This is a genomic window from Cylindrospermopsis sp. CR12, assembly GCF_001432185.1.
Lineage (GTDB): Bacteria > Cyanobacteriota > Cyanobacteriia > Cyanobacteriales > Nostocaceae > Raphidiopsis > Raphidiopsis raciborskii.
The window spans coordinates 57,672-114,119 of sequence record NZ_LMVE01000011.1; the positions used below are offsets into that span (position 1 = coordinate 57,672).

At 39.0% G+C, this 56,448-nt stretch carries 63 protein-coding genes, 2 tRNA genes and 1 pseudogene (2 of these 66 running past the window's edge); 38 read left to right on the forward strand and 28 right to left on the reverse strand.

Annotated elements, in window-relative coordinates; translation table 11 throughout:
- Both ASL19_RS01200 and ASL19_RS01205 read left to right on the forward strand, forming a co-directional pair.
- A protein-coding gene (locus tag ASL19_RS01200) for a PilN domain-containing protein (RefSeq protein ID WP_057176959.1) crosses the window boundary here: on the forward strand, positions 1–646 show its 3' portion. 125 nt of this gene lie to the left of the window's left edge; the window shows 646 of its 771 coding nt (coding positions 126–771); its start codon lies off the left edge, out of view; its stop codon occupies positions 644–646.
- Complete coding sequence (locus tag ASL19_RS01205; RefSeq protein ID WP_057176960.1) at positions 643–1,380, forward strand: hypothetical protein; 738 nt, start codon at positions 643–645, stop codon at positions 1,378–1,380. The genes ASL19_RS01200 and ASL19_RS01205 overlap by 4 nt, the downstream gene beginning before the upstream one ends.
- Before the next feature lie 30 nt (positions 1,381–1,410).
- Here ASL19_RS01205 and ASL19_RS01210 read toward each other — a convergent pair whose 3' ends face one another.
- A complete protein-coding gene (locus tag ASL19_RS01210) occupies positions 1,411–2,124 on the reverse strand; it encodes a rubrerythrin family protein (RefSeq protein ID WP_057176961.1) in 714 nt (237 codons plus the stop codon).
- A gap of 472 nt (positions 2,125–2,596) precedes the next feature.
- Here ASL19_RS01210 and ASL19_RS01215 point away from each other — a divergent pair, with 472 nt between their 5' ends.
- The gene (locus tag ASL19_RS01215; RefSeq protein WP_006276109.1) at positions 2,597–3,058 is read left to right on the forward strand and encodes a GNAT family N-acetyltransferase; all 462 of its coding nucleotides are present in this window, start codon (positions 2,597–2,599) and stop codon (positions 3,056–3,058) included.
- On the opposite strand, the gene ASL19_RS01220 is transcribed toward ASL19_RS01215, so the two are convergent.
- From ASL19_RS01220 to ASL19_RS01235, 4 genes are read right to left on the reverse strand one after another with little or no spacing between them, the layout of a single operon-like run.
- Positions 3,018–3,986 (reverse strand): sensor histidine kinase KdpD, encoded by a 969-nt coding sequence (locus tag ASL19_RS01220; protein WP_057176962.1) that lies wholly within the window; start codon positions 3,984–3,986, stop codon positions 3,018–3,020. The genes ASL19_RS01215 and ASL19_RS01220 overlap by 41 nt on opposite strands.
- Positions 3,987–4,021: 35 nt before the next feature.
- The gene (locus tag ASL19_RS01225) at positions 4,022–4,594 is read right to left on the reverse strand and encodes an L-threonylcarbamoyladenylate synthase (protein WP_057176963.1); all 573 of its coding nucleotides are present in this window, start codon (positions 4,592–4,594) and stop codon (positions 4,022–4,024) included.
- Between the two features lie 26 nt (positions 4,595–4,620).
- Positions 4,621–5,460, reverse strand: a complete 840-nt coding sequence (gene mazG, locus ASL19_RS01230) for a nucleoside triphosphate pyrophosphohydrolase (RefSeq protein WP_057176999.1) — start codon at positions 5,458–5,460, stop codon at positions 4,621–4,623.
- 8 nt (positions 5,461–5,468) lie between these two features.
- A complete protein-coding gene (locus tag ASL19_RS01235) occupies positions 5,469–6,071 on the reverse strand; it encodes a metal-binding protein (protein ID WP_057176964.1) in 603 nt (200 codons plus the stop codon).
- Between the two features lie 162 nt (positions 6,072–6,233).
- Here ASL19_RS01235 and ASL19_RS01240 point away from each other — a divergent pair.
- Positions 6,234–6,306 (forward strand) — tRNA-Val (locus ASL19_RS01240).
- A gap of 67 nt (positions 6,307–6,373) precedes the next feature.
- Here ASL19_RS01240 and cofG read toward each other — a convergent pair.
- On the reverse strand, positions 6,374–7,309 hold the full coding sequence (gene cofG / locus ASL19_RS01245; protein ID WP_057176965.1) for a 7,8-didemethyl-8-hydroxy-5-deazariboflavin synthase subunit CofG: 936 nt from the start codon (positions 7,307–7,309) through the stop codon (positions 6,374–6,376).
- Between the two features lie 270 nt (positions 7,310–7,579).
- Between cofG and ASL19_RS01250 the strand changes: the two genes are divergently transcribed.
- From ASL19_RS01250 to ASL19_RS01260, 3 genes are read left to right on the forward strand one after another with little or no spacing between them, the layout of a single operon-like run.
- Positions 7,580–7,969, forward strand: coding sequence for a hypothetical protein (locus tag ASL19_RS01250; RefSeq protein ID WP_040008191.1), 390 nt, complete (start codon positions 7,580–7,582; stop codon positions 7,967–7,969).
- A 59-nt stretch (positions 7,970–8,028) separates the two neighbouring features.
- Positions 8,029–8,475 (forward strand): cyanase, encoded by a 447-nt coding sequence (gene cynS, locus ASL19_RS01255; RefSeq protein ID WP_057176966.1) that lies wholly within the window; start codon positions 8,029–8,031, stop codon positions 8,473–8,475.
- A gap of 7 nt (positions 8,476–8,482) precedes the next feature.
- Positions 8,483–9,337 (forward strand): M48 family metallopeptidase, encoded by an 855-nt coding sequence (locus ASL19_RS01260; protein WP_057177000.1) that lies wholly within the window; start codon positions 8,483–8,485, stop codon positions 9,335–9,337.
- A gap of 24 nt (positions 9,338–9,361) precedes the next feature.
- Here the strand turns inward: ASL19_RS01260 and ASL19_RS01265 are convergent, their stop codons facing one another.
- Entirely contained in the window at positions 9,362–10,123 is a 762-nt protein-coding gene (locus tag ASL19_RS01265; RefSeq protein ID WP_057176967.1) for a metallophosphoesterase family protein, read from the reverse strand.
- A gap of 290 nt (positions 10,124–10,413) precedes the next feature.
- Here ASL19_RS01265 and ASL19_RS01270 point away from each other — a divergent pair, with 290 nt between their 5' ends.
- The 8 genes from ASL19_RS01270 to ASL19_RS01305 all read left to right on the forward strand — a co-directional run bounded on the left by ASL19_RS01270 (position 10,414) and on the right by ASL19_RS01305 (position 17,765).
- Complete coding sequence (locus tag ASL19_RS01270; RefSeq protein ID WP_006276099.1) at positions 10,414–10,731, forward strand: hypothetical protein; 318 nt, start codon at positions 10,414–10,416, stop codon at positions 10,729–10,731.
- A 101-nt stretch (positions 10,732–10,832) separates the two neighbouring features.
- Entirely contained in the window at positions 10,833–12,560 is a 1,728-nt protein-coding gene (locus ASL19_RS01275; protein ID WP_057176968.1) for a succinate dehydrogenase/fumarate reductase flavoprotein subunit, read from the forward strand.
- Positions 12,561–12,621: 61 nt separating this feature from the next.
- Positions 12,622–14,115 carry a glycolate oxidase subunit GlcD gene (gene glcD / locus ASL19_RS01280; protein ID WP_057177001.1) on the forward strand — a complete coding sequence of 498 codons (1,494 nt, stop codon included), beginning with the start codon at positions 12,622–12,624 and terminating at the stop codon, positions 14,113–14,115.
- 2 nt (positions 14,116–14,117) lie between these two features.
- A complete protein-coding gene (locus ASL19_RS01285; protein ID WP_006276096.1) occupies positions 14,118–14,309 on the forward strand; it encodes an RNA-binding S4 domain-containing protein in 192 nt (63 codons plus the stop codon).
- A gap of 72 nt (positions 14,310–14,381) precedes the next feature.
- Entirely contained in the window at positions 14,382–14,642 is a 261-nt protein-coding gene (locus tag ASL19_RS01290) for a hypothetical protein (RefSeq protein ID WP_057177002.1), read from the forward strand.
- A gap of 329 nt (positions 14,643–14,971) precedes the next feature.
- Positions 14,972–16,210, forward strand: coding sequence for a glycoside hydrolase family 10 protein (locus ASL19_RS01295; protein WP_057176969.1), 1,239 nt, complete (start codon positions 14,972–14,974; stop codon positions 16,208–16,210).
- A 37-nt stretch (positions 16,211–16,247) separates the two neighbouring features.
- A complete protein-coding gene (locus tag ASL19_RS01300) occupies positions 16,248–16,847 on the forward strand; it encodes a hypothetical protein (protein WP_057176970.1) in 600 nt (199 codons plus the stop codon).
- A 120-nt stretch (positions 16,848–16,967) separates the two neighbouring features.
- On the forward strand, positions 16,968–17,765 hold the full coding sequence (locus ASL19_RS01305) for a DUF2993 domain-containing protein (RefSeq protein WP_057176971.1): 798 nt from the start codon (positions 16,968–16,970) through the stop codon (positions 17,763–17,765).
- 68 nt (positions 17,766–17,833) lie between these two features.
- On the opposite strand, the gene ASL19_RS01310 is transcribed toward ASL19_RS01305, so the two are convergent.
- Positions 17,834–17,907 (reverse strand) — tRNA-Arg (locus ASL19_RS01310).
- 40 nt (positions 17,908–17,947) lie between these two features.
- Between ASL19_RS01310 and moaC the strand changes: the two genes are divergently transcribed.
- Both moaC and ASL19_RS01320 read left to right on the forward strand, forming a co-directional pair.
- Positions 17,948–18,442: a cyclic pyranopterin monophosphate synthase MoaC gene (moaC, locus tag ASL19_RS01315; protein ID WP_057176972.1), complete on the forward strand. Its 495-nt coding sequence runs from the start codon at positions 17,948–17,950 to the stop codon at positions 18,440–18,442.
- 112 nt (positions 18,443–18,554) lie between these two features.
- Positions 18,555–18,881: an STAS domain-containing protein gene (locus tag ASL19_RS01320; protein ID WP_057176973.1), complete on the forward strand. Its 327-nt coding sequence runs from the start codon at positions 18,555–18,557 to the stop codon at positions 18,879–18,881.
- On the opposite strand, the gene ASL19_RS01325 is transcribed toward ASL19_RS01320, so the two are convergent.
- The 3 genes from ASL19_RS01325 to ASL19_RS01335 form a co-directional block, all read right to left on the reverse strand.
- Positions 18,878–20,011 (reverse strand): PP2C family protein-serine/threonine phosphatase, encoded by a 1,134-nt coding sequence (locus ASL19_RS01325; protein WP_006276088.1) that lies wholly within the window; start codon positions 20,009–20,011, stop codon positions 18,878–18,880. The two genes, ASL19_RS01320 and ASL19_RS01325, sit on opposite strands and share 4 nt — an antisense overlap.
- A 216-nt stretch (positions 20,012–20,227) precedes the next feature.
- Positions 20,228–21,013 (reverse strand): DUF1350 family protein, encoded by a 786-nt coding sequence (locus ASL19_RS01330; RefSeq protein ID WP_006276087.1) that lies wholly within the window; start codon positions 21,011–21,013, stop codon positions 20,228–20,230.
- Between the two features lie 164 nt (positions 21,014–21,177).
- Complete coding sequence (locus ASL19_RS01335; RefSeq protein WP_057176974.1) at positions 21,178–21,891, reverse strand: hypothetical protein; 714 nt, start codon at positions 21,889–21,891, stop codon at positions 21,178–21,180.
- Positions 21,892–22,077: 186 nt separating this feature from the next.
- Here ASL19_RS01335 and ASL19_RS01340 point away from each other — a divergent pair, with 186 nt between their 5' ends.
- The 4 genes from ASL19_RS01340 (at position 22,078) to ASL19_RS01355 (ending at position 24,210) form a co-directional block, all read left to right on the forward strand.
- On the forward strand, positions 22,078–22,347 hold the full coding sequence (locus ASL19_RS01340) for a hypothetical protein (protein ID WP_235528894.1): 270 nt from the start codon (positions 22,078–22,080) through the stop codon (positions 22,345–22,347).
- A gap of 97 nt (positions 22,348–22,444) precedes the next feature.
- Positions 22,445–22,804, forward strand: a complete 360-nt coding sequence (locus ASL19_RS01345; protein ID WP_057176976.1) for a YtxH domain-containing protein — start codon at positions 22,445–22,447, stop codon at positions 22,802–22,804.
- A 14-nt stretch (positions 22,805–22,818) separates the two neighbouring features.
- On the forward strand, positions 22,819–23,226 hold the full coding sequence (locus ASL19_RS01350) for a hypothetical protein (protein WP_006276083.1): 408 nt from the start codon (positions 22,819–22,821) through the stop codon (positions 23,224–23,226).
- 174 nt (positions 23,227–23,400) lie between these two features.
- A complete protein-coding gene (locus ASL19_RS01355) occupies positions 23,401–24,210 on the forward strand; it encodes a TPM domain-containing protein (protein ID WP_006276082.1) in 810 nt (269 codons plus the stop codon).
- Between the two features lie 113 nt (positions 24,211–24,323).
- Here ASL19_RS01355 and ASL19_RS01360 read toward each other — a convergent pair whose 3' ends face one another.
- The 3 genes from ASL19_RS01360 to queG form a co-directional block, all read right to left on the reverse strand.
- Positions 24,324–25,676 carry a C1 family peptidase gene (locus ASL19_RS01360; RefSeq protein WP_057176977.1) on the reverse strand — a complete coding sequence of 451 codons (1,353 nt, stop codon included), beginning with the start codon at positions 25,674–25,676 and terminating at the stop codon, positions 24,324–24,326.
- Between the two features lie 126 nt (positions 25,677–25,802).
- A complete protein-coding gene (locus ASL19_RS01365; RefSeq protein WP_057176978.1) occupies positions 25,803–26,459 on the reverse strand; it encodes an HAD-IA family hydrolase in 657 nt (218 codons plus the stop codon).
- Positions 26,434–27,408, reverse strand: a complete 975-nt coding sequence (gene queG, locus ASL19_RS01370; protein WP_057176979.1) for a tRNA epoxyqueuosine(34) reductase QueG — start codon at positions 27,406–27,408, stop codon at positions 26,434–26,436. Before queG ends, ASL19_RS01365 begins: the two co-directional genes overlap by 26 nt.
- Before the next feature lie 111 nt (positions 27,409–27,519).
- Between queG and ASL19_RS01375 the strand changes: the two genes are divergently transcribed.
- On the forward strand, positions 27,520–28,323 hold the full coding sequence (locus tag ASL19_RS01375) for a PD-(D/E)XK nuclease family protein (RefSeq protein ID WP_082604632.1): 804 nt from the start codon (positions 27,520–27,522) through the stop codon (positions 28,321–28,323).
- Here ASL19_RS01375 and ASL19_RS01380 read toward each other — a convergent pair.
- Together ASL19_RS01380 and ASL19_RS01385 are read right to left on the reverse strand one after the other, a co-directional pair.
- Positions 28,320–28,748, reverse strand: a complete 429-nt coding sequence (locus tag ASL19_RS01380) for an anti-sigma regulatory factor (protein WP_006276078.1) — start codon at positions 28,746–28,748, stop codon at positions 28,320–28,322. The two genes, ASL19_RS01375 and ASL19_RS01380, sit on opposite strands and share 4 nt — an antisense overlap.
- A 3-nt stretch (positions 28,749–28,751) precedes the next feature.
- Positions 28,752–30,428 (reverse strand): SpoIIE family protein phosphatase, encoded by a 1,677-nt coding sequence (locus ASL19_RS01385; protein ID WP_057176980.1) that lies wholly within the window; start codon positions 30,426–30,428, stop codon positions 28,752–28,754.
- Positions 30,429–30,522: 94 nt separating this feature from the next.
- On the opposite strand from ASL19_RS01385, the gene ASL19_RS01390 reads away from it, so the two are divergent.
- Positions 30,523–31,266, forward strand: coding sequence for a WecB/TagA/CpsF family glycosyltransferase (locus tag ASL19_RS01390; protein WP_006276076.1), 744 nt, complete (start codon positions 30,523–30,525; stop codon positions 31,264–31,266).
- Between the two features lie 51 nt (positions 31,267–31,317).
- Here ASL19_RS01390 and ASL19_RS01395 read toward each other — a convergent pair whose 3' ends face one another.
- Positions 31,318–31,854, reverse strand: coding sequence for a DUF4330 domain-containing protein (locus ASL19_RS01395; protein WP_006276075.1), 537 nt, complete (start codon positions 31,852–31,854; stop codon positions 31,318–31,320).
- Position 31,855: 1 nt separating this feature from the next.
- Positions 31,856–33,112, reverse strand: a complete 1,257-nt coding sequence (locus tag ASL19_RS01400) for an ankyrin repeat domain-containing protein (protein ID WP_057176981.1) — start codon at positions 33,110–33,112, stop codon at positions 31,856–31,858.
- 149 nt (positions 33,113–33,261) lie between these two features.
- Here ASL19_RS01400 and ASL19_RS01405 point away from each other — a divergent pair, with 149 nt between their 5' ends.
- Positions 33,262–33,732, forward strand: a complete 471-nt coding sequence (locus ASL19_RS01405; protein ID WP_057176982.1) for a DUF4079 domain-containing protein — start codon at positions 33,262–33,264, stop codon at positions 33,730–33,732.
- Positions 33,733–33,795: 63 nt separating this feature from the next.
- Here ASL19_RS01405 and ASL19_RS01410 read toward each other — a convergent pair whose 3' ends face one another.
- Positions 33,796–34,488 (reverse strand): DUF1997 domain-containing protein, encoded by a 693-nt coding sequence (locus tag ASL19_RS01410; protein WP_200959786.1) that lies wholly within the window; start codon positions 34,486–34,488, stop codon positions 33,796–33,798.
- 182 nt (positions 34,489–34,670) lie between these two features.
- Here ASL19_RS01410 and ASL19_RS01415 point away from each other — a divergent pair, with 182 nt between their 5' ends.
- The 4 genes from ASL19_RS01415 (at position 34,671) to fabD (ending at position 38,542) form a co-directional block, all read left to right on the forward strand.
- Positions 34,671–35,297: an SDR family oxidoreductase gene (locus ASL19_RS01415; protein WP_057176983.1), complete on the forward strand. Its 627-nt coding sequence runs from the start codon at positions 34,671–34,673 to the stop codon at positions 35,295–35,297.
- A gap of 64 nt (positions 35,298–35,361) precedes the next feature.
- Entirely contained in the window at positions 35,362–36,387 is a 1,026-nt protein-coding gene (gene plsX / locus ASL19_RS01420; protein WP_006276070.1) for a phosphate acyltransferase PlsX, read from the forward strand.
- A 189-nt stretch (positions 36,388–36,576) separates the two neighbouring features.
- Positions 36,577–37,578, forward strand: a complete 1,002-nt coding sequence (locus ASL19_RS01425) for a beta-ketoacyl-ACP synthase 3 (RefSeq protein WP_057176984.1) — start codon at positions 36,577–36,579, stop codon at positions 37,576–37,578.
- A gap of 40 nt (positions 37,579–37,618) precedes the next feature.
- Positions 37,619–38,542 (forward strand): ACP S-malonyltransferase, encoded by a 924-nt coding sequence (fabD, locus tag ASL19_RS01430; RefSeq protein WP_057177005.1) that lies wholly within the window; start codon positions 37,619–37,621, stop codon positions 38,540–38,542.
- Here fabD and ASL19_RS01435 read toward each other — a convergent pair.
- From ASL19_RS01435 to ASL19_RS01450, 4 genes are all read right to left on the reverse strand, one after another.
- Positions 38,498–40,372 carry a bifunctional serine/threonine-protein kinase/formylglycine-generating enzyme family protein gene (locus ASL19_RS01435; RefSeq protein ID WP_057176985.1) on the reverse strand — a complete coding sequence of 625 codons (1,875 nt, stop codon included), beginning with the start codon at positions 40,370–40,372 and terminating at the stop codon, positions 38,498–38,500. The genes fabD and ASL19_RS01435 overlap by 45 nt on opposite strands.
- A gap of 440 nt (positions 40,373–40,812) precedes the next feature.
- Complete coding sequence (locus ASL19_RS01440) at positions 40,813–41,985, reverse strand: aromatic ring-hydroxylating dioxygenase subunit alpha (protein ID WP_057176986.1); 1,173 nt, start codon at positions 41,983–41,985, stop codon at positions 40,813–40,815.
- A 209-nt stretch (positions 41,986–42,194) separates the two neighbouring features.
- A complete protein-coding gene (locus ASL19_RS01445; RefSeq protein ID WP_057176987.1) occupies positions 42,195–43,001 on the reverse strand; it encodes a pentapeptide repeat-containing protein in 807 nt (268 codons plus the stop codon).
- Positions 43,002–43,017: 16 nt separating this feature from the next.
- On the reverse strand, positions 43,018–43,656 hold the full coding sequence (locus tag ASL19_RS01450; RefSeq protein WP_006276064.1) for a hypothetical protein: 639 nt from the start codon (positions 43,654–43,656) through the stop codon (positions 43,018–43,020).
- Between the two features lie 431 nt (positions 43,657–44,087).
- Between ASL19_RS01450 and clpP the strand changes: the two genes are divergently transcribed.
- The 7 genes from clpP (at position 44,088) to ASL19_RS01480 (ending at position 50,335) form a co-directional block, all read left to right on the forward strand.
- A complete protein-coding gene (gene clpP, locus ASL19_RS01455) occupies positions 44,088–44,693 on the forward strand; it encodes an ATP-dependent Clp endopeptidase proteolytic subunit ClpP (RefSeq protein WP_006276063.1) in 606 nt (201 codons plus the stop codon).
- 406 nt (positions 44,694–45,099) lie between these two features.
- Complete coding sequence (locus ASL19_RS01460) at positions 45,100–47,421, forward strand: ribonuclease R family protein (RefSeq protein WP_057176988.1); 2,322 nt, start codon at positions 45,100–45,102, stop codon at positions 47,419–47,421.
- A 110-nt stretch (positions 47,422–47,531) separates the two neighbouring features.
- Positions 47,532–48,182 (forward strand): flavin prenyltransferase UbiX, encoded by a 651-nt coding sequence (locus ASL19_RS01465; protein WP_057176989.1) that lies wholly within the window; start codon positions 47,532–47,534, stop codon positions 48,180–48,182.
- Positions 48,183–48,311: 129 nt separating this feature from the next.
- A complete protein-coding gene (locus ASL19_RS16435; RefSeq protein WP_072149056.1) occupies positions 48,312–48,467 on the forward strand; it encodes a DUF3285 domain-containing protein in 156 nt (51 codons plus the stop codon).
- Between the two features lie 14 nt (positions 48,468–48,481).
- Positions 48,482–49,006: an rRNA maturation RNase YbeY gene (gene ybeY / locus ASL19_RS01470; RefSeq protein WP_057176990.1), complete on the forward strand. Its 525-nt coding sequence runs from the start codon at positions 48,482–48,484 to the stop codon at positions 49,004–49,006.
- A gap of 216 nt (positions 49,007–49,222) precedes the next feature.
- Positions 49,223–49,693 carry a diacylglycerol kinase family protein gene (locus tag ASL19_RS01475; RefSeq protein WP_057176991.1) on the forward strand — a complete coding sequence of 157 codons (471 nt, stop codon included), beginning with the start codon at positions 49,223–49,225 and terminating at the stop codon, positions 49,691–49,693.
- Between the two features lie 48 nt (positions 49,694–49,741).
- The gene (locus ASL19_RS01480; protein ID WP_057177006.1) at positions 49,742–50,335 is read left to right on the forward strand and encodes an aminodeoxychorismate/anthranilate synthase component II; all 594 of its coding nucleotides are present in this window, start codon (positions 49,742–49,744) and stop codon (positions 50,333–50,335) included.
- Positions 50,336–50,386: 51 nt separating this feature from the next.
- Here ASL19_RS01480 and ASL19_RS01485 read toward each other — a convergent pair whose 3' ends face one another.
- Complete coding sequence (locus ASL19_RS01485) at positions 50,387–51,631, reverse strand: VCBS repeat-containing protein (RefSeq protein WP_006276057.1); 1,245 nt, start codon at positions 51,629–51,631, stop codon at positions 50,387–50,389.
- 298 nt (positions 51,632–51,929) lie between these two features.
- Here ASL19_RS01485 and ASL19_RS18380 point away from each other — a divergent pair.
- Positions 51,930–52,667: pseudogene (locus ASL19_RS18380) on the forward strand (protein kinase); the annotation flags it as partial.
- An 81-nt stretch (positions 52,668–52,748) separates the two neighbouring features.
- Positions 52,749–54,053 (forward strand): YcjF family protein, encoded by a 1,305-nt coding sequence (locus tag ASL19_RS18385; RefSeq protein ID WP_057177007.1) that lies wholly within the window; start codon positions 52,749–52,751, stop codon positions 54,051–54,053.
- A 22-nt stretch (positions 54,054–54,075) separates the two neighbouring features.
- Here the strand turns inward: ASL19_RS18385 and ASL19_RS01495 are convergent, their stop codons facing one another.
- Positions 54,076–54,900 (reverse strand): hypothetical protein, encoded by an 825-nt coding sequence (locus tag ASL19_RS01495; RefSeq protein ID WP_235528895.1) that lies wholly within the window; start codon positions 54,898–54,900, stop codon positions 54,076–54,078.
- Between the two features lie 59 nt (positions 54,901–54,959).
- Positions 54,960–55,289 carry a hypothetical protein gene (locus ASL19_RS01500; RefSeq protein WP_006276054.1) on the reverse strand — a complete coding sequence of 110 codons (330 nt, stop codon included), beginning with the start codon at positions 55,287–55,289 and terminating at the stop codon, positions 54,960–54,962.
- Between the two features lie 26 nt (positions 55,290–55,315).
- On the opposite strand from ASL19_RS01500, the gene aat reads away from it, so the two are divergent.
- Positions 55,316–55,909 carry a leucyl/phenylalanyl-tRNA--protein transferase gene (gene aat, locus ASL19_RS01505; RefSeq protein WP_057176993.1) on the forward strand — a complete coding sequence of 198 codons (594 nt, stop codon included), beginning with the start codon at positions 55,316–55,318 and terminating at the stop codon, positions 55,907–55,909.
- Between the two features lie 21 nt (positions 55,910–55,930).
- Here the strand turns inward: aat and ASL19_RS01510 are convergent, their stop codons facing one another.
- Both ASL19_RS01510 and def read right to left on the reverse strand, forming a co-directional pair.
- Positions 55,931–56,134 (reverse strand): hypothetical protein, encoded by a 204-nt coding sequence (locus tag ASL19_RS01510; RefSeq protein ID WP_006277992.1) that lies wholly within the window; start codon positions 56,132–56,134, stop codon positions 55,931–55,933.
- A 2-nt stretch (positions 56,135–56,136) separates the two neighbouring features.
- Positions 56,137–56,448 carry the 3' portion of a peptide deformylase gene (gene def / locus ASL19_RS01515; RefSeq protein WP_057176994.1) on the reverse strand. The gene runs 261 nt beyond the window's last position, so the window shows 312 of its 573 coding nt (coding positions 262–573); the start codon falls outside the window, past its right edge; the stop codon is at positions 56,137–56,139.

Here is a 56,448-nt window from a genome sequence, read left to right on the forward strand (position 1 = left end):
GGGATTGGGATTGGGTTTATGTTTTCCAGCTTTAGCATGGAGTAGTTTGTGGTGGTTACAAGACCAAAATAGCGGTTTAGAAGGGGAAGTTGCCCAACTAAACAACCACAGTCAAAACCTAGATCAGCAATTAATTCAGATGCAAAAAATCCGGGAACAAACCACTACAATTGAACAACAAACTGAGAACTTAGTCACAGTATTTGAGCAAATGAGATCCTGGTCAGTTATTTTACAGGAACTGGGCAATAGGATTCCTAGCAAAGTTCAAATTGAAAGTCTTGAGCATAAGCAAATTACTACCCTATCTACCAAGACAGAGCAATTAGAAATTACGGGTTATGCTCTAAATTTTAAAGCTGTAAACCAATTCCTCTTAAATATAGGAAAATCTAAACTATTTAATGCCAAAAATAGTCGAATTAATATGGCAGAATTAGTTGATGCACCCCCAGTAACTGGTGCTATAGTAACCCAACAGTCATCCATGGAATTTAAACCACTTCAAGTTGTTAAATATAATATGACAATTAGTCTAACTGATGTGCCAGTATCCAATCTAGTTAGGGAATTAGAAAAAAAAGGTGCCATGGGATTAGTGGAAAAAATTCGTCATTTAGAAAGAATAGGAGCTATTAGTAAATGATATTTAATGAGGATTTAAATTTTCCTGAAAAAACCAATTCTAATAATTCTTTATCTTCCTACCCAATCGCATTTGGTATTACCTTCACACCCATGGTAACTGGGGTAATAATCGGTGTCTTAGGATTACTAGGGTGTGGTTATATCATACTGAATATGCTCATACCAGAGTTTGAAAAACATAATCAACTGAAAACGAAAATTATCCAAATCGAACAAGAGCATGAGCAAAAAAATCAGCAAGCTCAACGAATTAATCTAATTCAGAAACGATTGGCCCTATCCCAGCAGCAAAAAAGTCAAGTTCTATCCTTAATGGGGGATGAGAAAAACCTGAATAATATACTTCTTAGTATGAACCAAATTATAGAATTTACTAATAGTCAGTCCTTGGGTAATCCCTATATCAAAGCCAAATTGAAAAAATTTACTCCCCTGGATGACAAACCACAAGTTGTTACTGATAACAGTCTGGGAGAATCACTAAAAAACCAACTAAAACGACAGATTATTAAAGTAGAAATCGAAGGCAATTTCTACCAAATTCAAACCATTATGGCAAGTCTAGAAAAATTGCCACCTCTGTTATTAATTGACAAATATAAATGTCAACTCCTAGCTCCCACCATAGATACTCAACAAATAGTCAACACAGGTAAAATATTAACCTCCTTTGAATTAGTCATACCCATCCCAGAAGTATCAGAAACAACTGCTAAAACTCCCCTACAATAGCAATTTTAGGTTATTGATCAAGGTTCAGGTTCAAACACCAACTTTTTCTTCCAGGATCTTAAAACTCTTTTTCGTAGCACCGCAAATAGGACAAGTCCAATTATCAGGAATTTCTGCAAAAGGAGTACCAGGTGCAATCCCCGAATCAGGATCACCACTAACCGGATCGTAAATCATACTGCATTGTCTACAAATCCATTTTTGAGTTTGGGGATCGGGTTTGGCAATTCTAGTTACGGGTTCTCCTCCATTTAATACTTCTAAAGCTTCTGAATAGCGATCCGCATGATAATTTTCAATGAACTTTAGCAACCCAAACCGGTGACCAGCATCGCGAAAGATTTTGGCGTGCTCATTGGAATCCTCTGCTTGTTTTGTAAATTCTTCTACTGCTAAATTGTCCCTATCTCTTACAGCATCAGCAGCAAAATTGGGATACATAGTAGTATATTCGTATGTTTCTCCTTCAATTGCTAAGGACAAACAATTAGACATAATAGCTCTTTTTTGGTCATCGGTTAAACTAGCTGGATCTTTTACAACTAGCTCTGGATGTAATAACTCAAAATGAGCGAAAGCATGTTCAGTTTCTTGCTCTGCTGTTTCTTTAAATAGTTTTGCTAAGTCATTAAAACCTAATTGACGTGCTACTTTAGCAAAAAATAGATATTTACGATTTGCCATGGATTCACCACTGAAAGCAGTTTCCAGATTTTGCAGAGTTGTGGAATTTGACAAGTTCATAATTTTGGGACCTGAAGATGGTTAATTGAATGATTTCATAAGGTCTATTATGGTTAGATCATACATGTTTTTCGTTAAAATAACAGATTATTTCTAAACAGTTCTCTTTATTTAAACAAACATAAAAAATAGAGTGGGAGGAGACATTACCAAGCGTCATTCACTCCCACTCTATTTAGTGCTGCTGAAGCGATTCGGGAATAAACTCATGACCCTGGTCGTTAATTAGGGGGGTAATAAAATTAAACGACTGGGGTTATTGAATGAGCATTCCTATTGCAGCAATCGGTCATTTTGTTTTGTTGTGAGACAAACCCAGCACAGTAGCTTTTGTTTCTCTAATTTAATTTAACTTGCTTCTGAATTGTTAGGTTGCCAAGTTGGCATTTTCTAAAAATCTTTTCTCTCTTGATAATGCGCCAAAAAATATGCCATAACAGAAATGACAATACTAGCAAGTGGGTGTCTATACATGAAAAATCCTCAAATCCATTTTAGCGATCGCCTGACAGAAATTGATATATATCAACTTCAACATTTATTTAATCATACTGCTTTTTGGGCTAAAGGGCGTAGTATAGAGGATTTGAGTACAGCTGTTGCTAATAGTAAACCGGTAATTTCTGTTTGGGACAGAGAAAAATTAATTGGTTTTGCTAGAGCGAATTCTGATGGTATATATCGCGCTACCATTTGGGATGTGGTAATTCATCCAGATTATCAAGGAAGAGGTTTGGGAATGAGGTTAGTGAGGAGGATTTTATCCCACCCTCTAATGCAGGTAGAGCGTGTTTATTTAATGACCACTCATCAACAAAAGTTTTATGAGAAAATTGGATTTCAACATAATAATAGCACCACCATGGTACTACATAATAATTCTAAATTAGGTTCTATTGAGCAAGAAGAACTTCAGGAATTGAAGTACTTGTGATTTGGGGTAGGGTAATTTGCAATCGGGTGAAATTTGTCGTCTCATTACTGATGGGAGGAGAATCAGGTTCAATAATTTCTAGTTTACCTCCCATCATTTCCAGTAATCTTTGATTGATTAATAATTTCATTCCTGGTGACATATCTCTGATTTCTGAATCATGGTTATCAGTTATGCGTAAACAGGTCTCTAACCTTTCATGGGAAATTACTGTATTGCTAGGAAGATCCAGATAAATATCAAGATGATTATTTATATCAGTAGTAATATTGCCATCAGGGGATTTGATAAAAAGACAAATATATCCCGATTCCATTGTGCTAATTGTGTTATCTATCAAGCTTACAAGGATTTGCCGTAACCAGCGTTTATCTGCTAACACATAAATTTCCGATGGGGGTAAACAGATTTGCAAAGGGAAATTGCGATTAGCAGCTAACATATAAGTCAGTTCTTCCACCTCTTGAAAAACCTCCCTTATGCCCACGGATTCAATTACCAGATGATTAGTTCCATGTTCTATTCTCGCAATATTTAGCATTTGATCAATGATTTTTAAAAACTGTAGCGACCTTTCGTATGCTTGATTAATAAATTCTCTTTCTTCCTGGGGATTTTCACATAAGTCATGTAAAATTAATTGGTGAAGTCCGATTAATCCATTAATAGGCGATCGCAATTCATGACTAATCCTGACCAAAAACCCCGCATGAAATTGGCTCATTTCCCTGGCCATTTCATAAGCCAATTCTGTTTGGTGTAGCTGCTGTAAAATTTGTGTTTGTGATCTTTCCCAATTGTTTTCATCCGGATTAGGTTGATATCCAGATGAATTTGCTGAGTTGGAAAATAATTTCATAGGTAGTTTATCAATGGCAATTCCTAGCAAAATTCCGATGGCTAAATATAAAAAGTTAGTAAAATTCATGGGTTTTTCATAATAAAGATATTAGCCCAACAACCTTAACCAATTATAGTACTACCTTGACGAAGAATTTGCCAATGATTTTCTGTCCATTTGGCTACGGTAGATGGAACTCCTAAACCTTTATATTCTATCAATTCTTCAGTGAGAACATCTGGAAATTCTCCAGCTATTTCAGCTTGTGTTTCCAAGGGGGGTTTTCCTGATAAATTAACACTCGTGGTTGCCATAGGTCCGGTTTGTGCCAAAATTGCCCGAGCTATAGGATGATTGGGAACCCTAATACCAATAGTGGTAGGATCTTGAGGATTCATTACCCTAGGAACTTTATCACTAGCTGGTAAAACTAGAGTCAATGCACCAGGCCAATATCTATTAACCACCTCTTGCCAAATTTCATATTCTTGATCACTACCTTTTACATATTCCCACAAACTTTCCGGTTCAGCTCCCATTAAAATTAAGGGTTTGTCTAAACTGCGCTGTTTAGCAATATATATTAATTCTGCTTTTGTGGGTATGGTAGCCATCCCAGGAACTGTATCTGTGGGGAAACTAATTATTTTCCCCTCCTTAGCACCACGAATTAGACGATCTAGAGAAATGTTCATACAGTCTTTATTTAAACCACTCCTTATCAACCATCTATTAATTTAGCTTTAGCTTGTTGCCAAAGCGCCTCTAATTCCGCCAATTTATAATCACTAATCGGACGATCCATAACCTGTTCCATAGTTCTTAAACGTTGAACAAATCGTAAACTTGTTCCTGCCAAACCTCTAGCAGGATCAAGATTATACCATCTAGCTAGTTGAATAATTGCAAATAATAAATCTCCCAATTCTGACTCTTGTCTTTCTGGTGTTTCCCCAGCTAAAGCTTGGTCAAACTCAGCTAATTCTTCGTGAAATTTATCCCAAACTTCCTTAATATCACTCCATTCAAAACCAACCTCAGCAGCTTTTTGAGAAATTTTCATAGCAGCATTTAATGGTGGAAGACTACGACGATAGCGATTTAACTTATCACTGAGTTTTTGGGTTGCCATAGTTTGCCCTTTTTCTGCTGCTTTGATTTCATCCCAATTTTGGCGCACTTGCTCTACATTTTCCACTTTCACATCACCAAACACATGGGGATGACGACGAATTAGTTTTTGGGCAATACCCTCAGCTACCTCTTTTACAGAAAAATCCCCCTTTTCGCTGGCTATCTGAGCTTGTAATATTACCTGTAATAGTAAATCTCCCAACTCCTCACATATAGCACTTTGTTCTCCTGTACTAATCGCGTCTACTACTTCGTATGCTTCTTCAATTATGTAGGGAGTTAAGCTGGTTTGGGTTTGTGCCAAATCCCATGGACATCCACCTTCAGGCGATCGCAATTTAGCAACCACATCTATTAACTCTTGTAAAGCCACTAAATGAGCGTTATCAGCTATGTTACTATTGATAAATTTATTCTGTGCTGTCATAATTAGCATTACTGTTTTTTATCAGCTTTAGGTTTAGAACTACGAGAACGACGACTGTGAATCTTACGTTTTCTAATTTTGCTACTGGGTAGTAAAGCATGAACACCTTGTTTTTGAAAACGTTTGTAGGTAGAACTTGTCCAATCACTGAGGTAATGACTCATAGCACCAAGTTCACAACCTACAAACCAGGCAAAAAACTCTCTGGCGTATGTAGACATATTTTGTCTCACCCTTGCCCAAATGTCACCCCAGTTCACAGATAAGTTAGAAAAACTGGCGAGTATTAATAAAATTAACCCAGTAGTAGCAGCTATAAATACCATTAAATAAACTACCCGAAGAGTAGTACCAATAATTGGGCCGTGGGACAAAAAAGAGCGGTGACGCAAACTTTGTTGATAGGGTAACCAAATCCAACGGAACCAACCCCAGCGCTGGAACTGACGAGAATAAATATCCAAGTCAGGGCCAAACATCAAACCGCCAAACATAAACCCCCCCAGCACCACCAAAGTCATATTACCGCTACCAGTAGCAACTAAAGTTACACTGGCAACTAGGGGAATAGACCAGATAGTAATGCGGTCATGTGTTTGTCCAGAAGGCATTGGAGAAAACTAACACCTCAAAATTCAAAACTTAACAACTAATACCTGCCCAGTATAGCCAATAACCTGCCATTAGGAAAGTCCCAAAATCAAAAAAAATTTTTTCTAAACCCCTTGCCAAATTCCAAAAGCTTGTGTTATATTAATAAAGTGAAAAAACAAGGGCGGTTAGCTCAGTTGGTAGAGCGCCTGCCTTACAAGCAGGATGTCATCAGTTCGAGTCTGGTACTGCCCATTTAAAACAACAACTAGCGTGTGCGAGAATGCCCAGTCTTTGACTGGGCATTCTGTTGTGCTAATGATTAAGAAAAAACCATTGCACCCAAAACAGAATGAGTTCTTTTATAAACAGGTAAGCGTGGTAGTAGGGTCCACCCACCAGATAGTAAAACTTCCCTAAGTCTATTTACTTCCCGATGGGGATAATCAGGATTAACTTCATCCCTGGGACCAATTCCTCCCAAATCCCTAGCTCCCGCATCCAAACAAGCCAATAACCAGTTTTCCTCGGGGACTAAATTGGGGGGAATTTGAATGGTGATATCCGATGGTAAAATCTCCCGCGCTTGAGCTATGACCCGGGGTAGCTGATAAGGATCAAAAGCAACTTCATCAAAGGTTTGTTCAGATCCCGGACTATGGGGTTGTAAAATAACTTCTTGTATGTTTTGATACTTTAAATGTAAATCAGTAATAGCCATGAGGGTTTGTCGTCTATCATCTTCATTTTCACCTATTCCTAATAACAAACCAGTAGTAAAGGGAATTTGTAACTCTCCGGCCCATTGTAAATGTTGTAAACGTAACTCTGGAATTTTACTAGGTGCATGGCGGTGAACAGTATGTAATAATTTAGGGGTTAACTGCTCCAACATTAACCCCATAGAAGCATTGACATTTTTAAGCCTTTGCATTTCTGAAAAACTGAGAATTCCAGCATTAGTATGGGGTAGAAACCCCATAGAAAGAGCTAGGACACATAGGTCATAAATCAGATCCAACCATTCCTGACGTCTAGATGATAAAGGGTGAACTTCACCACTGAGAATTAGGATTTCACAAATACCTTGACCTTTCAGGGAGAATAAAATTTTCTCTGCTTGCTCTAAGGTCATCCAAGGATGGGAACCTATATCAGAGCGAAAGTTACAATAGGTGCACTTATTAAAACACTCATAGGTGGGAACAAGAGTGTATGCGGGGCTATAAGTGACTATCTGGTTGGGGAGTGGTAACATTATGAAAAATCACCAGAAAATGTTTACAAAAGTATAAAGTCCGTAGTACTTAATATATATGGGTTTTTAGGTCTGGATATAAAAATATGAATAAATTTTAGTAGAGTATCTTTTTGACACTCCCCTGAACCTTTGAATAAGCGTCTTTTCCAAAGCCATAAGATTGGGTAAACCTCCCCATATAAAAAGGGGGATTTTTACCCTAGAAAGAATTATCCTTATGGAAAGAAAATTATGAGTGTAGGATTGGATTTGATCCCAAATACCATGATAGAATACTTATATTATCTAGGCAATGCCAGTCTCACCTTAAGAGTTGTTCAGCACCTCTACAATCGCCCACAAATGCCAGTTTCCTTTATCACCGTAATTCATCAAATTAATGGTTGGGTAATCAGGATTAAATTAAAAGAGGCAATTTCTACTCAAGAAGACGGTGATTTTCGAGCTTTTTGTAATGAGCTAGGGATTAGCTATGAACCGCCTATGAGATTACAAATGGCATTTTGGAGTTTAGAAGCAGGACAAAGTCCCATAGAAGTAATGCAACGCTACCAAATAGCCATTGTCTCCCATGGTGGTTCAGAAAAAGAGGAAATTGAGGCGTTTAGACAACAGTTTGTTAGAGGTTTAGGCTATTGTCCAGAAACCTTGGCTTAAAATGGAGGGAGCATCAATTGTAGGTTATCCTGATGTAAGCATTACAAACCAAGAGAATTATGACAGTTGAATTGCCATCTTTCACAGCAGAACTACTAGCAGCTAAAAAAGCCAAGGGGTTGAGCTTTGCGGATCTAGAAAGGTTAATAGGAAGAGATGAGGTTTGGATTGCCTCTTTGTTTTATGGTCAAAACAGCACCAGTTTAGAAGAAGCAACCAAAATCGCCGATATTTTAGGTCTAGGTCAGGATATAGTCGCTGCTTTAACCTCTTTTCCTAGTAAAGGTTTAGGTCCTGTGGTTCCAACGGATCCTTTAATTTATCGCTTCTATGAAATTATTCAAGTCTATGGTTATCCTATAAAAGAAATAATTCATGAGAAGTTTGGTGATGGTATTATGAGCGCCATTGACTTTACCCTTGACATCGAGAAGGTAGAAGATGAGAAAGGTGACCGGGTAAAAGTGACCATGAATGGCAAATTCTTACCCTATAAAAAATGGTAGTAAATTTATGAACTGGAATAGGTTTTTGCCAATTTACCGTTTATGGCAACGTCGCTGGGTCTACCCTGTAATTTCATCCATTGTTGCTCTAAGTCTGTGTTTGAGTACGTCCCTGCCCAGTCGCGCCATAGATTTATTACCTCTCTTACTTCAGGGTGCACAAATACTACAACTATCTAATTTATCCACTAATCAAGAAGTGGAACTGGGAAGACAGATGAATGACCAGGTAGGTCAAGAAGTACGAATTTCCCGTAATCAGCAACTAACTAACTATGTGTCTCAACTGGGTAGAAGGTTGGTACTTAATGCTAACCGCCCCAATATTCCCTATACCTTTCAAGTTGTGGAAGATGAACAAATTAATGCTTTTGCTACTTTAGGTGGTTTTGTTTATATTCATACTGGATTATTAAAAGCTGCTGATAATGAAGCCGAGTTAGCCAGTGTGATTGGACACGAAATGGGTCATATTGAGGGCAAACATTTAATCGAGCAAATGAAACAAAGGGCTATTGCTAGTGGTGTAGCTAGTATAACTGGTTTGGATCGTAGTCAAGCTGTAGCTATTGGCGTAGATCTAGCCTTAAATCGTCCTAGAAGTCGCAAGGATGAGTTTGATGCTGACGCTAGGGGATTAAGAATTTTAACACGGAGTGGCTACTCACCCACAGCAGCAGTTTCTTTCATGAGAAAACTTCAGTCACAGGGTTCCATACCAACTTTTTTGAGTACCCACCCTGCAACCGGGGACAGAATTAATCGGTTACAACAACAAATCAATCAATTTCCACAAATCAATTCTAATGGTGGATTAGACAGTGCTAGTTACAAAAGCAATCTGCAAGTACTATTCCGATAGCTTTGTGGAGGGGAGCCAGAACGCTTATCCAACTTGTTTGTAGCGACCACTAAGTTTAATTTCTTGTGGATTGATTCTGCTTACCGCTTTTTCCAGGGGTAAACAGCGAGTGGTGTTTTTAAAAACATTCACCTGGTAAACCAACTTGTTAGTTATATCCAGTCCGGTCAACCAACCACTGCGGGGATGATATACACCAGTGTCAATATCTAGCCACCCTTGACCCTGTGCTAACTCTCCAGGTCTCATTCCTGGCAAGGTAAAGGTGATTGTGTGTCCCGTAATAATTAGTTTGTTTGTAAAGTAGGGCGTTTCCATGCTATGAAATTCCTCTCTAATCCAGCATAGATCTCCTCCTGTTTGCTCAGATAAAGACTTATTTGGATTGACTCCCGCATGGGCTAACAAAATATCTCCCAAATCAAGATATGTAGGTAAACTGCTAAACCAGTCTAAATCTTCTTGAGGTATTATTGCGGATCTATAACTGGCCATGGTAGCTTGTCCCCCGCTATATAACCATGATTGTACAGCCTTATTTGATGTGTAATGATGAATCATCACATTCAGAAGCATTTCCTCATGATTACCTAGGAGACAGGGATAATTATTTTCTTTAACAAACTTGACCACCTGAGCACTTTGTGGACCTCGGTCTATTAGGTCTCCCAGGAAATATACCTGATCCCCTGAGTTAGGTGCTATTTTTTCCATTAGGATCATTAGACCTTGATAGTGACCGTGTACATCCCCGATAATAATTCGCCGTGAATTAGTTGCGCTCATAAGTGTTTCAATTTGTCTGATAAATTAAAAGTCATTAAGATAAAGATCTTAGATTAAACGTTGTATTTTTACTCTGCTAGTTTTAAACTACACAGTTGTGAGTTGGTTTTCAGATATAGCGGTTGATTTTTTCTGCAAATCATCTTTAGAGAACTCCTGGATACCCTCGGAGGTGGGTTGTTGACAGTAAATGTTAAGTGATATTACAAACTTTAGAAAAATATTGAGAAATTAATCTTAGAGCAATCATGATTTTAAGGTAGAACCTATAGGATAGACGGGAGGCAATGATGAATAAGAATAATATTCAAAACTATCGCTTTGTTTGTACCCTCACATTTGGTGATATCTACGGTCAAATTGTTGCTTGGTTAATCACAATTACACTTAGTCTAGCTTCGGCTTTAGCATTAATAGGTGCTAGAAGACCTGTATATGCTTTAGCTGCGGTAGGACTTGTGGTTGTTTTTACTCTCCCTTTTCTGTTGTTTGCTTTTGTCACCACTCTATTAAACCATATAGAGCTAAATGCTGTCGAGTTGGAAACAAAAACACAAGCGACAGCAGATGGTGTTCCGGTGCAAAAACCGATTCAAGCCACCAGTTGAAATCAGTAAAATATGGGTGGTGCTTACCGGTTTAATGACGACTGAAAATAACATCCCTGTTCCCAAACAGGGTATTTTTTTCCAATAGGGGGTTGATGACGATGATAGAACATGATGTAGTTATTGTTGGTGGTGGTTTAGCTGGATGTCGAGCAGCATTAGAAATTGCCAGAACGGATCCTAGCTTAAAAGTAGCACTGGTGGCTAAAACCCATCCTATTCGTTCTCACTCGGTAGCTGCTCAGGGGGGAATGGCTGCTTCCCTGAAAAATGTGGATACTCAAGACAGTTGGCAAGCTCACGCTTTCGATACGGTTAAGGGTTCGGATTACTTAGCAGACCAGGATGCTGTGGCCATTCTCACTCAAGAAGCACCAGATGTGGTGATTGATTTAGAACATCTGGGAGTGTTATTTTCTCGTTTACCAGATGGGAGAATTGCTCAAAGGGCTTTTGGTGGACATTCTCACAATCGCACCTGTTACGCAGCTGATAAAACCGGTCACGCCATCCTCCATGAGTTGGTTAGTAATTTGCGCCGCTATGGGGTACAAATATATCAAGAGTGGTATGTGACTAAACTGATTATGGAAGATAATGAAGCCAAAGGTTTAGTTATGTTCCACTTACTAGATAGTAAAATTGCAGTTCTACGCGCCAAGGCAATTATGTTTGCTACTGGTGGCTATGGTCGTGTTTACAACACTACTTCAAATGATTATGCCTCTACGGGTGATGGTTTGGCAATGACCGCATTAGCTGGACTACCTTTGGAAGATATGGAGTTTGTCCAATTTCATCCCACTGGTCTATATCCAGTGGGAGTGCTGATCTCCGAAGCGGTTCGAGGAGAAGGTGCCTATTTAATTAATGCTCAAGGTGACCGTTTTATGGTTAACTATGCTCCTAGTCGCATGGAGTTGGCACCCCGTGATATTACATCCAGAGCGATCGCCTACGAAATTCGCGCAGGCAGAGGTGCTAGTTTAGACGGAACTGCTGGTGGACCCTTTGTTTATTTAGATTTACGACATCTAGGAAGGGAAAAAATCATGAGTAGAGTACCTTTTTGTTGGGAAGAGGCCCATAGGTTAGTGGGTGTGGATGCGGTCACCCAACCCATGCCAGTGCGTCCCACCATTCATTATTGTATGGGTGGTATTCCGGTGAACACCGATGGACAAGTACGTTGCAATAGCACTGAGTTAGTTGAGGGCTTTTTTGCCGCTGGAGAAACTGCCTGTGTATCTGTTCACGGTGCCAATCGTTTAGGTAGTAACTCGCTATTAGAATGTGTAGTTTATGGCAGACGCACCGGAGCGAAACTGGCGGAATATGTACAAAACCGTAAACTACCAGTTATAGATGAACAAAATTATATAAGAGCGACCGAGGAAGAGATTGAGAGTTTGTTAGCACAACCGGGAAAATATCGCATCAATCAAATTCGTGAACAACTTCAGGACACAATGACAGATTTTTGTGGAGTATTTAGAACCGCAGAACTAATGAAAGAAGGATTAGAAAGAATTGAAGAAATTGAAGCTAAGTCTTGTCAGATACACTTAGATGACAAGGGTAAGTGTTGGAATACGGAATTAGTAGAGGCTATGGAGTTAAAGAGCTTAGTGGTGGTTGGTAAAACCATATTAGCATCAGCATTTAGTCGTCGAGAAAGTAGAGGTGCCCATTTTAGAGAAGATTTTCCCAGTCGAGATGATCATCAATTTTTAAAGCATAGTATGGCTTACTACTCACCATTAAATCTTAGAATAGAGTATATGCCAGTAGTAGTAAACATGTTTGAGCCCCAGGAGAGGAAATATTAAAGATACCGCAAACCCATGGCAAATATAATGTGAGAAAATGGTGCTACCAATAAAAGAAACTATGCTGAATAAAACTCAAGATAAAAAAGAAATAGATTGGAAACCAATTATTAAAGAATTCATAGCCGTGCTAGGTGAAAAAGGTGTAGTTCAACGGAAAGAAGAACTAATAACCTACGAATGTGACGGTTTAACCAGTTATCGTCAAAGACCAGCGGTGGCAGTTTTACCCCGCACCACTGAACAAGTGGCAGCAGTAGTAAAGATTTGTAACCGGTATTCCATACCCTTTATTGCCAGAGGTTCGGGAACAGGGTTGTCTGGTGGGGCTTTGCCATTAGAGAATTCAGTATTAATTGTCACTTCTCTCATGCGGCAAATTCTCAAGATAGATTTAGAGAACCAACGTGTTATTGTCCAACCTGGAATTATCAACAGTTGGGTAACTCAGGCGGTTAGTGGTGCAGGTTTTTACTTTGCCCCGGATCCTTCGAGTCAAATTATCTGCTCTATTGGTGGTAATATTGCGGAAAATTCTGGAGGTGTACACTGTTTAAAATACGGTGTGACTACTAACCATGTGTTGGGTCTAAAAATAGTTCTTCCTGATGGGTCAATTACTGATCTTGGCGGACAGATTCCGGAAATGCCCGGTTACGATTTAACGGGAGTATTTGTGGGTTCAGAAGGAACTTTAGGCATTGCTACGGAAATTACCCTGAAAATCCTCAAAACTGCCGAATCAATTTGTGTATTACTAGCGGACTTCACCAGCGTAGAAGCTGCTGCAGCTAGTGTGTCTGATATAGTGAGTGCGGGTATAATTCCCGGTGGTATGGAAATGATGGATAACATTAGTATTAATGCTGTAGAAGATGTGGTAGCTACTAATTGCTACCCCCGCGATGCAGCGGCAATTTTATTAGTAGAGGTGGATGGATTAGCAGTAGAAGTTAATGCTAATAAACAAAAGGTGACAGATATTTGTTTAAAGAATGGAGCGCGTAATATCACAGCTGCATCGGACCCGGAAACGAGATTGAAATTGTGGAAAGGTAGAAAAGCTGCTTTTGCTGCAGCAGGTCATATCAGCCCAGATTATTACGTTCAAGACGGGGTTATTCCTCGCACCCAACTACCTTATGTTCTCACAGAAATTGAGGCTTTAAGCCAAAAATATGGTTATAGAATAGCCAATGTTTTTCATGCAGGAGATGGTAATTTACATCCTCTGATTTTATTTGATAATTCCATACCAGGAGAATTAGAAAAGGTGGAAGAAGTGGGAGGAGAAATTCTCAAGTTATGTGTGAAAGTTGGTGGTAGCATTTCTGGAGAACATGGTATAGGCGCTGACAAGAAGTGTTATATGCCAGATATGTTTAGTGATACGGATTTAGAAACTATGCAATGGGTAAGAGAGGTTTTTAACCCTCAGAGCCTAGCTAATCCAGGGAAAATTTTTCCCACACCGCGTACCTGTGGAGAAGGTGCAAAAGCATCTTCAAGTGCACAATTTTCTTCACAACTTTCACCTCATATAGAAAGGTTTTAAACATGATTAAACTCGATCAGTTTTTAAAATTCTTAGGCATTGTCTCCACTGGTGGTCAAGCCAAAATTATGATTGTTAATGGTGAGGTGAAAGTTAATGATATGATTGAAACTCGAAGGGGGAGAAAATTACTAGTTGATGATATAGTAACTGTGACTGGGAAGACTTTTAAGGTAGGAGATATTATTTCCTAACAGTTTCCCAATTTTCCCAGACCATAATCAGGAATCATGCTGAAATTACCTATGACTATAGATCAATCAAATATGAGACTAATTAAAAAATCTGAAAAGTTGCTTCTAGAACAGCTCAAGAACACGGAGGTGCAGGAAGAAAGTTCTGAACCTGATATTACAGATAATTTGGAAGACCTACTTCCAGAATCAGGCCTAATTGAAACCGATAGTTTTTACATCAATTACATTCCCCTGCGAGATAATGCCATAGTTTATTCTGTTGGTAATACAGGTTGGCAGGTTTCCGAAATTTGGAAAGAAATCAGATTGGATGATTTCTATCACAGTTAAGAAGAACAGAGCAAGATATTTACTCACCCAGGGAGTGAGGGCATAATTTATCTTGAGTCCCCCCCCTGGAACCTTAAAATGTCGAAAAAGTATCATATATATTTTATTAAGTAGGTGGGTGGAATTAAATATAAGATGAACGTAGGTTGGGTTGAAGTATGAAACCCAACACCCCCATCGGTTACGCCATGGCCCCTACAAATAATTGTGCCTCCCTACTTACCATATTAATAAATTAATCTTGTTTATAAATTAATCTTATTTTTAAGTCAGCACACCCACACATAGGTTAGCATAGTAATTTCATGAGATGATAGTATGATGATATCATGATCAGTCGTTTGTTTAACCTGTTCATTGCTGTAGGGTTTTTATTCAGTGTTATTGTGTTTTCTGTTGCTTCTAATTCCGTTGATTTAAAAACAACAAATAATCCTCTATTAACAGAAATTAGAGGAGTTTGGTTAACCAATGTAGCCAGCGGGGTACTTTTTGTACCTTGGGGTATAGAACGAGCTATTAATCAATTAGCAGAACTCAATTTCAATACGATTTATCCTGTAGTTTGGAACAGAGGCTACACTTTCTACCAAAGTCAAGTTGCCCAATCGGTTACAGGTGATATTACCGAGCCATTCTTGAATTTTATGAATGGGGGAAATGATGTTTTGAAAAAAATAGTTACCTTGGGCAAAAAGAAAAATTTAACCGTGATTCCTTGGTTTGAATATGGGTTTATGACTCCACCTAATTCTAATTTAGCTAGACTGCATCCAGAATGGTTAACTAATGGTCGAAAAGGCGTAAATTATGTAAATGCCAATCTGCGGGAAGATATTGACAGTTCCAGCATTTTTAATCAACAACTATGGTTAAATCCTCTCCATCCTCAAGTGCAAAATTTTATTCTAGATTTAATTTTAGAAGTGGTTAAAAATTATGATGTAGATGGTATTCAAGTAGACGATCATTTTGGAATGCCTGTGCAATTTGGTTATGACCCATTTACAGTTAAGCTATACCAAAAGGAACATCTAGGCAAAATTCCTCCCTCAGACCCTTTCAATTCTGAGTGGATGAGTTGGCGGGCAAATAAAATCACTAGTTTACTGACAAGAATTCGTGGGGAAGTGAAGAAGATTAAGCCCCAAGCTAAAATATCTGTTTCACCTAATTCCCAGGATTATGCCTATAAATACTATCTACAAGACTGGCAAAATTGGGTCAAGAAAAATTTAGTCGATGAGTTGGTTTTGCAGGTCTATCGAGATGATAATCTATCTTTTATTGCCGAAATTCAAAAACCTGCAGTTCAATCAGCTGTGAAAAAAATTCCTGTCAGTATTGGTATTTCTTCAGGTACTCTAACCAGTCCTGTTAATATTCACAGTGTTAAACAAAAGGTGCAAATTGTACGAGATAGTCGGTTTTTGGGTTTTTCTTTTTTTTACTGGGAAAGTCTCTGGGGTTACATCTCCCCTGAATCACCTCAACAAAGACGCAGAACGTTTTTAAAAATCCTCGAACATCCAGCTGTTAGACCTGTTTTCTTTAGGAAAATACAATGAAAAATTTCAGCCAACAATCTCTCACTACATAATCAAAATGACCGAACCACTACAACTCAAGAGTCACAAATTTGCAGATCTCTGTTTTATATCAATATGGAGTTTTACAACCCTAGCTAGTTTTCTCCTCAGTTTGCTAGTAGTTGAAGTCGGTGAAAAATCTGATTTGGAAGTTGTAGATGCGGCTATTGGTGGGTTAGCAATCGCTATTCCCCAAAGTTATCTTCTAAGAAAAATTATTCCTCCCTTAAATTGGATTATATCAACAGTTTTAGGATGGGTGCTAATTACAGTCATAGGTATTGGTACAATGGGATGGTTTGTCTTGTCTACACATACCTTATATAATCGTGTTTTAATTAGTATGATTGATTCTGGTATTGGTGGTTTAGTTATTGGATTGTCACAATCCTGTTTAGCCATTCCCCCATCAGTTCCCCAAAAATGGTCATGGGTGTTTGTGAATGCTATTAACTGTATCCTAGGCTTTACTATTGGATCTCTAATTGGTATTTTAACTGGTAAAAGCTCATTTTTAAGTGAAGTATTTGGTTTGAGCATTGGATGGTTAATAGTGGGAATTCTAACTAGCATTAGTGCGAACAGGTTTTTAAAAATAGATGAGGCCAAGTACTAGTAATATAGTCAATCTTCTCCCTCCCCACTCGAATTTTTGATTAATAATCCCGGGATCTCTTGCATAATTCTTCACAATTTGTTACAAAAATATAAAGAACTTCTAGAGACCCAGAATCTAATGTTAAGCGGACTTGCTGGTTTAACAGATCCCAAAGGTAGCGACTGGGGAGAGCGAATGCTCAATACAGTTGCCAGTCAAACGATTCGCCACTTATTTACCCAGAGCGAGTCAGTAGAAGTCCTTGTGCGTTGCTATCCTTCCAGCAAACTTTTGCAGGGGAGTATTGATAGCTTTAAGATGAGTGGACAGGGCCTAGTTATCCGTAGAGACTTCGCTATAGAGGAAATGTGTTTTGAAACCGATGCTGTGTCTATTGACTTTAGCTCGGTTTTAAGTGGCAAACTTAAGCTAAAACAACCCACACAAGCTGTGGCACAGGTAGTATTATTGGAATCAGGTATCAATCATGCTTTTAAGGCTGAATTGGTGAAAAAGCGTTTAATAAACCTTTCTGAACCAGCTTTAATGGAAATATCTAATGGTGAACCAGTTTCCTTTCCTGAAATTAAAATACAGTTATTACCTGAAAATCGCTTACATCTTATAGCTAAAGCTGACATTAACAATGGCGAACTTGTACCATTAAGTATGACAATTAGTATCAGTATTGAAAAACGAAGACGGGTTTCTTTCAAGGATGCCAGATTCCAATTAGATGAAGTACCATATCAACAGCGAGAAATTTCTCAAAGATTAGGCGCAGCTCTGGTCACGATCTTAGATGGGATGGTAGACCTAGACCGTTTTGATTTAGATGGGGTAAAAATGCGGTTAAATCGTTTAGAAACCCAAGGTGAAAAGTTAATTTTTAGTGGATATGCGGAAATAGACCACATTCCCCAAAGTGGGTACTAAAAGAATAACCGACCATCGTGGTCGGTTATCCTACAAGTGGGAATGGTTGGCATCAGGTACACCCAAAACGGGCGAGGAGGGATTCGAACCCCCGACACCGTGGTCCGTAGCCACGTGCTCTAGTCCACTGAGCTACACGCCCCTAATTAACTTCTACTATAGTAGCATACCCTTTAGAAATTATGCAAGAGTTTTTGCCAAAATCTTCTGATCTTTCTCATCTCACCACCCAGGGAGAGGTGCAAATGGTTGATATATCAGGAAAAATCCCCACAATTAGGGAAGCGATCGCAATGGCCAGGGTGCGGATGTTACCAGAAACTCTGGCTGTGATTGAAGCGGGCAATGCACCAAAAGGGGATGTGTTAGCTACCGCTAGAATAGCTGGCATTATGGCTGCTAAACAGACCCCAAATTTAATTCCTCTTTGTCATCCTTTACCTTTGCAAAAGGTCACAGTGGAGATTAGACTAGATGAGCAACTACCCGGGTATGAAATTCATGCCACAGTTAAAACCAAGTCAGAAACCGGTGTAGAGATGGAAGCTCTTATGGCTGTTTCTGTAGCTGCTTTGACTTTATATGACATGGCTAAAGCTTTAGAAAAGTCTATTCAAATCCAATCTATAGGTTTAGTGAGTAAAACCGGTGGTAAATCAGGTTCTTGGCAAGGTTAAGCCTCTAATTTTTATAAATGATATTGAATTAGCGTATTGAATTTTCTTGCTTGTTATATACTGGAGAGAAAACAGCCAAATTAATATCAAATAGAGTAAATACAAAGTAATTATGAGTAAGCAAGTACAAACTCTCACCCTTACCAAAAATTTAAATTCTGAAAGTGCATTAGAATTTCAGAGAAATATTGCCAAAATTGTAGAGAGTAAAGCCGAAGTGGTTTTAATTGATTGTCAACATATTACTTTTCTAGACAGTCGTGGTTTAGGATATCTAGTGTTGGCTTTTAAAAATTTACAAAAAGCGGGCATTAAAATGGTACTCTGTTCCCTGAGTGAACAAGTAAGAATGATATTTGAATTAACCAGTATCGATGAGATATTTGAAATATTTGCTACCCAGGATGACTTTCATCGCGAATTGGTGAATAAGACCTAATCAAATTTAATCTGGATGATGGCTAGGTCATCATCAAAAATTTCTTTGGAGTTTAAACTAACCAAATATTTTATTACATATTCAAGTTGGGATTTAGGTAGATTATGGGATCTAACTAATAATTGAATAAACTCCTCTAAACTCCAAAGAATTCCATCAAAATTAGTAATTTCATAAGCTCCATCACTGAAAATATAAAGACTACTTAATTCTCCAATTTGACAAATTTCATCCACATATTTAGCTTGGCAAAACATACCAATGGGCATACCCGGGGTTTTGAGAAGTGTTATATCAACATTAGGAGATTTTGGTGACAGTAAAACTGCTGGTGGATGTCCTGCACTAGCATAGGTTAATTGTCGATTTACATGGTTATATACACCATACCAAATTGTGAAGTACTTCTCGGTTTTATCATCAGTTTGAAAAGCATCATTTAAAGCTGATAATACCTGACTAGGTTGATAATAATTTACTCCTTTAAGTGCGCGAGAACGAAGTAAATTTAACACAGAAATTGCCGGGAGAGTGGCCCTAAGTCCATGACCAACAGCATCCAATAGATAAATTGCCAGGTGATCACCATCTAACCAATAATAATCAAAACAATCTCCTCCTAATTTTCGAGAAGGTAAGAACATATAATCAATATTCACTGGTTGATTAATAGGTAGTGGTAAAAGAGACTTGACGTAGTCTGTAGCTTCTGACAGCTCGGTTTCTAACAATAGCTTTTGGGTTTGTAAATCTCGATTTAACTGATGTAGACGTAGTCCAGCTCTAACTCTAGCTTGTAGTTCATTTTGTTCAATGGGTTTCGAGATAAAATCATCTGCTCCTGAGTCTAGTCCTTTAACCCGATCTGATACTGAATCTAAGGATGTTAATAAAATAAAAAATGTACTGGATAAATTTGGGTGATTTTTAATAAAATTACAGACCTCTAAACCACTTAATTCAGGCATCATCCAATCACAAATAATCAGAGCAGGAGGAGAAGCAACAGCTTGTAAAATTCCCTCTCTCCCATTACTGGTTGTGATAACTTGATAATGCTGTTTTTCTAAGATCCTTTTGAGAAGGATTTGGATTGAAGAATCATCATCAATTACTAAAATTTGGAACATAAGGTTTAGAAGATTTATATCATCAGTATTCTATTTAAGTAGGGAGGCACAATTATTTGTAGGATGGGTTGAGGAACGAAACCCATGCGGGCGTTGGGTTTCATACTTCAGCCCAACCTACGTTCATCTTATATTTAATTCCACCCACCCACTTACATTATGTCCACAAATTAGGAATCTAGAATGAAAAGCTGATAAAAACTTGAGCTATTTATGTTAATCCGATAAAGACTCTAGAGGGTTAAGCCAGAATAGCATTACTTTTTGCAGCTGGTGTAAATCTCTATAAACCTCTTGTTTAAACCATTGAGCTATAGCATCTAGGGGAGTAAAGGAATTTCCTGATTGCCATTTAATGTCTTGACCTAAAGGAGTTGTGTGGTTTCCGGAGAGAGTTTTTACGGTAACCATTTGAGAAAAACGGTTTTTTAAAATTTTCGTTAACTCTGCTGATTGATCTAAATTGTCATTGTGGAATTTGATTAATAGGTTGCGTCTAATCTGATAGGATTCTTCGATAATTTGATTAGTTTCTGTGGGTGTGGGACTAAATTCAATCATTAAATCACTCATGAGGGTAGAATTTAGTTGCTCCACTAGAGGAATAGCGTCTTTAGCAGTGTAGTTATTAAAGGAAATCAGAATATTACCCGCTCGCTCTACTTCAAAAAGACTGCCAATCAATAATTGCAGCTTACAACCCATGCTGTGTCCAACTCCATAAATTGGTAAGTATAATTTATGTAATTCCCCATAATAATGTAGACGTTCCAAAGTCCTTTCAAAGTTCAGTAGAACTGATTGGGCGATCGCCTGGTGATCTAGTCCATTGACAAATGGTGTGGCAATTATGACGTAACCTTTGTTAGCAAGCTGCTCTAATAACCAACGGTAGGTCAAATGGGGTGCACTAGCGACAAATGCACCTCCCAAAAAATGAATGATTCCAACGGGGTGACGGGGAACAATTACCCAATTACCTCTTATTTCTTTCCATTCCATCGGATTCTCACCTGATTATTCTGTTTCTATAAGTAGGGAGGTGCAATTATTTTTATATTTAATTTCACCCATCCACTCAGTATAGCAATAGTCATTGAAAGTTGACAAGTGATTAACTAGCTAATTACCTTCTATTGCGCAAAGTAGATAAAGAATCTTTTAGACTAGTCTTGTAGTTTTCTCATTTCTTGCTTAACATCCATAGCAATTTGTAATGCTTCATTTAGCAACCGGTCGTGTTCTGCTGCCTTTTCACTAACTTCCATAGTGCTTAAACTGGATAAATTGTGGGTAAACAGATCCGAATTAGTTAAGATAAACGCTTTATTTTCTCGCAAAATTCTTTCGGTTTTCAACGCTCTGACTAAATCTAACTTGGTGAATTTTAGAGATTTAATCACTTTATCTCTGTTTTGTATACCTACTGCTGGATTACCTGCTGCTTCTATTTGATCATTAATATTTATGGCATGAATAATGGAATTATATCTGGAAACGTCATTTAATAAGACCTTTAGGGAGCTAGTCATGTTCTTCTTGAAGAAGCGGGTTTTGTACTTCCACCACAAATATAACACCCCCTGACTAACACCACTTAGCCAAACCAGGGTTAAAATAAGTAATATCCATGATGGTAAAGTAATCCAAGCTACTAAATCTTTAACTAACCAATCGAAAAGCAAATATGTAAAAATTAGAACAGAAGAGCTAATAAAAACCACTGTAGCTCCCTCAGAACCCTGAACTTTGTCCAGTAATAACTTCCCCAACTGGTAGAGGGAATCGGTTATAATAGGGAGTTGATTATCTACTGGTAAGTTAGTTAGGTCTTGCAATTCTTTATCTGTAATTCGCAGACTCTTCAAATCGTCACGCACAACCCCTCCAACTCTACCAACTTAGGACTGATCAAATTATTAATAACTCTTGTAGATTTGTCAACAAAACTGTGAACTGTGGTACATTAATTGTTGGGTTTCCAGTACCTAAACAGCAAAAACACTAACCACAGCACCATGATAACCATAGTCATAGTTTTCCTGACTAATATCGTGATTTCACTGATGCTAGTATACCTAGCTTGGCAAATGTGGCAACTTAAACACAAGTTGACAATAATAGCCAATAATCTAGAAAGTAGGGAATCAGCTAGTTATGGGGTTCTAGCCACAATACGGGATAATATTAATGGAGAACGAGAACAAATTTATCATTGGAGACAAAAGCAGCAAATGCTAAAACAGCAACTTCAACAAGCTTGGCAAACCTTTCAACTGGTGAAACTTCTTACCACATCCGCTTGGAGATTATTAGCTCAGAAAGTGCAAAAATAGCCCATTCAACCCTAAAAGAATTATACTGTTCCTATCCCTAGCTCAAGACTGGGAGTTTTTCGCAAATTTCTGTTATAAAGAATTAAAATGTCTTAAAATGTCTAATAATCGTTCCGGAATATTTATTGGTGGTGTAATGCTGGGAGCTACAATTGGAGCTTTAGCAGGCTTGCTTGTTGCACCCCGTACAGGCAAAGAAACCCGTAAGCTCTTGAAAAAATCTGCGGATGCTTTACCAGAATTGGCAGAGGATATATCCACCAGTGTGCAAATACAAACAGATAGACTCTCCGCTAATGTAGTTAGAAACTGGGATGACACCTTAGATAGGTTGCGAGATGCGATCGCATCGGGAGTAGAAGCTACACAAAGGGAAAGAGAGTCATTAAAGAGAGTAAAATCTCATAATGCTGATGAAAATCCAGATCATCTCCACCAAAATCCAGAAAGTCTATAAATTATAGTGTCACCGTGATTGATCCTTTATTTTGGCTGGGACTATCTTTACTATTAGTAGCTACTAGTCTAAGTGTGGTATTGGTAGTAGCCATACCTGCTGTACAAGAATTAGCACGAGCTTCGCGCAGTGCTGAAAAGTTCTTTGATACTCTTTCTAGGGAGTTACCCCCCACCCTAAAAGCTATCCGCAATACGAGTTTAGACATCACAGATTTAACTGAAGATGTCAGTGATGGAATTAAAAGTGCGGGTCAAGTAGTTAGACAAGTAGATCAAGGTTTAAATACTGCTAAAAAGCAAGCTGATAATGTGCAAATTAGCACTCGCAGTCTCTGGGTTGGTGTGAGAACTGCCTGGAAAACCTTTACCAATCAAGGATCTAATAAACGTAGCCTACAGGGAATCCGCACCAAATCATGACTCAAGCTATACGTATATACCCCATAACTGGCAATTTTTGGGAATATTGGTTTTTGATGGTTTAAGGTGATCAGATTAGGGTAAAGTAAACAATTGTAAAGAAATATCACTTTTCTCGTAACCTAAAAATAGCAGTTGTTTACTCTCACCTTTAATATTCGTATAGAAAATTCCATGCAGCGTTCTTTTTGCCAAAAAATTCTAGTATCCATTGCAGTCTTTGTTTTTGCTGCATCCATTTGGGTAACGAACTCACCATTAGCTCTAGCTTATGAAAATCCCGATTTGCTACCTGATACCTTTACCCCAGTAGTTGACCTAGCCAAAACCTTACCTGATCCACAGGAAGAAAAGTTAGTAAAGGAATTAGAGCAGTTTGAGGTGGATACTGGCTGGAAGTTGCGGGTATTGACTCAATATGACCGGACTCCAGGGAGAGCAGTAATTAAATACTGGGGACTAGATGATAAAAGTATTCTCCTAGTTGCAGATGCACGTGGTGGTAACATTCTGAGTTTTAGTGTGGGAGATGCAGTTTATGAGCTCTTACCGCGTACATTTTGGATTGAATTACAAACTCGTTTTGGCAATCTCTATTTTGTGAGGGAGAATGGTGAAGATCAGGCTATTTTACAAGCACTAAATTCGGTGAAAGGTTGTTTAGCTCAGGGGGGTTGTAATGTGGTTCCCGGATTACCCAAAGAGCAATGGATACTTACCCTCATTACCTCAGCTATTGGCGGGATAATTTGCGGATTTGCAGCCCAACCTCGCAATGATAAACAAGTGTTTGCTTGGCAATGGGCGTTAATTTTTTCACCGTTGTGGGGAATTTTGTTTATTGCTTTTGGTATTGCTCCTGTGATTACCCGTACCAGTGATTGGGTTCCCTTGGTCCGCAATATTTCGGCCTTTTTGATAGGTCTGTTGGTGGCTTATCTTTCCCCCGTTTTTAGCCGTCCTGTTTCTAGGAATGAGTCTTAAATTTAGGAATGGTGAAGTTGTTCATTTTTTCCTCACGCTGAATTTTTCCATAATTTCAGTGTTTGTATTAATGATTGAATTTCACCATGCCACCAGTTTTTAAAAACTATAGTCTAAAAAAGGCTATCAATGGTTTCGTAGTCATACTCTGCTATAACTTCATTAAAAACTGCTGTAGCTGTATCTCCATCTAGTTCTAAATCCCCTGCTAATTGAGACCAATATTCATATTCTTCATCGGTGAAGTATTCGTCAGCAATAGCAAACTCCACAGACATTTGAAAAGCTTCTATTGCTGCATCTTCAGCAAGAATAATTTGTATGGCAGCATTATATAGCATTTCTAATCCACCAATTTCTACCAGACTATCAATTTTTTCTTGCAGCAGTTCTGTGTCAATCTCATAGGTTTCATACAGTCCCATCAATAACTCTGATTCTTCCTCAGACAAGTCATCTACAGACGCACCACATAAACAAATTACTGCGATCGCTTCTACTAGTGTTAAATAACAGCTTTCCTCTTCTTCTTGTTCCTCTTCCTCATAAAATTCTTCGTCAAAATCCTCATCCTCCTCCACCCAAACATCAGCAGTTAAATCAAAGTCTGTTGTCCCTTTAATTTTCCAGCATTCAAAGCAGAGGTCTGGGTTGGTCATATACTCATAAGGAATATAGCAATATCCTGAGTCCCCCCATTCCTCACCCCAGGAATTCCGGACAATAAATACTTGAGCACTATCCTTATATCCAACGCAAAGCATAGCGTGATTCCCATGCTGTTCTCTACCCTCATCACTATTTAGATCTGGCATAGGAACTCTCCCCTGGGCTGTAACACGATCAAAAGATTTAAATAAAACTAGCCCAAAAATAAAAGGATATCCTTCTGCTAAGCAGTGCTTCATTGAGTATATGTCAGGATTAACTTGCTCTGGAGTTTCCCATTGAAAATCCTCAATACTAGTTAGTTCTGCAGCTTCACTGTAAGCCTCATAACTAGGTTTGGTATTGACGTTTTTAACTTTGCCATTTTCTGCTATATGATAACTCCAAGTTGACTCGTGACAAATACCCTGCTCTTGCAAACTAACCAATGCTAAGGAAATATTGCTTCCCTGGTCTTGAATTTTATCACCACCGGAAGCCTCTATTCCTAGCAATCGTGCATTATAATATACAAAAAGACGACTGAAATCAACATCTTTGCCTAGACGGTTCATTATATACTCATAGCCACCAACAACTGCATTGGCTGTACAACTGTTGGCACCTGCTTGATTTTCTACAGGGGTCATAAAGGGACGGAGATCCACCTGTGGTGGTAGTTCTTCTTCGCTAAACCTCTGTGTATCGTAGAGTTGAGAACCAGGAATTCTTGAAGGGGAGGAGCTACAACCGCTCAGTGCTCTCCATTCACCTGTTTTGCGATCTACAACGTAGGATAATACAGCTTTTTTAGACATAAACTCTGATGTGGATTGCCCACAAAAATAATTATCAAAATTCTATATTAGGTATGCTATGAAATGTCACACAAAAAATTTGTAATTCCTCAATAATTCCCTGGTAGATTCTATAACCTCATGCTTTTAATTTGGACTAGGTTCAGCAAATGAATGATTAATCGCTTCCAGCAGTTCCCTGGGATGATCAATCAAAAAGTCAGGATTTTCCCTAGCTAGTGCTTCAGGAGAATTAAACCCCCAAGTAACTGCTATAACTTGCACATTGGCTTTTTTAGCTGCTTCTATGTCTCTGGTTTCATCACCTACATAAATGACAGTCTGGGGCTTAATTTGTCTTTGTTTAATTACACTACTCATGATAGTATTCTTACCAAAAATTGTTACCCCCGAATGAACAAATTCAAATAGATTGTCCAACTGATGACACTTGAGAAATTCATGGACATTCTCTTGTGCATTAGAGGTAATAATCCCTAATTTATATCCCTGATTACTTAGCTCTCTTAGTGCTTCAGGAATTTCTGGTATGGGTTGTAAATCCTTGATTTTATTTTTTAATTCTCCTTTCACTCTTTTAACTAAAAAGGGTATTTTAAATAGGGATACACCTGAATACTTAATAATTTGTCTAGCAGTTAAATTTCTTAATAGTTTTAATTCCTTAGCAGATATTTGCATATAGCCAAACTCCCGGGCTAGACGATTAGCAATTGTTACCAAAGCGTCTAATGTATCTGCAATTGTGCCATCAAAGTCAAAGATGATTACTTTTTGAGTCATTATTTAGTTTCAATGTGGTAAGATTAGCACGGGCATTTCTACGTAACATTTTTGGTTTAATCCGTCTCAAAGCTGATGCAGTAAATTTTTCATTCCACTGCTCATCAGTGATCTCCGATAATTCTAACAGCTTGGGTGCTAAATTTCCAGGATAGGGATGAAAATCTACCACATCTGTTACCTGGGAAAACCGCTGATTCCAAGGACAAACATCTTGACAAATATCACAACCAGCAACCCATCCTTGTAAATTTCTTTCTATGTTTATTGGCAGGGTTTCTCCTCTATTTTCAATAGTATGATAGGCAATACATTTATTGGCATCTACAACAAATGGCTGGGTAATTGCTTGTGTTGGACAAGCTTCTATACATCTGTTACAAGTACCGCAGTGTTGGGTAGCTGGAGTATCTCCCTCTAATTCTAGATTAGTTAATACTTCACCTAAAAATACCCAGGAACCATATTCCCTAGTAATCACATTACCGTTTTTGGCAATCCAGCCAATACCCGCTTTCTCAGCCCAAACTTTGTCCTGTATGGGTCCTGTATCCGCATAATATCTGGCTTTTATACCCTCACCCTGTGATTCTAACCAGGTGGCTAATTGTTTGAGCTTTTTATGCAGAATTCTATGATAATCTCTCCCCCACCCATAACGGGATATCTTCCCATACTCTCCCCCCAGGGGACGGGAATGGGGTGTATAATAGTTTATCGCTACACAAACGAGCGATCGCACTTCTGGCATGAGTAATTTTATATCTTCCCGTTTTGGATTGGTCATCCAATCCATGTCAGCATGATAACCCAGACTTATCCATTTCCTCAACCTTTCCTTTTCTTTACTCTCCACCCCCAATACAACTGCGACACCAACTTTATGGAATCCTAATTTATAGGCTTTTTCTTTAATGGTATGAGTACTTAAGCTAGTTAAAGAGGACATGTGGAGACAGGAGTTAGGTAGTTTGATTATACAACAGATAACAGATAGCGAAAAACCCTAGTCTAAAGTTTGGAGTATAATGGAGTTGTTCCTAAGCAAGGATGAAAAACAGTGAACCAAGCGGAAATTAGTACTCTCATTAGACAACAAATGGAACAACTAATTGTGGAAGACCCTGTGATCAAGAATTTGATTTTAGGTTCCATGTCGCAATATTATATTGGAAGACAAGACGCGGATAGTAAATTCGACCAGACTCTGGCACAATTGCAGTCTTATCAGGAAGAGCAGAATCGTAAATGGGAAGAGCAAAATCGCCACAATCGTGAAATCATGGCACAATTGCAGTCTTACCAGGAAGAGCAAAATCGTAAATGGGAAGAGCAAAATCGCCACAATCGTGAAATCATGGCACAATTGCAGTCTTACCAGGAAGAGCAAAATCGTAAATGGGAAGAGCAAAATCGCCACAATCTGGGAATTTTAGAAGAAATTAAACAAATGAACCGGAAACATGAAAGTACAGTTGGTTCCCTAGGTTCGCGATGGGGTTTATCATCGGAAGCAAGCTTCAGAAATGGACTAAAAGGAATTTTAAAAGATTCTTTTGGCGTGGAAGTGTTGAACTTCCTTGATTTCGACAATGAAGGAGAGGTTTTTGGCAGACCAGACCAGGTGGAAATAGATGTGATTATCAAAAATGGTTTGGTAATTTTATGTGAAATTAAATCCTCGATTGACAAAGCAGGAATGTATATCTTTGATCGGAAAGTAGCATTTTATGAAAAACATCATCAAAGAAGAGTTGATCGCAAATTAGTAATTTCTCCCATGGTAGACCCAAGAGCTTTGTCAGTAGCACAAAACTTGGGGATTGAGATTTATAGCTATGCTGAAGATGTAAATAGGATTTAGTAAACCGTCCATAAAGGAATGGTCGTTTCCAGTTTGAGACAGTTAGCACCATTGACCTGTAAATGATATTCAACCTTATCCATCAACCGATTCATAATCAGCCAACCATAGCCACCTTCTTGTTTTTGTTCAGGATGGGGGGGGAAGTAGGTGGTTATGTCAAAACCATGTCCATAGTCCCAAACTTCAATAGCTAGTTTCTGATCTGTCAGTTCCAGACGCAATAGAATTGGCACATTTGGTTTATCTTTGTGAGCATGACGAACCGCATTTGAATATGCTTCAACTAGTGCAAGACGTAAACGACTGGATTGGTTTGACCAATCCAGAGAATCCCTCAAATGTTGTTTTAAGTATGCCAACAACCAGTTTTCGACCGTGTTGACAAAACTTAAATCACTGGGTACATAAAGTTCACTTTTCATCGTTTACAAAATTTCCAGAGAGAGAATGGTCTGATCATCTTCTTGAACAGGATTATCGCTTTGAATTTGAGCGATTAGCTGTTCAAGGGACAAAGGTTGAGGTTGTTCCCGTATAAGTTGCCAAATACCTTCTTGATTTAGTATAGACCAAGTTAGTGCCTGAGTGCCACTGTTATTTTTAATTAGTGATTTGGAGCTTATTGTTACTTTTGCTTCCGTAATACCGTCGCTCAGAAGTAGAAGGGTGTCTTTTGGGGCGAGAATTAATTTACCAGACTGTGATGACAGCTCAGGGAAAATCCCCAGAGGTACACTGCGGGTTGTGAGATATTGAGGTTGGGCTAGAGAAGCTGGATATGACCATAATAGGGGATAAATGTGTCCAGCATTAGCATATATGAATTCTCGAGTAGTTTTATTATATTTGGCAATGACAAGAGTAATTAAATAGTTTACACTGATTAGGTCTTCAGCTAGAGCATAGTTGAGATTTTGCAAGACAATATTTGGCGGTGGTGGTGATTCCTGAGATAATTCACGACGCAAAAGAGAAATAGCACTAGCCATAAATAAAGCTGCAGGTACACCCTTACCGGAAACATCACCCACTGCTAACCACAGTTCACCAGATGGATGGAGAAACACCTCAAAAAAATCTCCTCCCACTTCTCGTGCGGGGTAACAGCACGCCTGTATTTTCAAACCGTCAATTTTTGGTAAAGTTTGACGCAGCAGATTGTTTTGAATTTGACGTGCTACTTGCAGTTCTTGGCGAGTCTGTTCTTGTTTCTCTTTTAAGCTTTGGTCAAGCTTGGACTGGGAAAGGGCCAGGGATGCTTGTTTGGCTACATCTCCAATCAGTTCTATATCCTCCTGCTCCCATGGTATTTCCACAGTGCATTTACACAGGGTCATTACGGCTAGTAGATCATCCTGATAAGAAAAGGGAACGATTAAATAATGGGCGTGATTGACCTTATCTGTATATTGAACTACTTGATATTTTCTCCCCAATATAATTTTTTGAATTAAGCTTAATGACTCCTTGGGTAAGTCAGGGGTTAGACAATCAAAATCACAATACAAAAATATAGATGTTTTTAGGATATCACCTTCTACTAACCTTAGCAAACAACTACTAGCTGCAAATTTCTCTCCAATTGTAGCTACCATTTTATCAAGGGTACTTGTATAACTATGGGAATCTCTAAGTATCTTAGTAATAGCATTAAATAAAGACTCTCTTTTCAAAGCCTGACGTAACTCTCTGGTGCGAGTTTTTAATAAATTGTAAGTATCCCTTCCCTGTTCAACTAATGCTCTAAGTTGTTGGGGTTTCCATGGTTTGGTAATATATTTGAATACTCGACCTGAGTTAATTGCATCTACTAAATCTTCCACATCAGTATAAGCAGTAAGAAGAATGCGAATGGTATCAGGAAAACGTTCAACAATTTGACTAAGAAATTCTGTACCCTTCATATCTGGCATTCTTTGGTCAGAAATAATCACTGACATTTCTCCCACCTGATCCAAGATAGTCCAAGCATGACTGACACTGTTAGCTTTATAGACTTCAAAATCACGCCAGAAAGTGCGATACACCAGGTCTAGATTGTCCGGTTCATCATCCACCACCATTAATTTAGGTTTTTGCACATCATTGTCGTAATTAACCATACTACTGGGCTGAAAAAGGTCAAAAGTTTCCGAAAAACTTGATAAACTAGTGTAAAGTTTGGTGTGAGCTTAGTTTAGTCTAATTTAAAATACGATGTTAACCTATCAGTCACCTGAAAAATTTTCCGTTTTGGGGTTACCGGTTCATGTGGTGGAAAATTACCCCCATTGGTTAGTAGAGTCTCTTCAACAGGGTAGAGGAACCCATGTGGTGACTCTCAATGCGGAAATGACTATGCAAGCTAGACGGAACCCAAGTTTATCCACAGTTATTGAAAACGCTGACCTGGTTATCCCAGATGGCGCAGGAGTGGTATTGTATTTACGTTTCATACTCAAACAGCAGGTAAAGCGTTTTCCTGGTATTGAATTAGCAGAAGGTCTACTCCAAGAACTAAGTAAAAAAGCACCATCTACAAAGGTATTTTTTTATGGCGGATCTCCAGGAGTAGCAGCTAAAGCTGCGGAGTTTTGGCAACAACAAGTTCCTAATTTGAATTTTGTCGGTACTCACTCTGGATATCATTCCCCAGAAACTGAAAAAATATTACTGGAGACTTTAACGGAGTTACAACCTCAAGTCATTTTTGTAGGCTTAGGAGTTCCTCGTCAAGAACTATGGATCGCTAAAAACCGTACCCTATGCCCTCAGGCGATATGGATTGGGGTGGGCGGTAGTTTTGATATTTGGTCTGGTGGCAAAACCCGTGCACCCCAATGGTTGGCAAATAATAATTTAGAATGGCTTTATCGTTTATATCAAGAACCTTGGCGCTGGCGTCGAATGCTTTCCTTACCAGAGTTCTTATTTCAAGCTCTAACTTCAAAAAACCATTAAGATGGAAACCGTTGGGAGCATTTCTCCATATAGATGCTCAACTAATCAAGGCTATTTACCATCTTTGAGCCGAATATCAATCACAGAAGCGTTGAAATTGTAGTTAAACCCTTCTAGTTCAAAAGGCATGCCAATTTTTACTTTACTATTACCCAAGACGGGCCCATTATCCGTAACTTGTGCTTTACCCTCTAAGGTCAGTAGAAAATCCGTACTAAAATTATTACTTCTTGGATCTGGTAGTTCCTTAATTGAACCATCTGGTTGGGGTACTAGGAGGGTTCTCTTTAACTCTTGAATGGATTTAATCCCAATTTGTCCGTAGGGTTGGTTACGAATAATTACGTTAGTTTTACCACCTTTGGTAAATCCCTGTTTAAATAGTTGCTGACTGTCTCGGACATTTAAACCCCTTACTATTAGGTCTACTTCTATGGGAACTGTTTTCGTACCTATCTGAGCTACAGAACCGGAAGTCCCAGGGAATATAAAAATGCCAACTATCACTAGCAATATTACTAGTGCTGCACTTAGATCTAGGAAGTTAATTTTACCGAATAGCCGCCCCTTGGCATCTAGAATATTCATTCTACTCCTTCGCACCTGCTTGTATTAATAAATTACTTGTCTTCGTATAATTGTTAGATTTGGCAATCATTAAGGCTGTATACCCACCTTGATTTTTTATGTTTACATTTGCTCCAGCTTGAATTAACATATCCACCGCTTGGGTATATCCTTGTGCAGTAGCATACATTAAGGGTGTGACACCCACTGGGTCTTGTAGGTTGACATTTGCTCCTTTTGTCAGGAGTAGTTGAAAAATTTCTGGATGGTTACCGATTATAGCTTTAACTAGGGCACTTTTGCCATCTTCAGCTATAACATCGATATTAACCCCACTTTCCAATAAAACCTTGACCGTTTCAGTATGTCCTTGGAATGCTGCCAAGGTCAAGGGGAATTCCCCCAAATTCTTTTTGCCACCATCTGCTCCTGCATCAAGTAGAACCCTGACTATTTCTTGGTATCCTTGAAATGCTGCTAAAATTAGGGGGGTGTCTCCCAAATTGTTTCTGATTTCTAGGTTAGCACCCCTATTCACTAGGGTTTGCACTGTCTCTAGGTGGTTTTCGACAACGCTAAAGTGCATAGCTGTTTCACCTTCTTGATCCTGGTGATTAATTTCTGCACCCCGATCTAACAGAACTTGGATAATTTCAGTATGTCCGCCAGCAGCAGCAGCTAGTAGTGCTGTAGTTCCATCACTATTCTCTAGGTTAGGGTTAACACCATATAATAAAGATGTTTTCACTATCTCTAGGTTACCATTATCTGCTCCCATAATTAACAGGCTTTCAGTTTCACCCTTAGTTTGACTGTTTTTTACGAGAATGTTCAATATAACCCTATTATTCTGCCTAATTGCTAGTTTAAATGCATCCTCATTATGTTGGTCTACAATTTTTGGATCTGCTCCAAAATCTAACAGGTTTTGCACGGTCTCAATGTAGCCTTTTTCTACTGCTATCATTAATGCTGTGCTTCCATCTTCATTGACTGCATTTGTATTTGCTCCTTGAGATGTTAGCAATTTTACCACGTCAACTTGATTATGTGCAGCAGCTAACATTAATGCTGTTAAACCATGGAGTTTCCTGGGTAAATCAATATCAGCTCCAAAATCCAATAGGCAACGTACAATCTCCGTGTAGCCAAAATTAGCAGCAAACATTAATGCTGTCGTACCATGGCGATCGCCCGTATCTACTGGAAATCCCGATGCCAGTAATTGACGAACCTGCTGAACATTACCATTTTTCGCAGCCGTAAGTAAATCAATCATCTCATTAACCTCAATTTAAGTAAATACAATTAGTTGTAGTGTTATAATTGATGAATTATTATGGAGAACCCAAGTAAATCACTTTTTGCAGTGTTTGCCGTAATTTATGCTAAGTTTTATAAAGATTTAATACTTTAGGTAAATAAACCATGAGTTTAGAACTTACTCCAGACGTAAAATTCGGTTTGGAATTTTTCCATCCCGCAATCATGTGGATATTGTTAGCGCTGTCATTATATGCAGCTTACTTAGGGTTACAAGTACAGCGTACCAGAAATGCCCAAGGAGAAGAGAAGAAACAACTAATTAAGGGTAAATATAGCGATAAGCACCACAAAATTGGCTCTGTACTCCTAGCGTTGATGGTAGGGGGTTCTATTGGGGGAATGGCGGTTACCTATATTAACAATGGTAAGTTATTTGTTGGCCCCCATCTCCTAGCTGGTTTAGGCATGACCGGTTTAATTGCTTTTTCTGCTGCATTAGCTCCATTTATGCAAAAAGGAGCTAATTGGGCCCGGGCCACACATATTCTATTGAATTTTGGGATTTTGGGACTTTTTATTTGGCAAGCTGTGTCTGGTGTAGAAATTGTTCTCAAAATTATTGGTCAAGCCTAGAATAGTTATAATACTAGGGAGGGTAAATCCTCTCCCTAGATGTAAATGAGGTAGAACGCCTGGTCAACTCTCACTTTTTCCATGAAAGTCTTCTTGTACCTTACGAGTTAAGCGACGAGATACCTGACGGACAACTTGATTTAACAGGCGATCGCCTGTGGACTGTACGAGGGAACTTGGTAAGCGTCTGATAAACTTGGGGAATTGTAAACAAACAGTTAAATCCAATTGCCATTCCACTCTGGTAATACCTGGTGTATTTTCAATGAGTTGCATATGGGCATTATAGTTAATGTGGTAACCGGGAGATTGGTAGTTGGGGATGGGAATGGAGCGGATTTGACATTGATTTTTTCCGGGGACTAACAATTCCAAACCTATTTTTGGCTCTACTTCATAACCAAAAGCACCAAATCTACCAATTACCAATGTATAACCATTCTCACCCAGGGGATGAACTACCATAGGTTGGGCACAACGTATAAACCATGCTGAATGACAGTTAAAATATTCCATCACCTGTTCACTAGATGCTTGCATTTTCATAAACTCTCGATGATGACTATAGAATTTACTAGGAAATGCTTCATAGTTTTCTGTTAATGCGTCCTCACTAATAAGATGAGATATAGGACTTGACAAAGAAGAATCAAGATCATCTACTCCTAATTCTAAAGACTGAAATTCCCAATTATTTGCTACCATAATTCCGTTCTCTCTATAGTCAAAAGTTTTTGTATATTGCGTATCAATCATGATTTTCAAGCTGAGGTAGCTTGCTCAGACAAAAATTCAATTTTCATAAAGATATGGAAAAAAGCATCTACAAGACAGTTGTGCGTATATAACTATTATGCCATTATGTCATCCTATCCATAGATTCCTTAGAATAAATAACGAAACCAACAAACATATTGTTTCCTAGGATAACCTTAATTATGAAAGCATTTGTAGCAGGTGCAACAGGTCAAACAGGTCAGCGGATAGTAGAAGAGCTAGTGTCCAGAAATATTCCCGTGCGAGCGCTAGTGAGAGACGAGCAAAAAGCTCGAAATCTTCTTCCTTCCCAAGTTGAATTAATTGTGGGGGATATTTTGCAACCTGAAACCCTGGTTGCTGCTTTAGGTGACAGCACAGTAGTTTTATGTGCAACTGGTGCTAGACCGAGTTTTGACCCGACTGGTCCCTATCAGGTAGATTTCCAGGGGACAAAAAACCTAGTCAAAGCAGCTCAAGATAGAAAAATTCAACATTTTGTCCTAGTTTCTTCCCTATGCGTTTCCCAGTTATTCCATCCTCTCAACCTATTCTGGTTAATTTTAGTTTGGAAGAAACAAGCCGAAGAGTTTATTAGAAAAAGCGGAATAACTTATACAATTGTGCGACCTGGAGGATTAAAAAATGATGATAACTCTGATGAAGTTATTATGCAGGGTCATGATACCTTATTTGAAGGTAGCATTTCTAGGAAAAAAGTAGCTCGGGTTTGTGTAGAATCATTGTTTGAAAAAGCCAGGTGGAATCAGATTGTGGAAATAATTGCTAAACCACTCAGTTCCAGTTAATAATTTTGAACTCTTAACTGTAACAATCTGATAAAATTTATAAGGTCTCTTTGAGCTAGGAGCAATGGGAACGACTGGTGTAAGAATCGCGATTGACGCTATGGGGGGGGACTACGCACCCGCCGAAATTGTTGCTGGCGCACTGCGAGCGAAAGAAGAATTGGGCGTTCACATCTTGCTAGTAGGTGATCCCCAACAAATTGAAGCTGTCATACCCCTTAAAAGCAATAGGTTAGGAATAGAAATTGTCCCAGCCCAGGACACAATTGGCATGGACGAAGAACCTTTAAGCGCTGTTCGTAGAAAGCGTGGAGCTTCTGTCAATGTGGCAATGGACTTAGTTAAAAACAATCAAGCTGATGCTATATTCTCTGCTGGTCATTCCGGAGCAGCAATGGCATCAGCTTTATTACGACTGGGTAGGTTGCCGGGCATTGATCGTCCCGCTATTGGCACAGTATTTCCTACCATAAAAGCAGGTAAGCCAGTATTAATACTTGATGTTGGTGCTAATGTAGACTGTCGCCCCAAATTTTTAGAACAGTTTGCGGTGATGGGTTCGATTTATAGCCAATACGTGCTGGGAATCAGTGAACCAAAAGTGGGATTATTAAATATCGGTGAAGAGGAAAACAAAGGCAATGAAGCTGCTGTGCGTGCTCACGAGTTATTACGGGAAAACACTCAAATTAATTTCAGTGGTAACGCAGAAGGACGTGATGTATTGTCCGGTGAATTTGATGTGATTGTCTGTGATGGATTTGTTGGTAATGTGTTGTTGAAATTTGCGGAGGCGGTAGGGGGTGTAATTTTACAAATACTGCGGGAAGAACTACCCCAAGGTATTAGAGGACAAATTGGCACAGCGATTTTAAAACCTAACCTCAAGCGAGTTAAACAGCGCATGGACCATGCTGAACATGGGGGAGCTTTACTATTAGGAGTCAATGGAATTTGTTTCATTGGCCATGGTAGTTCCCAAGCACCCTCTATTTTTAGCGCCATTCGCATGGCCAAAGAAGCTGTAGATAATCAAGTGCTAGAAAGACTACAGTCCAAATACAAAGTTCTACAGGGTGAACCCCAGTAAGAATTCTAGATGAATTTGAGGTTGTTAAGCCTATCCGCATAGCTTTCTAGAAGCGGTTAGCTCAATTCTAACTGCTTCCTGATGTTTTTGCAGAAAATCTCCACCTCTAGCAAATTCGCTCAACCCAAATGACGGTGGTTTCGTCAGTCAATTAAACTGACCGTGAACAAATGACAACGGAGATTAGGAGTGCAAAATTTATTCCTACAAGGTATAGCAATTACGGGTAGTGGGTCAGCCATAGCAAAAACTACCGTAGATAACCAGTTGCTCACTCAACTGGTAGAAACTTCCGAGGATTGGATTACCACAAGAACAGGTATTTGTCAACGACAGTTGGCACTACCTCCCGAATCATTAACTACCTTAGCTACTGATGCTAGTCAACAAGCAATAACAGCAGCTGGGATTAAACCAGAAGATGTAGATTTAATCCTGTTGGCAACCTCTACTCCAGATGATTTATTTGGCAGTGCTTGTCAAGTACAGGCTGAAATAGGTGCCGTTAAGGCTGTGGCCTTTGATTTAACCGCAGCTTGTTCTGGATTCGTCTTTGGACTGGTGACTGCGGCCCAATACATAAGAACAGGAGTTTACCAAAATGTACTTCTAATAGGTGCAGATGTCCTCTCTCGTTGGGTAGACTGGCAAGATCGTCGCACCTGCATCTTGTTTGGTGATGGAGCAGGAGCAGTGGTATTGCAAGCTAATAAGAGCGATCGCCTATTAGGATTTGCCCTCAAAAGTGATGGTACACAAAACCACTATCTGAATTTGAGTTACCGAGGTAAGACCCAAGAGCTCAAACCAAATATTCATACTCCTATAGGTAGTTATGAACCCATCACAATGAACGGTAAAGAGGTTTATCGTTTTGCTGTGCAAAAAGTTCCAGAAGTGATAGACAAAGCTCTATTTAGTGCTAATTTGACTGTAGAGAGAATAGATTGGTTGATTTTGCACCAAGCCAACCAGCGAATTATTAACGCTGTTGCGCAAAGACTTAACATACCCGATCATAAAGTAATTAGTAACGTTGCTAATTATGGCAATACCTCTGCTGCTTCTATTCCCCTAGCGTTAGACGAAGCAGTGCGCCAGGGAAAAATCCAATCCAATGATATAATCGTTACATCGGGTTTCGGAGCGGGGTTGAGTTGGGGTGCAGCAATTTTCCAATGGGGTAAATAATAACAAGTCTAATGACCAATTATCAGCAACCAAATATCAAATGACTAAAACTGCATGGGTATTTCCCGGACAAGGTTCTCAGTGCTTAAATATGGGAATAGATCTACTAAGTATAGAATCTGCCAAAGCCAAATTCGACCAGGCCAGAAATATTTTGGGGTGGTCCGTAGATGAAATCTGTCAAGGTGACGAAGCTAAATTATCACAAACAGTTTACACTCAACCCTGTTTGTATGTAGTTGAAAGTATTATAGCAGACCTGTTACGAGAAAGAGGGCAAAAACCAGACTTAGTTGCTGGTCATAGTTTGGGAGAATATATCGCCCTGTATGTAGCTGGTGTATTTGATTGGTCAACCGGATTGCAACTGGTCAAACGACGTGGGGAAATAATGGATAATGCAGCTGGGGGAATGATGGCAGCATTACTTAATTTTGACAGACAGCAATTAGAAGAAGAGATTGCTAAAACACCTGGTGTTGTTTTAGCGAATGATAATAGTCCAGCTCAAGTTGTAATTTCAGGTATACCAACAGCAGTAGAAGCTGTAATGTCACAGGTAAAGGCAAAACGAGCAGTTGCCCTAAAAGTTTCTGGTGCATTTCATTCGCCATTAATGAAGGGTGCATCCGAGGAATTTCAAGCAATATTAAAAGATATAGCTTTTGAGACAGCAATAATTCCCGTATCTTCCAACGTTGACCCAATTCCCAGCACCAACCCACAGGTTTTGAAGGAACGTTTAATTGAACAAATGACAGGTTCAGTAAGGTGGCGAGAAATTTCCTTACAACTACCACAATCTGGGATTGAGAAAGTAATAGAAATAGGACCGGGTAATGTATTAACCGGGTTAATCAAACGTACTGTTCAGGGTATAGAACTGAAAAACATCCAGAATCTTGAACAAATTTCAAGCTCACCCGTAAAAGAAAAGAACCACACGAAAACCGGACATTCTTAAACCACCCTCTGCTTCATTCCAACTGCGACTGGCGCTACGACAAAGTTCTGCACTAAAATTCCAAGCGCCTCCACGCAATACCCGACGATTAATATCACCATTTGTATCCCAAACACTACCATCCCTAGGAGCGCCATGGTAATTATTATGCCAGGGATCAGCACACCATTCCCAAACCAGACCGTGCATATCATACAATCCGAAAGCATTTGCTAAGTTCAGGTTACCAACCTCTGTAATTTGTGGAGTGAAGTTTCTGCCAAAATCCGCTATATAAGATTGACTAACATTACAATTGATTAAGTCTGGAGTAATAGTTTCACCGAAGTAAAAAGCAGTAGTAGTTCCCGCACGACAAGCATATTCCCATTCTGCTTCACTTGGTAACCGATAATTTCTACCAGTGGTTAATGATAAACGTAAACAGAATTCCACTGCTTCGTACCAAGAGACATTTTCTACAGGTAAATTGACCCCCTTAAATTTGCTAGGATTGGGGTTGAGATTTTGGGTAACCTTTGGTAATGTTGCTACTGCTTTCCATTGTGCTTGGGTAATGGGATATTTAGCCATATAAAATGGTTCAACAATTACCTGATGTTGGGGATGTTCATCCCCATTACCTTGAAATTCTGGTGAACCCATTAAAAAACTACCACCGGGAACTAATATCATTTCTAAATAGAGATGTTTATTTAGTTCTTCTGTAAAGAATTTTCCTATTCTTCTTTCATGCTTAACTTTATCATTTTCTTGATGGGATATCATGGTCTGAAACTCGAAGATTTCCAAGGGTGGAACATTCACAGCAAGTTTTTGCTGGGTGGTTGCTACTTCTATAATAGGAGTACCCAAGTTAATTTTTGATTCGTCGGAATTTATATAATTGAAATCACTGGTTAGGGTATGAGAAAAATCATTTTGTAGGTCATATAAAACTTCCATTGCTGACTGATATCTATCCTGGGCAAAATGTTGTAGCAAACGGTTCAAAATATATATTAATTGCTGACTAACTATAACACCTCTACCCTGTAAAAATTCTTGCCATAACCATTTTGCTCTCATAGGGTCATAAAGAGGATCTTTGAGTTGATAACTATTTTGTACGGGTAAACATTGGGTCAATAGACGTATACAAGTTACACCTAAAGCATATAGGTCGCTAGCATGACAGGCAAAACCTGCCATTTGTTCTGTTGGTGCATAGCCTAAAGTGTATATAGCTGTTGCTTGTCTAGCCATGGTAGTTTTAGTGACTTGTTTAGCACCCCCAAAATCAATTAATACAAGTTTATTATCCAAACTACGACGAATAATATTTTCAGGTTTGATATCCCGATGGATAACATTTTTGTGGTGAATAAAATCCAGAACCGGTAATAAATCCAATAACAGTTGACGTATTTGAGCTTCAGTATAAGGTCGTTCTTTCACCTCTTCTAATAGAGTTTTACCAATGATAAATTCCTGAACTAAATATAAACTTGAACCCTGTTCAAAGTAAGCTAGTAAGCGGGGAATTTGAGAATGATTTTCTCCTAGTTCATATAAGCGATAAGCTTCTTCCTTAAAAAATTCTGCTGCTTTAGCACGTTCAACAGTTCCCTGAACCTGAGGAAAAAATTGTTTAATTACACAGGGTGCGTCTAATCTATCCACATCCTCTGCAGCATACGTCTTGCTGAAACCTCCCTCACCCAATAACCGCAAAACGCGGTAGCGGTTTCTGAGGATTTCACCAAATTTATCATGTCCGCAAACGATGCAAAATCTACTGTGGTTGAGGTTGAACGGGTTAGAACAATTGGGATTTTGACAGATTTGCATAGGTCCTAGTAAGAGAGAATTTTGTGCAAATTCCGACCCAATTTTTTATCAGTTTTCAGTTTTCAAGTTTCAGTTTTGAATTAGAATCAATAAATTTATATATGTGGGTGCATAGATTTATAATTGACTTATAACATCATATTATTTTGGGATTAATGGTAATGTTTAGAATAAGCATTAATTGATCATGGTAAAATAGGGACTTAATCTACTAGAGCTGAAAACAAGTTTGATGGGTAAAAATCTGTAATTGAGAAAATGGTAAAATAACTTTACGTTCTGTTGGATTTTATACGATTTCCAATTTTGGTCACCGCTATACTGGATACCAAGGTTCTACCTGGGAATTGATGAAGTGGCCAAACCACTTCATTTTTATTTAAGTAGGGAGGTACAATTATTTGTAGTAGCGTAACCCAACTAATCTATAATCACTATAATCAATCATTAGCTAAGTCATCCCGCCATTTTTGGACGTTTTGAGGTTTTTGTGACTCCATTTGTTGGTTGTCTGTGAACCTTTCCCAGCTCCAGGTTCCCCATTTGAGAGGTTTTTGTCTCTCTAAATGACTAATAAATTCTATAATTGGTTGATCTAGTTCTAGGGGATGTTGTAAGTTAAACTGAATGTTGTTACGATTATTTTTCCCCGGTTTAGGAAAAAGTCTACCGTGTTGATTTGACATATAGTTAATGGCATTAATCACGATTTTACTCAACCAAAGAAGGAATTTGCCATATATATGACCAATAATACCTGGACGTTTTTTAGCGATAAAAATTCTTATTCCCGTGGTTTTTCCTGATTCTATTAAACGCAGTGCATAAAGGATGTGACAGTTAAACTGAAAATGTAAAAACCTAATTTCCACCCTGACTATCATTGTGATCCCATACCAGTAACAAAGATGATAGCTGATAGGTGGATTAAGCAAAAATCGGAGAATTTTAATTGGAGAATTGGAATTATAGTTATTACACTGCTGATTGTACCTGAAAATAATTGCATTCTCATTCAGTTCTTGTTTTTGAAAACTAGATTCCCATACTTGTCTATGAATATTGTAAAAATGCTGAGCATCAATAGGATTAACCATCACAATATGAGGATGACAATGGATGAGAAACTTACCACCAAAGGCTATATCTAGTTCTGCAACTTCCAACTCCGGAATAAAAGGTAAAGATTGCTGAGGATTTTCTCCTGTCCATACCCAAATCAAACCATATTTTTCCTCGGTAGGCCAATTTCTAGCTTTAATAGATTTAGTAGCTGTAGTATCTATGCTTTCATCCAAACAGGGAATCTTGGTGCAAAAACCCTCTTGATCATATTGCCAGTGATGTAAAAAACAACGTAGTTCATTACCTTTCACCTTACCCTCCCCAAGATGAGCACCCATGTGTGGACAGTAAGCATCGAAGATAACCACCAGTCCATCTTCTCCACGATAGATTACCAATTCTTTCCCCAAAATAGTGATAGGTTTTACCTCACCAACTAATAATTTATGGGAAGGTAGCACCCAGTACCAACCTTCAATAAAACGCTCTGGTTGGTTAAATATTCTTGGCTTTCTGGTATAGTTAGAATTTATGGGTTTAGGCTTCATTTTCAGAATCTACACTTGTGGTGAACTGGGTAATCTAGCAATATCATTTTCCCAGAACAAAAACAGTTGTTTTCAGTACTATAGCTGTAGCCAACTCTCATTCTTCTCCATTATCCATTAAACAATTATTTGTAGGGGCGATCGCGTAACCGATGGGGGTGTTGGGTTTCATACTTCAACCCACCTACTTATCAAGTATATCTTTACCGTTAATTACAAATAAAAACGGGAGGTAAAATGGCGTTTTGTAAATTGGCACCTGTTAAATTAGCACCTGTTAAATTAGCACATCTAAGATTCGCTCCCTGAAGATTGGCACCAGCTAAATTAGCATCTTTTAAATTAGCACCTGTTAGGTCAGCACTAGTTAAATTAGCTTCCATGAAATTGGCGCGACATAAATAGGAACTTCCTAAATGGGATCTGCTTAAATTGGCTCTGGATAAATTTGTGTTATATAAGTAACTATTTATAATTTCAGCTTCATACAAATTACAGTCTTGTAAATTACTACCAATTAAATTAGCTCCGATTAAGTTGGCAAAACTCAGATTACTGCGTATAAGTTTACTATAAGCGAAATCAACACCGTTTAAATTGGCATAATAAAAGTCAGTTCCAATTAAGTTGGCACTGGTAACTACTGCATCCTGTAGGTTTGAATTTTTTAGATCTGCTCCAATTAGAACTGCTCCATCTAAATTTGCACGCATTAAGTTGGCATTTTGCAAGTTAGCGACACTTAAATTAGCCTTTCTAAGATTTGCCTGAACTAATTTAGCGCTATTTAGATTAGCAGCACTTAAATTGGCATCTTGAAAATCTGCTCTTACCAGCAAAGCATGGCTAAAGTCCACCTGATTTAAATTGACATTTTGGAAATTAGCACCACGAAAATTCTCCCCTCTTAAATTAGAGGTACTTAAATCAACTTGAAGTTCTGGGTTTCGTGCTCTCCAATCTAACCAGGTAACAGCACCTGCTTTGAGTAGGGTAAGATGTGTTTCAATTGCCATTTTAGTTATCCTGTCACTATTCTTTACGATGGCCTTGGGGAGCACGACCGGGAACATTTTCAATAGCTGCTAAAGCTCCAGCAGCACCAGCTAAAATATCTCTTTCTGTTCCCCCTAGATAAAGTCTGCCAAAACTACCCACTGGTAAAACTTCTAGAATATTAATCGCAGCAGCTTTTTCCGCTTCATTAGCAGCTAATGCTGCATAAGCAGCAGGTTCAACTTCTAAAACGTAGAGGGTTTGTCCAGCTAATAACAGTTGTCCACGACGACTACGGTTGATCAGCTGAGTTTGATAAGCATCAATGTTGCGAATAATTTGACTGGAAATGACTCGTGGTTTGAGACAGTCCTCTTTTTTGACTCCCAATAGGTCCAAAACTGCTTGTCCTGCTGCTCTTGTTTCCCCCTGGGATCCCGAGTGTAGTTCCAACATTCCATATAGTCTTTCTACTATTTGCCACCCTGGACGCACGGAAGCAGATTTTAAGGCAACATCAGTAATTTTATTGATTTCAATACCGGGTGAAATTTCAATCCAGATGGAAGTGTCACCCGGTAAAGGTAAAAAACCTTGGGCCACTGTTCCCATATATGCCGCATGTTGCGGTTGTAAGTTGTCTAGAAATACGTAACTGCGTAATTCTATGCCCAAAGTTTTGCACCTCCGTCTGTTCGTGTCAACAGTTTACCAAAATATCTTCTCAGAAAAAACGCGCATTTTGGTACAACTATAACAAAGAAATGTCTGACACTGGTAGGATGGGTTTAGGGGAAGTTTGATGAGTCAGATTGAGAATGACAACTAGGTAAAGTAGAAAAGTAATGAAAACTGCCTGTATGAGTCTTTGTAGCATAATACTCCCCCCACTTAATAAATAGCATTTTTAATCTGATTAATTGAACCACTAATCTGAATACAGCCTTGGGATTTACCCGATGATATGTTATGATATTCGGGTCTGTTATAACCCAGACCGGAAGTGCCATTAAAAGTTCCTCTTGAAATATGAGATATGGCCATTAATCCAGTCCATTCTCTCGAACCTCGAATAAAATAAAGGGTAAATAGCTACAAATAACCTCATGATTCCTATCGTTATTGAACAATCGGGTCGAGGCGAACGCGCCTTTGATATCTATTCACGTTTGCTGCGCGAACGGATCGTTTTTTTAGGGCAACAGGTGGATAGCAGTTTAGCTAATCTAATAGTGGCCCAACTGCTGTTCTTAGACTCTGAAGACCCGGAGAAAGATATTTATATGTATATCAACTCTCCCGGTGGTTCAGTGACAGCAGGAATGGGAATTTTTGATACTATGAAGAACATCCGCCCTAATGTGTGTACTATTTGTACAGGACTGGCTGCCAGTATGGGGGCCTTTCTATTGAGTGCAGGTACTAAAGGTAAACGTATGAGTTTACCTCACTCGCGCATCATGATTCACCAGCCATTAGGCGGTGCTCAGGGACAAGCTACAGATATAGAAATTCAAGCTCGGGAAATTCTATATCACAAACGCAAGCTAAACGAATACTTGGCTGAACATACTGGTCAGCCATTTGACCGAATAGCCGAAGATACGGAGCGAGATTTTTTCATGTCTCCCCAAGAGGCCAGGGAATATGGACTTATTGACCAAGTAATTGACCGACATGCAGCTGGTAGTCGCCCCCTGGCCCTACTATAAACTGTGGATGATTGGGAGTAATCCCCATCATCCAATTCTCCAGAATTTCAACAGCGGAAATTTGGATTCGAGTGCTAGTGATACCTTTAATAGTGCTATTAATAATGCTATGGTGATTACCTCAACTAAAATGTCTAGGAGTATTTTCTGCGAGTGTGCTCTAAATCTACAATAATGAAGATGGAGTTCGCTGTCATTGCTCATTCAGTTGCCAACCTGATTGTCACCAATTTTACAAATAATTGGGTAAATCGGCAGTTTCTCTTGGTTAAAACTCAGATTCATACGTTTACGAGAGTCTAAGGGAACGGGTAAATCGTTGGCAATATGTGTAGACTGTGAGGATATACAGGTAAGAACCAGATAACAAGAAAAATGATGTTTTGACCAAAGGCCAGTTCACTGCATGGAATTTTCAATCGCTACACTCCTTGCCAATTTTACCGATGACAAATTGGTAGCTAGGAAGGTTCTGGAAAAAAAATTGGGTTGTGAAGATGAGGATAGTTTGGAAAAACTTCATATTGCTTTGGAGGTGCTCGAAAAAGTTGGACTTTTAGTTAAGGACCGGGGTAAGTATCGTCGCGTATCAGAGGAGGGGCTGATAGAAGCGAAGCTGCGCTGTTCCAGCAAGGGATTTTGTTTTGCTATCCAGGATCCCGAAGGTGCAGAAGATATTTACATTCGAGAAAGTCATCTTAGTCACGCTTGGAATGGAGACCGCGTATTAGTTCGCATCCTCAAGGAGGGAAGTCGTCGTCGTTCTCCTGAAGGTGAGGTAAAGTTGATTTTAGAGCGATCTAATCACACTTTATTGGCACGGATTAAGCAAGTGGAAGGTGGTTTCCGCGCGGTACCTTTAGATGACCGATTGCTGTTTGAATTGAAATTGGTGAGCAATGGAATTAATTTGCAAGACGCTATCGATCATCTGGCACATGTGGAGGTGATCCGCTATCCCTTGGCACAATATCCCCCCCTGGGTCAGGTTGTACAAATTCTTGGTACGGATGCTGAAGCCGCTGCTGATATAGATTTAGTTACATGCAAACACGACCTATCCAGGAACTTTGCAGAAAATGTATTAGATGCAGCAGCTAGGTTACCGAAAAATCTCCTCAAGGCCAATCTGCGCGAGCGTCTGGATTTAAGGAGTGTATTTACTCTGACTATAGAGGGGGTAGATGGGGATGGAGTGGTGGAAAATGCTTTTAGTCTGGAGAAGCATTCTGTCACCAACTGGCAATTGATGGTTCACATTACAGATTTATCTGTCTATATCCACCCGGATGAAATTTTGGATCGGGAAGCACTGAAACGGGGAAAAACTATTCACCTTGGCAATCTCATCTTGCCCATGCTACCTCATACAGTAGCAGAGTGCTGTTCTTTACTACCCGATAGCGATCGCCTGGCTTTGTCTTTTATCATCAATATTGATATTGAGAAGGGACAGATTACAGAGTGGGAAATTCAACCGAGTGTAGTCAATGTAGATACAAGTATTACCTATGAACAGGCCCAGTCGTTCCTTGCAGGTGAGTCATCAGAGTTAACCCGGGTGATAGAGATGTTAAATGATTTAACATCTTTGGCTCAAATCATCAAGAAAGACCGTTTATCTCGTGGTTGCTTAGAGCTGAATCTACCATTGGGTTACAATCCTTACCATGATGAAGGTAGTATGGGAGCAATTATTCCCGACAGTTCACCACTGGGATCGGTTTTGAGGGAGTTAATCCTCATGGTTAATCAGTTAATGGGTCAACACCTGAGTGCTTTGGATATTCCAGCACTTTGGCGTGTTCAGGGATCTCCCGATTCTCAAGATGTTCAAGAAATGCTAAAACTGGCAGTTAATTTGGGTGTGGAATTAATCATAGACCCCGAGTTGGAAATTCAATCTGTGGATTATCAACATTTAACAGGCGTTTTTGCTGAATCCCCATCAGAACAGGTTTTGACTTACTTACTACAGGATACTCTAAAACCTGCCGTTTATAGTACTGTTAAAGCACCTCACTTTGGATTAGCACTGCCAGCATATATACACTTTAGCTCTCCTTTACGTCGGTATCCAGATTTAGTTATGCAAAGAGTGTATCATGCTGTTCTTGAGTATGGGCGCGATCGCCGTAATAGTCGTGTCAAGGAGCGGGTTAATCTACGTCATTCTTCTTCTCATCAAGAAATTAACTGGAATGTTTTACCTCCGGAAGTACAACAAGAGCTACAAACAGAATTAAACAGGATTCTGGTCCAGATTAATGAGAGAGAGAAACAAGTTTATGATGCTGAAACTGATCTAGCTGGATTACAAAAAGCACAGGTGATGAAACAGCAGATTAACCAAATCTTTCCTGGTGTGATTACTGGGGTTCAATCCTACGGTTTTTTTGTGGAGATAGAAGTTCCCCCAACCGAGGAAGTTGGTTCTCATTTAGCCACCCCTTTACGAGTAGAGGGATTAGTTCACGTTAGTTCTCTCAAGGATGATTGGTATGAATACCGCGCTCGACAACAAGCCCTATTTGGTAGAAAAAATCGCGCTTCCTATCGCTTAGGAGATCAGGTATTTGTACAGGTCAAAAGTGTAGACTACTATCGTCAACAAATTGATTTAGTTACCACTGGAGCAGATGGTAAAATTAATGGTTCGGAAACAACCAATGATGACAGATCAAATATCTACCTACCTGATCAAACCCCACCCTTTGATATAGATTAACCACTTGTGGATTACAGTTAAAAGGCTAGGGGTTTAAGACACATCTTTGTCCTAATGCCTTTTGACATTTATTAACCCCATGTTACCTACTAACTTTTTTGAGAAACTTCGTGTCTAATCACATTGATAAAAGTAACAATGACAGAAATCATAGCAAACCTCTAATAATAGGAGTATCTGGAGCATCTGGTTTGATTTATGCTGTGCGCGCCCTTAAGTTTCTACTAGAATCCGATTATAGTATAGAACTGGTTGCCTCTAAATCTACTTATACAGTTTGGCAAGCAGAGCAAAACATCCGTATGCCTCCGGAAGCGATCGCTCAGGAGCAATTCTGGCGATCGCAAGCTGGTGTCACCTCCATGGGTAAATTACGTTGTCATCCCTGGAGCGATGTAGGTGCTGGTATTGCTAGTGGTTCTTTTAGAAGCTTAGGGATGATTATTATTCCTTGTAGCATGAGTACAGTAGCGAAACTAGCGGTAGGTTTAAGTTCCGATTTGCTAGAAAGAGCAGCAGATGTACAAGTTAAGGAAGGGCGCAAACTGGTAATTGTGCCCAGAGAAACACCCTTTAGCTTGATTCACCTGCGGAATTTAACTACCCTAGCTGAAACAGGGGTTAGGGTTGTCCCCGCCATCCCTGCTTGGTATCATAATCCTAAGAGCATAGACGATTTAGTAGATTTTGTGGTTGCTCGTGCTTTGGATCAATTGGACATTGATTGTATACCCATTAAGCGCTGGCAAGGTCATATTTAAATTAGAGCTAATTAAACAAGAACGAACAAGTAAAGTTGACAAGGGAGAAAATGAGCTAGATAATAGTAGATAAATTTGAAGTTCAGGTATTTCAAATATTTACAGTTAGAGGACAACCGCACAGAGATTATGAGTAACACCCCTGTAAACGAATCAAAACCTAGTTATGTGAAGCTGGCAATGCGAAACATGGTCAGAAAAGGTGGCACCTCCCTCAAACATTTCGGACTAACTACCATGGGATTGTTAGCTGTTCTGGTTGGTCTAGCATACCTCACTCGCTAAATAAAGGAAATTCTGTGTCCTCCCAAACCAAAGTACAGACTCAATTACAAGTTGAGTTATTTATTGAAAATAGTTATGACTTGAACTTGACTAATCAAGTATCAGAAGAAAAATGGTATATGTGGTTTAGCCAGTGGTTGACCCTGCTTGCTGCCGAACTACCACGGGCTTTGAGTTATGAAATCGGATTGCAGTTAACCAATAATGCCCAAATTCAAGAATTGAATGCCCAATATCGTCAGAAAGACCAACCAACAGATGTTTTGGCTTTTGCTGCACTGGAGAATAATTTCCCCTACACCGAGGAAATGCTAGCCAGTCAACCCTTATATTTGGGTGACATTGTCATATCTATAGATACCGCCATTAGTCAAGCTGAGGAGCGGGAACATAGTTTAACTACAGAGTTAGCTTGGTTGAGTGCCCATGGTTTATTGCATCTTTTGGGCTGGGATCATCCTGATGAGAAAAGTTTGATAGAGATGTTAAACAAACAATCAATGCTGCTAAAATCAGTTGGTATTGTTAGTAATATTTAAGTAGAGATTATAACGAACAGGAGTAGGTTCTTTGCCGCTCAAACCAGTTTAAACAAGATTTAAAATCTCCTTCCATCCGACTATTATGGCCATATTGATAGTAATTCTGTCACAAATTGTTTAAAGTTATGACAAATTCAAATTAGTCCCTTAGAATGTGTTCAGTCTCCTCCCACCCATTCTGATTACACTTAATTTTTGAATCTCCAACATCCTATGTTCCCCAAGACTTCAATACCACCAACACCACCAAAGCGCTTACCAAAAATTGTATCTTCGGAAAGGGAATTTTCTTGGCAAATAGCTTCTAACTTGCTTGCCAGCTTTAAATACGCTTGGGCTGGAATCAGCTATGGTTTTCAGACCCAGCGTAACTTTCGGATTCATGTAGCTGCTTGTGCTTTCGTGATTGGTTTGAGTATTTTTCTCCATCTTAAACCAGTAGAAATAGCCATAATTAGTATTACAAGTGGTTTAGTTTTAACCTTGGAGTTAGTTAATACAGCCATTGAATCTCTGGTGGATTTAACTGTTAAGCAGACCTATCATGAATTGGCGAAAGTGGCTAAAGACTGTGCTGCTGGTGCTGTGCTTATCTCAGCCATGGTATCACTAATAGTGGCAGTCACACTATTGCTTCCTCCTTTAATACGTTTAATCACAACTATATTCTTATCAGAATGGTAGTTAGTATTTGTAATTAGTTCTTTTAATTAACACTTGTGGGTGCGAATTGTGATTATAGTCATTGATAATTACGATAGTTTTACATACAACTTGGTGCAGTATTTGGGGGAGCTGGCAGTGGAGTTTCCTGCTGCTGCGGATTTAAAAGTTTTTCGTAACGATAAAATTACAGTGGAGGGAATTAGAGAATTAAAACCCCATGGACTAGTGATTTCTCCTGGTCCTGGTCGTCCTGAAGACGCGGGGATTTCCCTGGATGTAATTGAAAAGTTAGGTTCCAGCTTGCCAATTTTGGGTGTTTGTTTAGGTCATCAAAGCATTGGCAAAGTATTTGGGGGTAAAGTTGTTGCAGCAACAGAATTGATGCATGGTAAAACATCTCCAGTGCTTCACAACAGTGTGGGAGTATTCCAAGGATTAGAAAATCCTATTACCGCTACAAGATATCATAGTTTAGTCATTGAGCGTGAAACCTGTCCAGATGTATTAGAAATTACTGCTTGGGTAGAAGATGGAACAATCATGGGAGTGCGACACAGGAATTATCCTCACATCCAAGGTGTGCAATTTCATCCAGAGAGTGTGTTAACTATAGCTGGTAAGCAGTTACTGTCTAATTTTCTCCGGGAGTTAGAGACCTGACGCTGTCAATGGAAAGTGGCGATCAAGCGATCGCCCTGGGAATGTATTAACCTATGCAGTGTACCATTCTGGAGTCAACCTATCGACTTCAGAAACAGGAGTTTCACTAGCTATAGTACCATTCATGTTCCAGATTTTATCTGCACCGGTTTGTTGGTCTCTCCAGTAAATATCGGTTTTACCATCCCCATTAAAATCACCAAGAGAAGCTGTTAGACCAGGGGGATTGCTGGGTAAAAAGGCCTCAGACTGAATACTAGTACCATTCATTAACCAAGCGGTGTTTTCTCCGGTAGAACTATTATGCCAGAAAATGTCCGTTCTACCATCACCATTAAAATCACCGATATTAGCAGTCCAACCCTGACCTAAGGTGTTGACAACTCCTTCAGTGATAAAAACACCATTCATGGTCCAAATTTTGTTTTCACCAGTGGTGTTATTACGCCACAAAATATCTGTTTTTAAATCACCATTGAAGTCTCCCAGAGTGCTAGTCCAGGCGCCATCCTGAGCTTGTAAATCATAGTTAGTGACTTCAGTACCATTCATAAACCAAGCACTATTGGCACCAGTTAAACTATCACGCCAAAAAATATCACTTTTACCATTACCGTCAAAATCAACTATGGTAGCTGTTAGGGCCACATCCTTTGTTTCCAACATAGTAGCATTTACAACCTTAGTACCATTCATTTCCCAAATTGCATTTTGACCAGTAGTGGTATTGCGCCAGAAAATGTCGGTTTTACGGTCACCATTAAAATCGCCAATTTCCGCTTTCCAACCTGGATCTACCCTATCCAACATTAAGAAACTGGCAACTTTTGTACCATCCATCAACACCACTAGGTTTTCACCCGTGGTCTCATTACGCAACAAGAAGTCTGTTTTATTATCGCTGTTAAAATCAGCAGTTTTATAACTCCAAGTTCTTAGATCGTACTGACCTAAAGAAGCTTGTTCTATGATTCTTGTACCATCCATTAGACGAACAAAAATTTCACCTGTTTGTACATTCACCCACATTTTATCTGTTTTACCGTCACCATTGAAATCGGGAACAATAGCGGCGCTGGTTAAATAGGGATTGGGATTAGGATTAGCGCTAATAGGTATTTTTGGCAATTCACCCAATGGTGGTGTGGTAGGTAATATGGGTTGCTCTGCTAGGGGTTCAGGAGAAACATTAATAGGGAAGGAAGTATTGAGATCTGTCGTCAAATCTCCTGATTTGCTAATAGAAAATACTCCCAGTCCGGAGGATTCTGAATAGTTGTTGTTATTACTGGTCATGCTGGTTTTTTTATGAGTAATTAATATCAAGTTTTAATGGATCAAAAATGAAGATTCTGTAAATTACAAACATTTGTGAAAACAAATTCATTTAATTGTGATTGTTTCTGTATATCTTTGATTAGTTGACACTAAGTGGGTGGGTGGAATTAAATATAAGATAGACGTAGGTTGGGTTGAAGTATGAAACCCAACGCTACGCTATCATCAAACCATATTTTATTACCATCTTGTATTATACTCGTTATATTACTGACAAGAATCCTACCAACTTAAAATTCATATGGGCGTGAGTAAGATGAATACAATCTGCTGTCTAAATCCGCACTGCTTAAATTACAATCCAGACAATTGTAAATACTGCCAAAAATGTGGTAGCAAATTAATCCTGCGAGAAAGATTCATTCCCAGAAAAATTCTGGGACAGGGAGGGTTTGGACGCACATTTTTAGCAACAGATACGGGAAAACCCTCCCAACCTTTATGTGTCATTAAACAATTTTTACCCCAAGCTCAAGGAACAGACACTATTGACAAAGCATCCCGTCTATTTAATCAAGAAGCAAGACAGTTAGAGGAGTTGGGCCAACATCCCCAAATCCCAGAACTGTTCGATTATTTTACCCACCCTGAGGATAATCGTCAGTATTTAGTTCAAGAGTATATAGAAGGTGATACTTTGGAGGTAGAACTCCAGAAAAAAGGAGTGTTCTCCACCACCCAGATAAGGGAACTATTAATAGAGTTGTTAAATATTCTAGCATTTGTCCATGAAAAGCAGGTTATTCATCGTGACATTAAGCCAGAAAATATAATTCGTCGTGCTATGGACAGTAAACTTTTCTTAGTAGATTTTGGTGCAGCTAAAGTGGTGGATGGACAAGCTGAAATGAAGGAGGGTACAGTTATTGGTTCCATGGAATATTGCGCTCCGGAACAAATTAGAGGTCAAGCCACATTTAGTAGTGATATATATAGTCTGGGTGTAACTTGTATGTACTTGGTTACTAATGTTGACCCTACTAGCTTTTATGATACCACAACAGAAAAATTTTTATGGCGTAACCATCTAGGTACTAATTCTGTCACTGACCAACTGGGAAGAATTTTGGATAAAATGACAGCATCTGTCCGTGAACGTTACCAGTCAGTTGGTGAAGTGATAAAAGAATTAAATTTTGCTGAGTCGAATCAGTCCGAAACTAAATCAGATGTTAACCCGGTCAATTATTGGCAAACATTAGTTTCCCGTGCTGTAGAGAAAGGGAAACAAAGTGTACAACAATGGTTTAGTATTAATGATAGTCAAGTGGCAGAAATTTTGGCCACAGTTACTAGTCAATTACCCACTACAGAAGCTTTATTACTTGGGAAACCACAAACTGGTAAAAGTTCAATTGTTAGGGGTTTTACAGGTGTGTCTCCAGAGATTATTGGTCAGGGTTTTCGTCCCCACACTCAAAATACAGAAAGATATATCTATCCTAATAATGATTTACCATTAATTATTTTTACAGACACAGTAGGTTTGGGCGATACTGACAAAGATACAGAGGTTATTATTCAAGAGATAATTAAGGATTTAAATACTGGAACCAAGCGAGCAAGAGTTTTCATACTAACTGTAAAAATCAACGACTTTGCCACCGATACCCTACGAAATATTGCCCAAAAATTACGTCAGCAGTATACACATATTCCCTGTTTATTGGCGGTAACATGTTTACATGAAATCTATCCACCGGATATGAAAAATCACCCTGATTATCCACCAAATTTTGCAGAAATTAATCGAGCATTTGATGAAATTAAAGCTAACTTTTCCGGGTTATATGACCGAGCAACTCTGGTAGATTTTACCTTAGAGGAAGATGGTTATAGTCCAGTTTTTTATGGACTAGAAGCATTCCGAGATAGTTTAACCAGTCTTTTACCAGAAGCAGAAGCTAAGACAATTTATCAGTTGTTAGATGAACAAGCGGGAGATAAATTAGGCAATATTTATCGTGATACCGCTAGAAGATATATTTTACCTTTTTCCATTATGGCCACTACTTTAGCAGCAGTACCTTTACCCTTCACTACTATGCCAGTTTTAACAGCTTTACAAGTTTCCATGGTTGGACTTTTGGGCAAATTATATGGTCAAACTTTGACCCCTTCCCAAGCAGGTGGAATTGTTAGTACAATTGCGGGTGGTTTTTTGGCTCAAGCTATAGGAAGAGAATTAATTAAATTTATCCCCGGTTTTGGCACTGTAATTGCAGCATCTTGGGCGGGTGCTTATACCTGGTCTTTGGGTGAAGCTGCTTGTGTTTATTTTGGAGATTTAATGGGTGGTAAAAAACCCGATCTACAAACAATTCAAAATGTCATGGAACAGAGTTTTCAATCTAAACAGAATACACAAAAGGAGGAATGAGATACTATAATAGTTTGGGTGGCTATCCATTCCCAGATTCTCTTAGAGCTTGTAGAAGTAGGTCTGTTAAATTTAATTTTTTCCCCCATTCTCCAAGATAGTCAAAGTCGAGAAGTTCCTTTTGGAGTTTTAACACACCTAAAATATCTCGCCACTGTTTTTGAGATTCGCTGTTATCCATCCGAAACCAGAGGAGTTTTTGTAGGATTGTATCTTCCGGTGTACAGATATAGAAAGATTTAGTCCTATCCCCATCCGGAAGGTGTAGCACACGACGAGACATTTGAGAAAGGGAAAATTCATCCTCTTTCATCACAAAAATGTCAGCTTTTTCCGTGGTAGTTAAATGGATGACATTAAATGATAAAGTCTTTCCATTCACAGCTTCTTCCACAGCAGTATAGCTGATATGGAATTGATCTGTCATGGACCTAATTAGTGGCTGAATTTGACTATTTTCAATGTTGGCGATTACATCCAAATCCTGGGTGAGTCTCACCTCCCCCTGGAGAGAACTAGCAACTGATCCTCCCACATAATAAATGATATCCAATGAACTCAAGATAGATGCTAACTCCAGTGCTAACCAAATTGGATCCTCTATCATTAAATCTCTCTCATATTTTAAACCTGATAATAAATCAGCCCACTTATCTCCCAATCGCTTTCTAATATAGTATTCTCTGATTATATCTTGTGAAGCATTGGGAAATTGGCTTTTAATTCCCGCTAATGCTAATATAGAACCGCGTTTTGTTATTCGTTTAAATAGAGATTCTTTTTCACCTGAACTCATGTTTCGCCAAAGTCTAAACTGTACTTGTTCAGCTGCGAACGAAGTATCCATAGACTGGGTTCGGTAGTTCACCGGTTTGCTTACTGTCATACTCAAATAATAGTTACCCGTTAGTACCCACAACAACGGTCAATCCCTAAACTATCCAATAACAGATCGCTAACTGCGTTGGCGATCGCAAATTCCCCATAAAAGCTTTTAGAAAAATCAAAAGACTGCATTTCGGTCACAATAGCAATCACCAAGGAACCCAAATCATTTTCCCCCTCCATACGTTGTCTAACAAAAATCTGGGCTGCGCGCTGGGCAATTTTCTGATTAACCACTTCCGGGAGGAATTCCGTATCCAACCACTGTAGAAGTCGTTTTTGTAACCATTCCCCCTCGATTTGGGGATTTTCTGCAGGTGGTAAAGTAATAGGAGAAATAGGTTGGTTCATTTGAATTCTGGTGTTTTTAAAAAACGATGAAACGTGATACTGATGATACTTATGATGTTAATATTATTATTCAAGGTTATGCTCAAGGATATTTTCTCATGGCCGATGAGTATAATCAACTTAGATGGTACAGAAGTAAGGAACACACCCTAATTCCCCTAGATGAAAGATTCCGCTATCCTAGGTCCTTACAAAGGGCTCTCAATCAACAGAGATTCACAGTCAAGATCAACCGGGATTTTATGGGAGTAGTTAGGGGGTGTGCCAATCGGGAAACTACCTGGATTTCCCCCCAACTGCAACAAATCTACTGGTTATTGTATCAAGCTGGTTATGCTTACAGTTTTGAAACCTGGCAAGGTGATCAATTAGCAGGGGGGATTCTAGGAATTGTCATCGGTGGTGCTTTTATTGGTGAGTCCATGTTTTATCACATCCCCGAAGGATCCAAAGTAGCCATGGTTAAACTGGTAGAAAGACTGCGGGAGAGGAAATTTCTTGTGTTTGACGCACAAATAATGAATCCTCACCTGGCCAGATTTGGTGCTTATTCCATTCAGGTTGAGGAATATAACACCTTACTGGGTTTAGCCATTGCAGCATCCTGCGATTTTCCGTAGATAGGGAGATTACTCCAACCCCTATTTAATATTCGCCCGTGCGTCCTTGACCGCAGCAACAAACAACAAGACGGTCACAGGAATACTAATAGCCAAAATAATAGCAGTGGTTTGGAAACCAAAATTAGGTTGCCCATAACTAAGTTCAAATACCGAACCAACAGCAGCGATCGCTGTTACACAGGAACCACCTAAAAACAGACCACTTTTGGGAGTTAAATACACAGCTAGATCACCTCGACTAATGGTTTAACAGCTTGATGAGAGAAACCATTTTTAGACAGTTCCTCCGTCAAACTGAGAGAATTTTCCACACGATCAACAAATACCACACCATTGAGGTGATCCATCTCGTGTAAAATACATCTTGCCAACAAATTATCAGCTTTTAGGGTCTGAGGACGGCCATATTCATCTTTATAGGCAATTTCTACAATTTTTGGGCGTTTGACCTCCAAAAAAACTTTGGGGATGCTTAAACACCCTTCTTGAGCAACACAAAGCTCACTACTAACTTGTTTAATTACAGGATTAATCAA

Coding starts and splice junctions, on each gene's coding strand:
- ASL19_RS01205 (WP_057176960.1), top strand. CDS start 643: ATGATATTTAATGAGGATTTAAATTTTCCTGAAAAAACCAATTCTAAT.
- ASL19_RS01210 (WP_057176961.1), bottom strand. CDS start 2,124: ATGAACTTGTCAAATTCCACAACTCTGCAAAATCTGGAAACTGCTTTC.
- ASL19_RS01215 (WP_006276109.1), top strand. CDS start 2,597: ATGAAAAATCCTCAAATCCATTTTAGCGATCGCCTGACAGAAATTGAT.
- ASL19_RS01220 (WP_057176962.1), bottom strand. CDS start 3,986: ATGAATTTTACTAACTTTTTATATTTAGCCATCGGAATTTTGCTAGGA.
- ASL19_RS01225 (WP_057176963.1), bottom strand. CDS start 4,594: ATGAACATTTCTCTAGATCGTCTAATTCGTGGTGCTAAGGAGGGGAAA.
- mazG (WP_057176999.1), bottom strand. CDS start 5,460: ATGACAGCACAGAATAAATTTATCAATAGTAACATAGCTGATAACGCT.
- ASL19_RS01235 (WP_057176964.1), bottom strand. CDS start 6,071: ATGCCTTCTGGACAAACACATGACCGCATTACTATCTGGTCTATTCCC.
- cofG (WP_057176965.1), bottom strand. CDS start 7,309: ATGTTACCACTCCCCAACCAGATAGTCACTTATAGCCCCGCATACACT.
- cynS (WP_057176966.1), top strand. CDS start 8,029: ATGACAGTTGAATTGCCATCTTTCACAGCAGAACTACTAGCAGCTAAA.
- ASL19_RS01260 (WP_057177000.1), top strand. CDS start 8,483: ATGAACTGGAATAGGTTTTTGCCAATTTACCGTTTATGGCAACGTCGC.
- ASL19_RS01265 (WP_057176967.1), bottom strand. CDS start 10,123: ATGAGCGCAACTAATTCACGGCGAATTATTATCGGGGATGTACACGGT.
- ASL19_RS01270 (WP_006276099.1), top strand. CDS start 10,414: ATGAATAAGAATAATATTCAAAACTATCGCTTTGTTTGTACCCTCACA.
- ASL19_RS01275 (WP_057176968.1), top strand. CDS start 10,833: ATGATAGAACATGATGTAGTTATTGTTGGTGGTGGTTTAGCTGGATGT.
- glcD (WP_057177001.1), top strand. CDS start 12,622: ATGCTGAATAAAACTCAAGATAAAAAAGAAATAGATTGGAAACCAATT.
- ASL19_RS01285 (WP_006276096.1), top strand. CDS start 14,118: ATGATTAAACTCGATCAGTTTTTAAAATTCTTAGGCATTGTCTCCACT.
- ASL19_RS01290 (WP_057177002.1), top strand. CDS start 14,382: ATGAGACTAATTAAAAAATCTGAAAAGTTGCTTCTAGAACAGCTCAAG.
- ASL19_RS01295 (WP_057176969.1), top strand. CDS start 14,972: ATGATCAGTCGTTTGTTTAACCTGTTCATTGCTGTAGGGTTTTTATTC.
- ASL19_RS01300 (WP_057176970.1), top strand. CDS start 16,248: ATGACCGAACCACTACAACTCAAGAGTCACAAATTTGCAGATCTCTGT.
- ASL19_RS01305 (WP_057176971.1), top strand. CDS start 16,968: ATGTTAAGCGGACTTGCTGGTTTAACAGATCCCAAAGGTAGCGACTGG.
- moaC (WP_057176972.1), top strand. CDS start 17,948: ATGCAAGAGTTTTTGCCAAAATCTTCTGATCTTTCTCATCTCACCACC.
- ASL19_RS01320 (WP_057176973.1), top strand. CDS start 18,555: ATGAGTAAGCAAGTACAAACTCTCACCCTTACCAAAAATTTAAATTCT.
- ASL19_RS01325 (WP_006276088.1), bottom strand. CDS start 20,011: ATGTTCCAAATTTTAGTAATTGATGATGATTCTTCAATCCAAATCCTT.
- ASL19_RS01330 (WP_006276087.1), bottom strand. CDS start 21,013: ATGGAATGGAAAGAAATAAGAGGTAATTGGGTAATTGTTCCCCGTCAC.
- ASL19_RS01340 (WP_235528894.1), top strand. CDS start 22,078: ATGCTAGTATACCTAGCTTGGCAAATGTGGCAACTTAAACACAAGTTG.
- ASL19_RS01345 (WP_057176976.1), top strand. CDS start 22,445: ATGTCTAATAATCGTTCCGGAATATTTATTGGTGGTGTAATGCTGGGA.
- ASL19_RS01355 (WP_006276082.1), top strand. CDS start 23,401: ATGCAGCGTTCTTTTTGCCAAAAAATTCTAGTATCCATTGCAGTCTTT.
- ASL19_RS01360 (WP_057176977.1), bottom strand. CDS start 25,676: ATGTCTAAAAAAGCTGTATTATCCTACGTTGTAGATCGCAAAACAGGT.
- ASL19_RS01365 (WP_057176978.1), bottom strand. CDS start 26,459: ATGACTCAAAAAGTAATCATCTTTGACTTTGATGGCACAATTGCAGAT.
- queG (WP_057176979.1), bottom strand. CDS start 27,408: ATGTCCTCTTTAACTAGCTTAAGTACTCATACCATTAAAGAAAAAGCC.
- ASL19_RS01380 (WP_006276078.1), bottom strand. CDS start 28,748: ATGAAAAGTGAACTTTATGTACCCAGTGATTTAAGTTTTGTCAACACG.
- ASL19_RS01385 (WP_057176980.1), bottom strand. CDS start 30,428: ATGGTTAATTACGACAATGATGTGCAAAAACCTAAATTAATGGTGGTG.
- ASL19_RS01390 (WP_006276076.1), top strand. CDS start 30,523: ATGTTAACCTATCAGTCACCTGAAAAATTTTCCGTTTTGGGGTTACCG.
- ASL19_RS01395 (WP_006276075.1), bottom strand. CDS start 31,854: ATGAATATTCTAGATGCCAAGGGGCGGCTATTCGGTAAAATTAACTTC.
- ASL19_RS01400 (WP_057176981.1), bottom strand. CDS start 33,112: ATGATTGATTTACTTACGGCTGCGAAAAATGGTAATGTTCAGCAGGTT.
- ASL19_RS01405 (WP_057176982.1), top strand. CDS start 33,262: ATGAGTTTAGAACTTACTCCAGACGTAAAATTCGGTTTGGAATTTTTC.
- ASL19_RS01410 (WP_200959786.1), bottom strand. CDS start 34,488: ATGATTGATACGCAATATACAAAAACTTTTGACTATAGAGAGAACGGA.
- ASL19_RS01415 (WP_057176983.1), top strand. CDS start 34,671: ATGAAAGCATTTGTAGCAGGTGCAACAGGTCAAACAGGTCAGCGGATA.
- plsX (WP_006276070.1), top strand. CDS start 35,362: ATGGGAACGACTGGTGTAAGAATCGCGATTGACGCTATGGGGGGGGAC.
- fabD (WP_057177005.1), top strand. CDS start 37,619: ATGACTAAAACTGCATGGGTATTTCCCGGACAAGGTTCTCAGTGCTTA.
- ASL19_RS01435 (WP_057176985.1), bottom strand. CDS start 40,372: ATGCAAATCTGTCAAAATCCCAATTGTTCTAACCCGTTCAACCTCAAC.
- ASL19_RS01440 (WP_057176986.1), bottom strand. CDS start 41,985: ATGAAGCCTAAACCCATAAATTCTAACTATACCAGAAAGCCAAGAATA.
- ASL19_RS01445 (WP_057176987.1), bottom strand. CDS start 43,001: ATGGCAATTGAAACACATCTTACCCTACTCAAAGCAGGTGCTGTTACC.
- clpP (WP_006276063.1), top strand. CDS start 44,088: ATGATTCCTATCGTTATTGAACAATCGGGTCGAGGCGAACGCGCCTTT.
- ASL19_RS01460 (WP_057176988.1), top strand. CDS start 45,100: ATGGAATTTTCAATCGCTACACTCCTTGCCAATTTTACCGATGACAAA.
- ASL19_RS16435 (WP_072149056.1), top strand. CDS start 48,312: ATGAGTAACACCCCTGTAAACGAATCAAAACCTAGTTATGTGAAGCTG.
- ASL19_RS01475 (WP_057176991.1), top strand. CDS start 49,223: ATGTTCCCCAAGACTTCAATACCACCAACACCACCAAAGCGCTTACCA.
- ASL19_RS01485 (WP_006276057.1), bottom strand. CDS start 51,631: ATGACCAGTAATAACAACAACTATTCAGAATCCTCCGGACTGGGAGTA.
- ASL19_RS18385 (WP_057177007.1), top strand. CDS start 52,749: ATGACAGCATCTGTCCGTGAACGTTACCAGTCAGTTGGTGAAGTGATA.
- ASL19_RS01495 (WP_235528895.1), bottom strand. CDS start 54,900: ATGGATACTTCGTTCGCAGCTGAACAAGTACAGTTTAGACTTTGGCGA.
- ASL19_RS01500 (WP_006276054.1), bottom strand. CDS start 55,289: ATGAACCAACCTATTTCTCCTATTACTTTACCACCTGCAGAAAATCCC.
- aat (WP_057176993.1), top strand. CDS start 55,316: ATGAAACGTGATACTGATGATACTTATGATGTTAATATTATTATTCAA.